The organism is Streptomyces sp. TP-A0874 (assembly GCF_001748085.1).
Lineage (GTDB): Bacteria > Actinomycetota > Actinomycetes > Streptomycetales > Streptomycetaceae > Streptomyces.
Genome location: NZ_BBZK01000009.1, coordinates 172,295 through 228,612 on the forward strand (window position 1 = coordinate 172,295; position 56,318 = coordinate 228,612).

Genomic DNA, 56,318 nt, shown 5'->3' on the forward strand with positions numbered 1-56,318 from the left:
CTTTCGGTACGGGGACGGCCCGCCGCCTCACGACCTACGGTCCGCTCGGGCGTGCGGTCCGAGGCCATGGGCCGGTCCGTGCGCCGGGCAGGCACCGAACGCTACGCCGAGGGCTTGGCCCGGGCCAGCGGACGGCGCCCCGGATCTGGCCGGCACTCCGAACGGGTGGCCGGTCCCCTGCGGATCGGCAGCATGGCGGAAGCTGTCAGTTGTGACCCCCTTCGTGTCCGTCACCGTCGGCGGAGCGAGCCTCTGCCGGGCCCCCGTCCCAGCGGGCCCGGGCCATGTCGATCCGCGGTGTGCTGCCGCGTGCGGCGGGGCCGGCCGCTCGCAGCGGCGTCCCCTCCGCACGGTAGCGGGCCAGTGCGCGTCTCTCGCTACCGACCAGCGGCACGCCGTCGGCGCGCACCACGCGCCACCAGGGGACCGCGCCGCCGTAGCGGGCCATCACCCGGCCGACCTGGCGCGGCCCGCCCTCGCCCAGCCACTCGGCGATGTCGCCGTAGGTCAGGACCTTGCCTGCCGGGATCAGCTCGGCCACTTCCAGCACCCGGTCCGCGTACTCCGGGTACCGGGGTGGCACCTCCTCGGGTGCGGCGGCGGTCCGCGCGTCGGCCGCCCGGTCCGGTCCACCGGTCCCGCCCGCTCCGCCGGCCCCGGTCCAACCAGTCATCCGAGACATCCTGCACCATCCCACCGACAGCGGCTCCGACCAGGCCGTTCTCCCCTTGCCCCGGGCGGCGGCACCGCCCCGCGAACTCTCGATATGCACCCTGATGTCCCACCTCCGGGTCCGGCCATGCCACCATCTTCCAGGCGGTGACTGGTGATACGAGACCACAAGAACGAGGCCGAGCAGCAGAGCGGGGAGCGTCCACGAGGGGCTCCCACCTCTGACAGTCCGGCCTGCCCGGAAACCGACCGGTCCCCGCACGCCGGCGCCAACGGCTCCACCGACCACCCGGACCACCCGGCCGCCCCGCCCGACGACCGCGGCCACCGGCCGGAGGACGGAAGCACCGGGAGCCACCGCGTCACCCAGGTTTCCAGCGACGAACCGCTGCTCTCCGCCCGGGTGCACCGCCCCTCCGACCTGGTCCGGCTGCTGGTCGGAAGCCTGGCCATCGCCGTGGTCCTCGGTATCGCCGCCTTCGCCCACGGCACCACCTCCGGGCTGGAGGAGGACATCGGCAAGGGCACCCAACAGGCCCCCTCACTGCTGGTCAGCTTCGCCGGATGGGCCTCCAGCGTGGCCGTGCTGCTCGTGCCGGTGGTCTTCGCCATCGAGCGCCTGTTCAAGCGGGACGGGATCCGGATCGCCGACGGCGTGCTGGCCGCGGTACTGGCCCACGGGGTCTCGCTCGGCACCGACCTGTGGGTCGCCGAGAGCGCCCCGGCCTCCATCCGGGACGCGCTCACGCAGCACGCGCCGAACGGCTCGGTCACCGACCCCGTGCACGGCTACCTCGCGCCGGTCATCGCCTACATGACCGCCGTGGGCATGGCCCGCCGCCCGCGCTGGCGGGTGGTGCTCTGGTGCGTGCTGCTGCTCGACGCCCTCGCCGTGCTGGTCGGAGGCTTCTCCACCCCCTTCTCCATCATCGTCACCGCCCTGATCGGTTGGACGATCGCCTACGGCACGCTGTACGCGGTCGGCTCCCCGAACGTCCAACCGACCGGCCAGAACCTGCTGGCCGGCCTCCGCCGGGTCGGTTTCCGCCCGGTCACCGCGCGCCGCGCCGAGGACCTGGACAGCGCCGACCGCGACCGGCAGGACCGCGGCCGCCGCTACCAGGTGACCCTGGAGGACGGACCACCACTGGATGTGACGGTCGTCGACCGCGAACAGCAGGCGCAGGGCTTCTTCTACCGGGTCTGGCGCCGACTGGCGCTGCGCGGCATCACCCAGCGCCGCAGCCTGCAATCGCTGCGCCAGGCACTGGAGCAGGAGGCGCTGCTCGCCTACGCGGCGATCGCCGCGGGCGCCAACGCGCCCAAGCTGATCGCCACCTCGGAGCTGGGCCCGGACGCCGTCATGCTGGTCTACGAGCACACCGGCGGCCGAACCCTGGACTCGCTCGCCGACGAGGAACTCACCGACGAGGTGCTCCGCAGCGCCTGGCGGCAGGTGCGCGCCCTCCAGTCCCGGCGGATCGCCCACCGCCGGCTGGTCGGCGACGCGATCCTGCTGGACTCCTCCGGCCGGGTCATCCTCACCGACCTGCGGGGCGGCGAGATCGCCGCCGGCGACCTGGTCCTGCGGATCGACATCGCCCAGCTGCTGGCCACCCTGGGGCTACGGGTCGGCGCCGAACGCTCGGTGGCCGCCGCGGTCGACGTGCTCGGCCCGGACGCCATCGCCGACAGCCTGCCGATGCTGCAGCCGATCGCGCTGAGCCGCAGCACCCGCGCCACGCTGCGGCAGCACGCCAAGGCACGCGCCCAGCGGGAGCGGGAAGCAGTGCTGGAGTCGGCGCGGAAGAAGGAACACACCGGCGGCGCGACCTCCGTCCCGGCCGACCGAAGATCGGTGCGGGCCGAGAAGAAGGCCATCGACGAGGCGATCGAGGAGGCCCGGGAGGAGGACCTGCTGGCCCAGATCCGCCACCAGGTGCTGCTGGTCCGTCCACAGGCACCCATCCAGCCGGTCCGGCTGGAGCGGATCCGGCCGCGCACCCTGGTCACCTGGATCGCGGGCGCCTTCGCCGCCTACTTCCTGCTCTCGCAGCTCACCCATGTCAGCTTCACCCATGTGGTCGCGGAGGCGAAGTGGGGCTGGGTGGCGACCGCGGTGCTCTTCTCCGGCCTGTCGTACTTCGGGGCGGCGTTCAACCTGCTGGGCTTCGTACCGGAGAAGGTGTCGTTCGTCCGCACCGTGATGGCGCAGGTCGCCGGCTCCTTCGTGAAGCTGGTGGCCCCGGCCGCGGTCGGCGGGGTGGCGCTCAACACCCGCTTCCTGCAGCGCTCCGGGGTGCGACCGGGGCTCGCGGTCTCCAGCGTCGGGGCGTCCCAGCTGGTCGGCCTGGGCGTGCACACCACCCTGCTGCTGGTCTTCGGCTATCTGACCGGCACCGACCGGACGCCGACGCCGTCCCGAACGGTCATCGCCGGACTGCTGACGGCGGCGGTGCTGATGCTGATCGTCACCGCCGTACCGGCGCTGCGGAAGTTCATCGCCACCCGGTTGCGATCGCTCTTCGCCGGCGTGGTGCCCCGGATGCTCGACGTCATGCAGCGGCCGCAGAAGCTGCTCACCGGGGTCGGCGGGACGCTGCTGCTGACCTTCGCCTTCGTGATGTGCCTGGACTCCTCGATCCGGGCCTTCGGCGGCGACCTGGGCTACGCCAGCATCGCGGTGGTGTTCCTGGCCGGGAACGCGCTGGGCTCGGCCGCCCCGACCCCCGGAGGAGTGGGCGCCGTCGAGGCGACGCTGACCCTGGGCCTCATCGCGGCCGGTCTCCCCAAGGAGATCGCCACACCCGCCGTGCTGCTCTTCCGGCTGATGACCTTCTGGCTCCCGGTGCTGCCCGGCTGGCTCTCCTTCACCCATCTCACCCGTAAGGGCGCCATCTGAGGACCGCTCCCCGGCCGCCTCTCCGGCGGTGGGAGAACCCCGCGTTCCCGCGCTTCACCGCCCCGCGCCCGCCCTGGCTGGCAGCCGGGACGGCTCCAGCCGCCCAGGGCGGAGAGCCGCACCGCGTGATAGAGATCGATTCATCCGGCATCACCCCAGATGTGTTCCACGGTCCAGGATTATTCGAGCGACGACGCGGGGAGCAGCGGTGTCGAAAGCCAGATGGGCCTCGCGCGATCAGCGCGTCAGAACGGGAGCAGCGGTCGCGCTGGCCACGCTCCTCACCACCACCGCCGGCGCCTGTGCCGGCCGCTCGGAGGATGCGCCGTCCTCCGACCCCACCCACGCCTCGGCCGCCGCCCGCGCCGCGGGCTCGGACTCCGACTCGGACCTGCCGAAGTCACTGACCCGGCAGCACCTGGACTGGAAGGACTGTCCCAAGCCCTCCTCGCTCCAGGGCGGCGAGGGCGGCCGCCCCCGGCCGTTGAGCGACGGCACCAAGTGGAGCTGCGCCACCCTCAAGGCCCCGCTGGACTACCGGAAGCCGAAGGGGAAGACGATCGGTATCCAGATGATCCGCGCGAAGTCCAAGGCCAAGGGGGGGCACGGCGGCAAGCGGATCGGTTCGCTGCTGTTCAACTTCGGCGGGCCCGGCGGCTCCGGCGTCACCCTGCTGCCCTCGCTGGCCAAGGAGTACAAGAAGCTGCACGCCCGCTACGACCTGGTCAGCTTCGACCCCCGGGGCGTCGGCAACAGCGACGGGGTCCGCTGCCTCAGCGACAAGGGCCTGGACGCGTCCTACGCGCTGGACGACACCCCGGACGACTCGGCCGAGGAGAAGGCGCTGCTGGGCGACGTCCGCAAGACACGGGACGCCTGCGAGAAGAAGTCCGGGAAGCTGCTGCCCCACGTCGGCACCGAGAACGCGGCCCGGGACATGGACCTGATGCGCCAGGTGCTCGGCGACGACAAGCTCTACTACTTCGGCGTCTCCTACGGCACCGAACTCGGCGGTGTCTACGCCCACCTCTTCCCCAAGCATCTCGGGCGGGCCGTGCTCGACGCGGTCGTGGACCCCACCGAGGACCCGAAGCAGAGCGCGCTCGGCCAGGCCAAGGGCTTCCAGCTCGCGCTGGACAACTTCCTCCAGAAGTGCGCCCAGCAGGGCTCGGACTGCCCGACCGGCGCCGATCCGGCCCGGGGCGTCCAGCGGATCACCGCGCTGCTGAAACGGCTCGACAAGAAGCCGCTGCCCACGGCCACCAGCCGGAAGCTCACCCAGAGCCGGGCCCTGAACGGCATCGCGCAGGCGCTCTACTCGAAGGACTACTGGCCGTATCTGCAGGAGGGGCTGGACGAGGCCGCGCACGGCAGCGGCAACATGCTCCTCGCCCTCTCGGACAGCATGACCGGTCGGGACCGCAACGGTCACTACAGCAACGCCCAGGCCGCGAACACCGCCATCACCTGCGCCGACTCCAAGCAGCGGTACGACGTCAAGGACGTGAAGGCGGCGCTGCCGGAGTTCCGCGCCGCCTCGCCGGTCTTCGGCGAGTTCCTGGCCTGGGGAATGCTCGAGTGCGAGCACTGGCCCGTCAAGGGCACCTCGAAGACCCCGGACGTCCGCGCACCCGACGCGGCGCCCATCCTGCTCATCGGCAACACCGGTGACCCGGCCACCCCGTACGAGGGGGCGCAGCGGATGGCTCAGGAGCTCGGCCCGGGGGTCGGGGTCGCGATCACCTACCAGGGCCAGGGGCACGGCGCCTACGGGAACAGCCGCTGTGTGACCGACACCGTCAACCGGTACCTGCTCGACGGGGTGGTGCCGTCCGACGGCAAGGTCTGCTCCTGACAGCCGCTGCCCGCGGTCCGCGCACCGGGCCGACCGGGTGGGGGGTCCCGCCCGAACACGGCGAGGGGGCCGGGGGCACCGGTCTCCCGGTGCCCCCGGCCCCCTCACACCGTCCTACTCGGAACCGCCTCGGCGGTCAGTAGACCGGCTTCTCCGGCTCGATCTGGTTCACCCAGCCGACCACGCCGCCGCCCAGGTGCACGGCGTCGGCGAAACCGGCGTCCTTCAGGACCGCCAGGACCTCCGCGGAGCGGACACCCGTCTTGCAGTGCAGGACGATCCTCTTGTCCTGCGGCATGTCCTGGAGGGCGTTCCCCATCAGGAACTCGTTCTTCGGGATCAGCTTCGCACCCGGGATCGACACGATCTCGTACTCGTTCGGCTCCCGGACGTCGATGATCTCGATGCCCTCGTCGCCGTCGATCCACTCCTTGAGCTGCTTCGGGGTGATGGTCGACTCGGCCGCCGCCGCCTGCGCCTCGTCGGATACCACGCCGCAGAAGGCCTCGTAGTCGATCAGCTCGGTGACGGTGGGGTTCTCACCGCAGACCGCGCAGTCGGGGTCCTTGCGCACCTTCACCTGGCGGTAGGACATCTCCAGCGCGTCGTAGATCATCAGGCGTCCCACCAGCGGGTCACCGATGCCGGCCAGCAGCTTGATGGCCTCGGTGACCTGCACCGACCCGACCGAGGCGCAGAGCACGCCGAGCACACCGCCCTCGGCGCACGAGGGCACCATGCCGGGCGGCGGCGGCTCTGGGTACAGGCAGCGGTAGCACGGCCCGTGCTCGCTCCAGAAGACCGACACCTGACCGTCGAAGCGGTAGATGGAGCCCCAGACGTACGGCTTGTTGAGCAGCACGCAGGCGTCGTTCACCAGGTAGCGGGTGGCGAAGTTGTCCGTGCCGTCGACGATCAGGTCGTACTGGGAGAAGATCTCCTTGACGTTGTCCGCTTCCAGCCGCTCCGGGTGGAGCACGACCTCGACGTTCGGGTTGATGCCCAGCACCGTGTCCCGAGCGGACTCACCCTTCGGACGGCCGATGTCCGCCTGGCTGTGGATCACCTGGCGCTGCAGGTTGGATTCGTCGACCTCGTCGAACTCCACGATGCCGAGGGTGCCGACGCCCGCCGCGGCCATGTACATCAGCGCGGGTGAGCCCAGCCCGCCGGCGCCGACACACAGCACCTTGGCGTTCTTGAGCCGCTTCTGCCCGTCCATCCCTACATCGGGAATGATCAGATGGCGGGAGTACCTGCGAACCTCGTCTACGGTGAGCTCGGCTGCGGGCTCGACCAGGGGTGGCAACGACACGGGAACTCCGTCTGGTGGGAAAAATACGCTTACCTTCTGGGCAACACTGCCACGCCCCATCTCATTCCGAGACTCCTGTTTCGAGGCGCGAGACAATTTCGTCCCAGTAGCCGGGCAGCGCCTCCCACGGCTCCGTTCCGTCCCCCCGGTCCGTCCGGTCGGTGAACCACACCGTCGCCGCGCCCTGCCAGCGGGCGATCCGCAGCGCCTCCTCCAGATGGCCGAGGGGCAGGCTGTGCACCAGGTGGCAGAAGCGTTCCGGCGCGAGTTCGGCCGTCCACTCCGCCGCCTGCGACCACCGGTAGTCCGCCCAGGAGCCGGCGAACGTCACCAGTTGGTCGGCCAGCTCCACATAGCCGGGGTACGGGTGGGTGTCGTGCCGGAACACCAGATGGGCGGTCTCGCACAGCGCGCGCAGACTGGCGGTGGTCCGTCGCACCGCGCCCAGCCCCGCACGGTCGGCCGGGCAGCGCTGCAGCGAGAAGCCGTCCACCCGGTACCACTCCAGGAAGCGGCCGGCCTCGGCGAGCACCTCGCCGAGGGGACGGGTGCCGTACCGCAGGTCGAGGTGGCCGAGCAGCCGCCCTCCGGCTGCGCGCAGCCGGGCGGCCGCCTCCAGGCAGTGCGGATCGGGCCAGGTGCCCGGGCCGCGCGCCACGTTGAGCACCGCCCAGTGCAGTGGGGCTAGCGGGCGGGCCAGCGCGGTCCACTCCGCGGGGGCGACCAGGGGATGGGCACAGCCGGGCACTCCGAGGCCCAGCTCGCCGGGGTTGGTCGGGGCCGGTCTGGTGCACCAGGAGGTCAGATGCGGCACGCCGCCTCCATCCAGATGTCGGCGAGCGACTCTTCCAAAGCGGTGCCCGCCCGCCAGCCGAGCCGTTCCCGCGCGGTCCGAACATCGGCCTGCTGCCAGTTGCCGCAACCGTCCGGGTGCGGGTGGGCGAGGGCGGGCGGGGCCGGCGACTGTTCCGCCCCGGCTGCGCCGGGGGCCGCGCCCTGGGCCGGGATGGGCACGGCGGCGGAGCCGGGCTGCCGTGCGGCGAGTATTCCAGCCTGGGCCTGAGCGGCGGCGACCGCCAGCGGGGCGCCTCCGCGCTGGGAGGCGGTCTCCACGTCGTGCACGGCTCCCCCGAAGCCGGCAACCCTGGCCAGCACCGCGGCGGCTTCCCGGATCCGCACGGCGCGACCGGTGCCGATGTTGATGACGCCCTTGGCGGCCGACAGGGAGGCCGCGTGCACCGCCCTGGCCACGTCCCGCACATCGACGAAGTCCCGCTGCACCCCGAGGCCGGCCACCCGCAACTCGCTCTCCCCCGCCTGCATGGCGCGCCGCATGGCCTCCGCGAGGCGGCCGAGCGGTGATCCGGCGGGCGTGCCCGGCCCGACCGGTGAGAAGACCCGCAGCACCACCGCGTCCAGACCGGAGGCGAGCACCAGCTCGGTGGCCGCGAGTTTGCTCACCCCGTAGGGCCCTCCCGGGCGCGGCAGCGTCTCCTCCAGGGTGGAGGAGCCGAGCGGTGAGGGGCCGTACTCGGCCGAACAGCCGAGGTGCACCAGCCGCGCTCCGCAGTCGCTCCGGCGCATCGCCTCGCAGACGGTGGCGACGGCCACGATGTTCTGCCGGGTCAGCTCACGGGTGCCGCCCCGGGTGGTACCGGCGCAGTTGACCACCACCGAGGGGTGCACGGCGTCGAGGAAGCGGCTCAGCGCCCCCGGGCTGCCGGAAGCCAGGTCGAAGCGGACGTCCGCGGCGTCCTCCCGGCCCAGCACGACGAGCTGGACCGCGGGGTCGGCGAGGAGGCGATCGGCGACATGCCGGCCGAGGTATCCGTTCGAGCCGAGCAGCAGGACCCTCATCGCCCCTCCTCCCCGCCGCGGCCGGACGGCTGGGGCGTCCGGGACGCCGACCCGCTCCGCGCACCGGGCGGTGAGGCGGTGGCGAAGAGGGACGGGCTCTCTCGGAGGATCGCTACCGGGTGGGCGGCTCTCGTCATCTCTGGGTCTCCTCGGGGAGGTTTCGGGTGTCTCCTGGGCGGCCGGAGGGCCAGCCTCGGTGGAGCGAGCGCCGGGGGTGCGCCTTGGCCGGGGCACCGGTGACGGACTCAAAGGGGCTCATGCAGCTGCGGTTCCGCGCTGTGGGGCATGGCCCGCGGTGGTACGGCGGTGTTGCGGACCAGCAGGACGGCCGCGGCGGTCGCACACGCGAGCAGCGGGAGCGCCGTCGCGCCGTAAGCCGCCACCAGCCTCTCGAGCGGCTTCCCGACGCGCTCCAGATCCGGCAGCCGGGCCGCCAGGATGCTGCAGAGCGCCGCGGCCTCCAGCGCAGCGGCGGCCATCAGGGCACGGACCGCGGCTCCAGAGCGGCCGTGCAGCGCCAGCAGCCGGGCCAGGAAGAGCAGTGATCCCAGGGCCAGGGCGGCCGGCAGCGAGCCGCTGGCGCGCAGTGGGCCGCCGAACAGCGCGTCGCTCACCATCAGCGCTCCCCAGCCAGCGACGAGGAAGACGCCCAGCGCGACGGTGAGGAGCGGTCGGATCCGCGCGGTGTACTCCTCGAGCCGTCTGCTGGTCGACAGCCGTCTCCGCACTCTGCGGTCGTACCACCGGGCGCAGCAGGATGCCGGCGCGAGGGCGAGGCAGAGCCCCACCGCGGTGGCTGAGGCGGCCGGCAGGGACCGCGTGACCAGCGGCAGCGGCGCGTCCGGGCCGCCGGCGAGCAGTTCGCGGAGGAGCGCGTCCCCGAACAGCGCGTACAAGATCAGCCAGACGGTCCACAGCGGCCCGGCGAACGGCCGGTGTGCGCCTTCGCCACCCAGCGGGCCGGTGCGCAGGCAGAGCCGGATGCCCACGGCCGCGATCACCGCTCCGAGCAGGGCCGCAGCCAGGGCGGCGGCGAAGCGGTGCGGGGTGGCGGCGAGTGCGGCGGCGGCCCGGACGGGCACCGGGTCATCGAACAGCGCGGCGACGGCGGTGGCGAGTGCGGCGCATCCGGCAGCGGGCAGCAGATAACGGCCGAGAGCGAGCAGGCGGATCGCCCGGCGCCCCGCGGCCCGTACGCCGCCCACGTCCCCGCCGGCAGCCCCCCGGCCGCGATCTGGAACGCCGTTGGGCCGGCGGCCCTCGCGCGGCGCCCGGGCGTACAGCTCCTCGGCGAGCGAGAAGACGTCGCGGTGGCGGAAGCCGACCGCCGCCCGATCGGTGACGCCGTGTGCCTCCAGCCCCGCCGCGATCTCCAGCGGGTCGGCGGCCCGGGCGCAGAGCTCCCGGTGGCGTTCGAGCAGCGCCTTGACCGGGTCGGCCGGCCCCCACCAACCCGGGGCGGCGCCGGTCTTCGGTTTTCCGGTGGCAGTGCTCATCGGTCGCCCTCTCCCGAGCGCAGCGGCGTCTCCGGCCGCCGGGCCTGCGGAGACCGGCTGCCGGCCGCCGCGACCGCCAACGGCTCCTGCGGGGCGGGACGGTCCGACACGAGCCCGGTGGCGGCCGTCGGGTTGCCCGGCGGCCGCACCCGGCCGGCCCAGCTGGGGGCTCGGCGGCCCGGCCGCTGTCGGCCCCCGGACCGCTGAACGGCCGTCCGCCCCGGCACATGGGCCTCGGGTGGCCGGGCGAACGGCTCCGCTGTCCCTGGAACGTAGGAGCCCTGCCGGTGCACCGGCCACTGCGACATCAGCTCGAGGTAGATGCCGCGGAAGGAGGCGATCTGCTGCTCGGCGGTGAAGAGTTCGAGGGACCGGGCGCGCCCCTCGGCGCCCATCCGGGACCGGCGCACCGGGTCACGCAGCAGCTTGACGGCCGCCTGGGCCATCGCCCCGGGGTCGTGTGGCGGCACCACGATCCCGGTGCCGCCGACCACCTCGCGGACCGCGCCGACATCCGCGGCGACAACGGCCCTGGCGCGGAACATCGCTTCGACCAGACGGACCGGGAAGTCCTCGACAGCGCTGGAGAACAGCACCGTCTCGCCCCCGGCATAGGCGTCGGCGAGGGTGGGCACCGTCGGCCCGCCCACCTCGGCGAAGGTGACGGGGGCTCCGGGATCGTCCCCGAAGAGCCTGGCGGCCAGCGCCCGGCAGTGGGCCGGGTAGCCGCCCGCGGCCTCCGGAGCAGGGCGCCGGGGGGCCGGGGCCCGACCGGGGCCGTCCGGCGGGACCGCGACGAGCCGCAGCCGGGCGTCGGGCTCGGTCCGGTGGACGTCGGCGAAGGCGCGGAGCAGACCGACGAGGTCCTGTGCGGGTTCCAGCGGACCGACCCAGAGCAGCGTCCGCCCCGGGTCCGCCGCCGTCCGGGCTGCCGCGGGCGCCGCGGGCGGGTGGGGCACGGCCGCCTCGCCCTTCCTCGGGGCGGTGAACGCGCCCGCGTCCAGCCCCGGGTGGACGGTGCGTAGTCGGGCGGTGGGGGCACCGCACCGGGCCTGCCAGCGGCGGGCGCCGCCGTCCCCGGGGGTGACCAGCGCGGCCTGGCCGTAGATCTCCTGGGCCAACTGCCGGTGGAAGGAGGCGAGGAGGGTGCGCACCGGCCTGCTGAGACCGGCCGCCGTGGCGGCCAGATGGTGCTCCCGGAGCCCTACCCGGTACTCGGTGACGAGCAACGGGACTCCGAAGAAACGCTTGGCCAGCAGACCCGGCAGCGCCGCCGCGCCGCCGGAGGTCGCATGGCAGAGGTCGGCGGCGGCCAGTCCTGTCGTGCCGGCCCGGTCCGGGGCCGCCGGGCCGTACCAGTCCAGCGAGAGCGGACGGAGCATGCTCTCCAGGGCCCGCACGACGGTGAGCAGGTCGGGCAGTCGGGCGCTGTGGACGGCGGGGAAGACGCCCGGGGCGCGGCAGCCGGCCTGGAGTATGCGCACGGCGGTGTCCGAGCCGAGTTCCGCGGCGATGCCGCCGGTCCGCCGGGCCAGTTCGGCCAGCCCGTAGAGCCCGCGGGCGAAGAGTTCCGGGGAACCGCTGGCCGATTCCGCCGGTGAGCGGTCCGCCGTGCACACCGCCGCCACCAGTTCCTGGTAGTGCTCGGCGAAGCGGCGCCGCTCACTCCGGCTGGGCCCGGTGCGCCGGTACCGCTCCGGGGGAGGCCCCCAGAGCCCCGCGCTGCGGACTCGGCGCACCCGCCGCGGGAGGTCGAGCAGTCCCCCCGCGTCCTGGCGCCGGTTCCGGCTCAGCGCGTAGAGATCGAACTCGTGGTCGCCGAGCCCGCGGACCAGCCGGTCGCACCAGGACGCGGAATCACCCAGCACATACGGATAGCCACCCTCGGTAAGGAGTGCGACGCGCAACGAGTGCCACCACCGATCTCTTCTGGAGCAGCTGCGACGACTGACGGTGAAAAACCGTAGGCGCGGCGACCAGGGGGCATGGACGGTTGTCCATTGCGCTACCAGAAGGGGTGAAGGCCCGTTACCTTCCGGGAGCTGTCGCGTTATGGGTCTTTCGCTCCGGACGGCCGGGGAGGCCCGTCAGCCCGGGACTGCCGCGGCGAAGCGTCCGTACACCCCGCGTACCGGGGCGGGGACAGCCTCGCCGGTGGCCGCGGAGCGCCGTCGGGCCCCCGGACGGGGCGAGCCTCGCCGGGGGCTCGGGGCGCGGCGGCGCCGGGACCGGACGGGCCCTCAGGGAGCGGGGAACGGCCAGGCGTTGGGCTTGCAGGTGATGCCGTTGGTCTTCAGGTATTTCGTCTGCTGCATCATGACCGGCGCGAGCGCGCCCTCCTTGGTGCAGTACTCGTGGTTGAAGCCCAGCCGGTGCCCGACCTCGTGGTTGATCAGCATCTGCCGGTAGGCGTGCATGCGGTCACCGAAGGTCTTCGCCCCCCGGGCCCAGCGATAGGCGTTGATCACGACCCGCTCGGTGGCGGCCGAGTCGCAGGAGACGTTGTCGACGGTGGTGTCCAGACCGGACTTCGCACACCAGGCGGCGGTGGTACCGGGGCTCGCCAGAGTGATCACGAAATCGGCGTGACCGGACGAGACGCGCTGGAAGGAGCGGGCCCCGTCGTGCGTCCAACTGCGGTCGTCACCGAGCGTCTTGCGCACAGCCTCCACGAACAGGTCGGTGTCCAGGGGAAGCCGCTTCTCGACATCGATCCGGTAGCGCAGCACCTGGCCCCGGGTCGGCGTCCGGTCCTGCCCCGGCACGGTGTGGAAGGTTCCCGGGCCGGCGTAATCGGCGGCGAGCGGGAACTTCGCGGCCATGAGCTGGCCGTAGGTCTTCGGGGCCGGCGGAGCCTGGAGCGGCTTCTCCGGCGGCGTGGGACGGCTGTCGGAACGGGAGGCCCCTCCGTCCCCCGCCTCCTCGTGCAGCTTCAGCGCCCCCGCCGACTCCCGGCCACCGTCGGCGACCTGTCCGGCGACGACCACGGTCAGGACCGTGGTCACCGCGGCCGCGGCGGCGCCGGTGAACGCCCGCGCCTTGCCGGGCCGGCGCCGCCGTCCCGGGTCGCCCTCCTCGGCCTCCGGCCCCTCCCCGGGGTCGTCGGGGCCCCCGGGTGCGTCCTCGGCGGGTCGGCCCGGGCCGTCGTCCGAGCGCCGGGGACCGGCGGGGTTCCCGGCCGCGAACACGTCGTCGTCGAAGGCGTCGATGTACTCCTGACGGGGCTGCGGCAGCGGCCCGTCCATCGGGCGCAGCAGTCCACCCGCGGGCGCACCGCCCACCCGCCGCACCGGTCCGTCCGGCGGCGCTCCGCCCGGCCCGTCCGCGGCGTCCGACGGAGCGACCGGCTCCGCGGTGACGGCTCCTCCCGCCGCCGGAGCTCCGGAAGCCCCGGGCCCGAACCACTGCTCCGCCCCCTGCCCCGGCACACTCCTGTGGACGCCCCGCTGCCTGGCGGCGCTGAACCCCGGAGTCTGCGACTGCGGTCCCTGGCTCGGCGCCGGGCCGCGGGGTGTCGGGCTCGCCGCCCAGGGGGCGCGGCCCTCGTGGTGCTGGGGGTGGCCGCCGCGCACGTCGTCGGCCCATCCGTACGGTCCGCCGCCGGGCGCTTCGCGGTACGGCACCCGGTGGGCGTCCGTACCGTCCGGGCGTGCCTGCGGGCGGTACGGCTCCGGCCCTCCGTGGGCCCGGTACCCGCCCGGTGCCCCGGAGTTCGCCGGGAAGCCGGACGGCCCCGGAGCCGGGCCGGCCGGTCGGGCGGGCCCGGTCACCGGTCGCCCTTCCCCTGCCTCGGCTGCGGTGGCGGTACGGTCGTCTGCCGGCTCGCTCGGTGCGGCCTCCCGGGCCACTCCGGTACGGCCTCGGCGGCTATGGCGTCCCACGCCTCGTTTCAGCTCCTGCCCGCGTCAGCGGTCGTCTCGTCCAATAGGTCGCGGAAGGCCCGGGCCACCGCGTCCGGGTACTCCATCATCGCGACGTGCCCGGCCTCGGGCAGGGTCAGCAACCGCGCGTCGCGGAAGGCCCGGGATGCCCGCCTGGCCATCCGGAAGGAGACCAGTCGGTCGCGTCCACCGTAGATCAGCAGCGTGGGCGCGAGCACTCTCTCCGCCTGGCGCCACAGCGAATGCTGGCCACCCAGGGTGTAGGAGTCCACCACCGCGCGGGCGGAACGGGTCATGGCGTCCCAGAAGTACGGCAGCTCCAGCCGCCGTTCGTACTCCGCCACCGCGGCCCTGAACCCTTCCGGATCGACCCTGGCCGGGTCGCCGTAGCAGAGCGCCAGTACCTCCCGGGTGCGCCGCTCCGGGCTCCAGTCCCTGGTCATCCGGGCGAAGAGGCCCGCCACCCCGGGCACCGCGAGCAGCGCGGTCGGCACGGCGGAGAGCTGCGGGGGAAGCTCCGGCAGGGCCGGTGACACCAGGGTGAGGGTGCGCACCAGGTCCGGTCGGACGGCGGCCACCCGGGTCGCGATCGCTCCCCCGAGGGAGTTGCCGAGCAGGTGCACCGGCCCCCGTCCGGTCCCGTCGAGATGGCGGATGACCGCCCGGGCCTGAGCCGAGACGGAGTAGTCGCCGTCGTCCGGTGGTGGAGAGTGGCCGAAACCGGGCAGGTCGACCGCCTCTCCGTCCACCCGGTCGGCCAGTTCCGCCAGCAGCGGCGACCAGTTCACCGACGAACCGCCGAGCCCGTGGACGTACAGCGCCGGCGGCAGGCCGTCCCGGACCGGAGGTCTGTGGCGCACCCGCATCGTCAGCCCGGGCAGACGGGAGGTCCACAGCCGCTCCCCCGGGGAGACCGGCGCGCCGTCCTGGGCTCTGGGCGGAGAAGACGTGGGGGCGCCCGGCAGCTCGGTGGAAGACATGCGGGCAATGTTACGAGAAGATCACACCACCCTTGGTGTGTTCGCCGTCACACTGCGCGCTCCCACCCGGCCGCCTCGCCCGAAGGGCCCCTCGGCCGGTCCGCGGACCCCCTCCCACCACCGGCGGCGGGCGCTGCGCGCGGGGTGCTTCCCTCCCGGGCGGCCCCTAAGCTCGTAGGGAAGGGCACCCGCCCGGGAAAGAAGGTGGATCGGAATGTCTGTGGACCCCGGCGACCCCGACGCCTTCGACCAGGAGGAGCAGCTCGAAGAACTGGCGGAGTTCGAGGAGCTCGAGGACGAGGCCCCCGAAGCGGACACCGCGGAGCAGCAGACCGAACTGCTCCCGGACCGCGACTCGCCGATGCCGGCCGACCCGGAGAGCGCCAACCCCGCGGACGCGGCCGAGCAGGCCCGACTCGTCGCCCTGGACGACGAGGAGGAGCAGTACCGGTGACCGACCGGTTCCACGCAGCTCGATCAGGTCCCGAAATGTGAAATTCTCGGCTGGTCAGAGCGCAGTCGAGTTACTCGAAAGTACGATGGCCGGCGCGGTGCACGGCACCGCGCAGACGAAACGGATCCCATGGGAGGCGGCGTGACAGCCATCGAGCAGACCGAGGCGCGCCCGCGAGGCACACGCCTGCCGCGCCGAGCCCGACGCAACCAGTTGTTGGGCGCGGCACAGGAGGTGTTCGTCGCACAGGGCTACCACGCGGCCGCGATGGACGACATCGCCGAACGCGCCGGGGTGAGCAAGCCCGTGCTCTACCAGCACTTCCCCGGGAAGCTCGACCTCTACCTCGCGCTGCTGGACCAGCACTGCGAGTCGCTGCTCCAGGCCGTGCGCGCCGCGCTGGCCTCGACCACGGACAACAAGCAGCGGGTCGCGGCGACCATGGACGCCTACTTCGCCTACGTCGAGGACGAGGGCGGCGCCTTCCGGCTGGTCTTCGAGTCTGACCTCACCAACGAGCCGGCCGTCCGGGAGCGGGTCGACAAGGTCAGCCTGGACTGCGCCAAGGAGGTCAGCCAGGTCATCGCCGAGGACACGAACCTCCCCGGGGACCAGGCGATGCTGCTGGCCATGGGGCTGACCGGGATGGCCCACATCACCGCCCGCTACTGGCTCGGCTCCGGGCAGAAGCTGCCGCGGGACGCCGCGGCCAAGCTGGTGGCCTCGCTGTCCTGGCGCGGGATCGCCGGCTTCCCGCTGCACGGGGCGGCCGGTCAGTAGGAGGCGCGGTCGCGCGGCGACCCGAATGACCGCCGTGCCGCACCGCGGTACGGGTGTTCGCTGCCGGCGTGGCCGGGCAGCGGCTCGGCAGCGACGGCACACGACTAATGTTGGCGGGTGCGGCGCGGCAGATCGCGCGCCCTTCCCCGGGGCTTCGCCCATGGGGACCCGAAGCGTCGGAGGGACATATCCGTGGAGGTCAAGATCGGCGTGCAGCACGCGCCTCGCGAGATCGTTCTCGAGAGCGGGCAGTCTGCCGAGGAGGTCGAGCGCGCGGTGACGGAGGCGTTCGCCAAGAAGTCGGAGCTGCTGACCCTGGTGGACGAGCGCGGTCGGAAGGTCCTCGTACCGGTCGAGCGGCTGGCCTACGTGGAGGTCGGCGAGCCTTCGGGCCGGCGGGTCGGATTCGGCGCCCTGTAAGCAGTCACTCCCCCGGTTGAGGGAGGCGGCCCACACCCACCAGAGGGTGGGAAGCGGCCCTCGGCGGCCTCGCCGGCCCCGGGGGCCGTTCTGCTGCCCGGACCGCTCCGGGGGCCCGCGGCCGTAGCACACGGTCCGGCCGCGCGCACGGAGGATTACCCCGGACGCACGCCGGGTACCACCGGTGCGAACCGGCAAGCGCCTGGCCTGCCGTTCACCGTGTGGGAGGGCAGCCATATGTTGTGGGAAACCCTGGGATCCGTCCTCGTCGGGCTCGCAGCGGCCTGCGCCTGCCTCCGCTGGCTCCACCGGCGGCTCCCGTCCAGCCGACTGGTGCTGGTCACGGGACCGACGGCCGCACTCTTCGGTGGTCTGCTCACCCGCACGGTCATCGGTCCCGGTCAACTGCTGACCGTCCTGTTCGGCGCGCTCGCCGTCGCGGCGGCGCTGCTCTCCCTGCTGGTCGGACCACCGGCCGCCCAGGTGCGCCGGTCGGCGGTCTGAGAGCCCACACCGGCCACCGGGGTGGCGGTGCCGCCGGTTCCGATTTCTCCCCGGTCAGGCGGCCAGACCCAGCGCCGCCATCCGCTTGGTGTGCGCCTCGGTGATCCTGGAGAACATCCGGCCCACCTCGGCGAGGTCGAAGCCGTCCGCCAGCCCTCCGACCAGCATCGTGGAGAGCGCGTCCCGCTCGGCGACCACGCGCTGGGCCTGGCTGAGCGCCTCGCCCATCAGCCGCCGGGCCCACAGGGCGAGACGGCCGCCGACCCGCGGCTCGGCCTCGATGGCGGCCCGCACCTTCTCGACGGCGAACGAGGCGTGCCCGGTGTCGTCGAGCACCTGGAGCACCAGCGCCCGGGTGTCGGAGTCCAGTCGGCTGGCCACCTCGCGGTAGAAGTCACTGGCGATCGAGTCGCCCACGTACGCCTTGACCAGCCCCTCGAGCCAGTCCGAGGGAGCGGTCTGCCGGTGGAACTCCTCCAGCGCCGCCGCGAAGGGCTCCATCGCCGCGGTCGGCTCGGCGTCGATGGCCGCGAGTCGGTCGCGCAGCCGCTCGAAGTGCCCGAACTCGGCAGAGGCCATCTTGGCCAGTTCCGCCTTGTCCTCCAGCGAGGGCGCGAGTTTCGCGTCCTCGGCGAGCCGCTCGAAGGCGGCCAGTTCCCCGTAGGCCAGCGCGCCCAACAGGTCCACGACCGCGGCGCGGTACTGCGGGTCGGTCGATGCCCGCTCCCAGTCCTCGGCGGCGATCCCGGTGTGTCGCGCGGGTTCAGCAGTCTCCTCTGGCGTCTCCATGCAGCGCACAATAACCCGATGTCCGCGGGGCGGAGGGGGCTGATCGGCCAGCCCGTGACGTCCGCCGGGCCGCTGCCCGGTGTGGCATACCCCACGGCGCGCCGAGGAGGGTGTCCGGATACCGGGCGTATCCAGACATCCCGGCGGAGCGGCGGCCCCTCGGCCGCCCGCGCATCCCCGTCGAGGGTCCCGCGACAGCTCTCCGCAACCGCTTCCGCGGCTGGGACCCGCGTCACTTCGCCGACACATATGCGCGATTCCGGGGTACAGTGGTAAAGGTTCCGCAGGCTATCGGCGGAACGATGCAAAACCCCGAATGCTGAGTGTCCTGAGGACCGCTCCTCAGAGTCCCAGCGGATGCCCGGTCGGTGGCCCGATCGGCTTCCACACAACCGACCGCCCTCGGGTGGTGTGTACGAATCGTACAGATCTCCTACGAGGGGCCCCGCTCGCGGCTTGAGCGCTCGAGCGAAGGCAGTGGTCCCGCACCGTCCGGCCGCTCATGGCCTTCTGGTTTCCGGCGCGGTACTTGACCCCCTTCGCCGCCTCGTGTCGCGTCTCACAGAAGAGGCGAAACCCTGTCTACGTTTCGAGAACTCGGAATCCTCTCCGAGACCGCCGAAGCCCTTGAGGCCGTCGGCATCACCACACCGTTCCCCATCCAGGAGATGACGCTTCCGGTCGCGCTCGCGGGCTCGGACGTCATCGGCCAGGCCAAGACCGGCACCGGCAAGACGCTCGGCTTCGGCCTCCCGCTGCTGGAGCGCGTCACCGTCCCCGCGGACGTGGAGGCCGGCCGCGCGAAGCCCGAGCAGCTGACCGAGGCCCCGCAGGCGCTCGTGGTCGTGCCCACCCGTGAACTCTGCGTGCAGGTCACCAACGACCTGCTGACCGCGGGCAAGGTGCGCGACGTGCGGGTGCTGGCCATCTATGGCGGCCGGGCCTACGAGCCGCAGGTCGAGGCGTTGAAGAAGGGCGTCGACGTCGTGGTCGGCACCCCGGGCCGACTGCTCGACCTGGCGGGCCAGAAGAAGCTCGATCTCTCCGCCGTCCGGGCGCTCGTCCTCGACGAGGCCGACGAGATGCTCGACCTGGGATTCCTCCCCGACGTCGAGCGGATCGTGCAGCTGCTGCCCGCCGGGCGGCAGACCATGCTCTTCTCGGCCACCATGCCGGGCGCGGTGATCTCGCTCGCCCGCAGGTACATGTCCCAGCCCACGCACATCCGCGCCACGGCGCCGGACGACGAGGGCCAGACCGTCGCCAACACCAAGCAGCACGTCTTCCGGGCCCACTCCCTGGACAAGCCCGAGCTGGTCTCCCGGATCCTCCAGGCCGAGGGACGCGGCCTCTCCATGATCTTCTGCCGCACCAAGCGGACCGCGGCCGACATCGCGGACCAGTTGGTACGGCGCGGTTTCGCCGCCGGCGCGGTCCACGGCGACCTCGGCCAGGGGGCGCGCGAGCAGGCGCTGCGGGCCTTCCGCAACGGCAAGGTCGACGTCCTGGTCTGCACCGACGTCGCCGCCCGGGGCATCGACGTCGACGATGTGACGCACGTCGTCAACTACCAGTCGCCGGAGGACGAGAAGACGTACCTCCACCGCATCGGCCGGACCGGGCGGGCAGGGAAGTCGGGTATCGCCGTCACCCTGGTCGACTGGGACGACATCCCGCGTTGGAAGCTCATCAACCGGGCGCTCGACCTGCCCTTCGACGATCCGGAGGAGACCTACTCCACCTCCGAGCACCTCTACGAACTGCTGAACATCCCAAAGGGCACCACCGGCATACTGCCCAGGGCCGAGCGGACCCGCGCCGGGCTCGCCGCCGAGGAGATCGAGGACCTCGGAGAGACCGGTGCCCGCAGCAAGGGCCGGGGGCGCGCCACCGAGCCGCAGCCCGCCGAGCGCCCTCGGCGGAACCGCACCCGCCGCCGCACCCGTGCCGGCCAGCCGGTCGACGGGGCCACGGCCGCCCAGTCCCCGACAGCCTCCGAGGAGCAGGGCGCGTCCGCCGACGGAACCGGCGCCACGGCCACCGAGCGGCGGACTCCGCGCCGCCGTCGCCGCACCCGTTCCTCGGCCACCGCCCCGGAGTCGACGGCGGCCGCCAGCGTGAACGCCGACCGCTCGGCGAAGGTCGCCTGCCAGTCGGAGAGGTCGGCCGAGAGCGCGACCGCACCGGCGGCCAAGACGACTCGCCGCCGCACCCTCGGCGCCTCGGCCAAGGCCACCGCGGAGGCCCCGGTGAGCCCCGAGGCCTCCCCGGAGGCCCGGCAGGACGCCCCGGCGCCCCGCCGCCGTCGTCGGATCCGCTCCTCCGCCCGCTCCGAGGCCGTCTCCGAGGGCTGATCCCGCCCCGTCACGGAAGAGCCACCGGGCCCGGCCACCGCTCGTCGGCGGCCGGGCCGGCCTGTGGGCGCTTCGGTCGAGTGGCCCGGTGCCCCGCGGCCCGACCCTGCGGGGCACCGCCGATGCCCCAGAACGCCTGGAGCCCACTCGTCCTTCCGCACCAAGTCGTTAACCTCGACCCATGAGCAGGCCGCCCTCCCTCACCCTGCCCGGCTGCGCCCGGGCCCGCCGGCTGGAGACCGCGCGCGGTGCCTTCGCCGCCCACGAGGCGGTTCCGCCGGACGGTGTGGCACGGTACGGCAGCGCCCTCCTGCTGCCCGGATTCACGGGGAGCAAGGAGGACTTCATCGCCCTGCTGGAGCCGCTGGCGCGGGCGGGTTTCCGGGTGCTCGCGGTGGACGGGCGGGGGCAGCACCAGAGCCCCGGCCCCGCCCAGGAGGCGGCGTACGCCCAAGACGAACTGGCTCAGGACGTGCTCGCCCAGGCCGAGGCGGTCCAGGCCCGCGACGGCTCTCCGCTCCATCTGCTCGGGCACTCGCTGGGCGGGCTGATCGCGCGTGCGGCCGTGCTGCGGGACGCCTCCCCGTTCACCTCGCTCACCCTGATGAGTTCGGGGCCGGGCGCCATCTCGGCCTCCCAGCGGGCACGGATGGAACTTCTGGTCAAAGCGCTCCAGGGGATGGAAATGGAGGCCGTCTGGCAGGCGATGCGGCAGATGGACTCCGAGGAGCCCGAAGCCACGCCCGGCACCCCCACCGCCGCTCCGACGGCCTCCCAGGACGGTCTTGAGGAGTTCCTGCACCGGCGTTGGCTCGCCACCGTGCCGCAGCAACTGCTCGCGACCGGCCGGCAGTTGATGTCCGAGCCGGACCGGAGCGCGGAACTCGCCGCCGTGGCGCTGCCGAAGCTCGTCCTCTCCGGGGTGGTGGACTACGCCTGGCCGATGCCCCAGATGGACGAGATGGCTGCCCGGCTCAATGCCCGCCGCGCCGTCATCGCGGGTGCGGGGCACTCCCCCAACGCCGAGCGTCCCGCAGAGACCGCGGAAGCGCTCGCGCGGTTCTGGCGGGCGGCCTGACCGGCCTTCGCGGGGCCGTACTCGGCCATCCTCCCGTGCTCGGCGGGCTCCGCCCCGAAGGTCATAGTTAAGCCATCTGAACATTTTCCTAAGTGCAGGGAATGTCTGGCCGGCACTGGCCGTTGAACATGGAGAACCAAAACGTGTGACGGGCGAGAGCCGGCCTTTTTCCATCGGATCGGCGGCTACTCTCCGTGGTCGACCGCCCACCTCTCAGTCGGTCGGCCGCCGCCTCGCCCCGCCGTGACCCCGTAGTTCTCCAGCAGGAGGATCAGCAGAACGGAAGGAGCAAGCTTTTGCACTTCGAGATCGTGCGACTTGACGACATCGACGGCAGCGCCCTGGACAGCACCGTGGTGGACGCCGACTCCGTGAACCAGATCGTGCAGCAGGCCGCCGCGATCGGCCAGCGCATCTACATCCGCCCAGCTAACCCGGCCACCGCCGGGTAGCACCGCCGGGAGTTCGGCGAGCCCGCGCGGAGAGCGTGGCCCACGCCCACCGGAGTCCGGCCCGCTCCCCTGGCGGCGCCTCAGCCGCGCGCGGCCCGCACCGGCCGGGCCCCGGTCGCCCGGCGGACGATCTCCTCGTAGACCTCCGGGTCGGTGGTGTTCTCGCCGAGGGAGCAGCTCTTGCGGCTGCCGTGGTAGTCGCTGGAGCCCGTGGTCAGCAGTCCGAGTTCGCCGGCGAGGGTTCGCAGCCGGTCCCGGGTCCGGCCGTCGTGGTCCATGTGGTCCACCTCGAGGCCGTCGAGGCCGGCCGCGGCCAGTCGGGCGATGGTCTCCTCCTCGATCCTGACCCCCCGTTTCACCGCTCCGGGATGGGCGAGGACGGCCACCCCGCCGGCCTGCCGGACCAGTTCGACCGCCTCGAAGGGGTCGAGTTCGTACTTGGCGACGTAGGCCCGACCGCCGTCTCCGAGCCAGTCGGCGGTGAAGGCGTCGGAGACGCTCCCGACCACGCCGAGTTCGACCAGTGCGGTCGCCAGGTGCGGTCGTCCCACGGACGCGCCCTCGGCGGGGCGGCTGTCCCGGGCGACTCCGGCGGAGGTCCCGGGCGTCGGCACGGACTCCAGGCCGGCGATCCGGGCCACCTGCTCCCAAGTGATGGGCACGCCGAGTCCCCGCAGCCTGTCGACCATTCCCCGCGCCCTCGGCACCCGGTCGTCGCGGAGCCGCTCGCGGCAGCGGGCCAGCTCCGGTTCCTCCGCGTCGAAGAGGTACGCCAGCAGATGGATGCCCACACCGTCGAGCCGGCAGGACAGCTCGGCCCCGGTCACCAGGGTCAGGTCGGGAGGCAGCGCCTCCCGCGCCTCCGCATGGCCGCCCACGGTGTCGTGGTCGGTCAGGGCGACGACGTCGAGCCCCGCCGCGGCGGCGTTCCGCACCAGCTCACCGGGGGTGTCCGTACCGTCCGAGACGGTGGAGTGGGTGTGCAGGTCGATGCGCACGGACTCGTCTCCTGACAAACGGTTGATCGGGTTCCGCAGGGGAGAACCGCACTCTATCCGGGGCCCGGGACACCCGGTCGGGCAGCAGCGGGTTCAGGCGAGGATGTGCGGCGAGAGCGCCCCGCAGGGCACGAGCTCCACCTCGGCGCCTGCTTCCCGCAGATCGGCGAGGACCAGATCGTCGTACATCAGCAACCCGGACTGTTCCGGCCAGACGATCGCCCACAGCCACATGCCGCGCGCCTCCCCGGCGAAGACGGCCCGGTCCTCCGGGGCGTCCTCGACGTGCCAGAGCGGGGTCGGACGGCCGGCGGCGTGGACCTTCGCCTGCGGAGGCCGGTCCACACACATGCGGGGCCCCGGGTCCGGCCCGGTGATCCCGGCGTACCGGGCTCCCAGCCCCACACCGAGTTCCTCGGCGATCAGGAGCAACTCCCCCAGCCCGCCCAGGGGTCCGGGGCCGGAGCAGGCGACAGCGGTGGCCCGTCCGCCGCTGCGGTCGTCACCGGCGTAGGAGACGCCCGTGAACAGCCATCCGACCGGCAGCGGCCAGGGCATCCACACCGGGACCCTGGCCCGGTTGACCACCACCCCGAGCGCCTCGACGCTCGGTGGCAGGACCGGCTGCAGGGGGTACACGGTGCCGTGTTCACCACACTGCCAGGAGTCGGTGAAGAGGCCGGGCGCACTGACCCGGCCACCGCACTTCGGGCAACTGGCTTCGCCCCTCATAAGGCCCCACAGTCCTCTCCGGCCGTCCCCGAGTCAAGGACGGTCACCCGTTCGAGGGTCCCGCCCGCCGGAGTATGGCTCCCGGCGGTGACGGCGGCCCCACAGGCCCGCGGTCACGCCCGAACACCCGGGCAGGTCCCGCATGGCCGGCCCCGACGCCTACGACGGACCGCGTGGAACGCCGCGCGCCGGTCCGCCCGCAGCCGTCCGGCCGCCCTCAGTCGCCCAGCGGCACCGGACCGCGGAGCGGATCGCGCAGATCGACACCGTGCCGCAGCCAGCGCTCCTCCAGCGCGGCGGCCCCGTGCACCCGCTTCCAGGCGGCTTCGTTCGGTCTCATCGGCAGGAGCGGCAGGAAGCGCACCGGATCCATCGGCTCGGGCAGTGGCAGGTCCTCGACCAGCCCTCCCGGCTGCCCCACCAGTACCGACTGGAAAGGGGCGCCCGGCCAGAGCGGCTCACCGAGTTCCAGCGAAGCCCCCGGGGCCATCACGACCCCCTCGACCTGGGGTGCGGCGGCGAGCACGGCCAGCGGGCGGAGCAGTTTGTCGGTGTCCACCGCCGGCGAGCCGTCCGGACGCCGGCGGGCCCGGACGGACAGCAGCAGTTCGGCCCTCGGCCCGCGCACCGGATCCGCGATCGGCTGGGTCGGATCGGCCATCGGCTCCGCGGACATCCCCAGCGTCGCGTAGCGCAGCGTGCGCCCGTCCGGCCGCGCCCCGCCGGTGCCGGCCTCGTCGGCGAGGAAACGGAGCACCTCGATGCGGCCGGTGCCGAGGAAGGTCACCGCGGCGCGGGCGTCCGGCCGTCCGAGCGCCTCGCGGAGTCGGGTCTCGACCAGCGGGAGAGGATCTGACATGGGGTGAGCATAGAAGGTCCGTCCGGGCGCGGAGGAAGCGGCAGCAAGCGCCTGGAACGCCCCCGCGGCTGCTAGTCTTGGCGCGGATCCGGCCGCCGACCGGCAGCTGGCAGCGGTCTTCGGATCCGATCCTGACTGTCAGTCTCGCGGCGGATGTCGCGAACGGTGCTTCCCCGCAAGGGGACCGGCCGGAGGAGGTGGGGCCGCGGTGGATCCCAGTCGACCGTGCAGTACCGACAGCTCTCCCCTGCCCCACCCGTCTCACTGAGCTGAGGCGCTTTCACCTCCGCTTCGCTCGGTGATCTCGGGGGTCTTCTCGCGGGTAGCCGGAAGAGCACTTCCGTTTCGCCCGACACTGAAACGCCGCCCGCCGTGACACCCCGCACCGCCGGCTTTGTGGACGTACACCGCTGTACGCCCTCATTCCCGGCAGTGCTGTGTGCGCCCGGGTGGCCGGCCCGCGAAGGAGCCCGCCATGTCGATGATCCGCGACCTGCGCTCAGCCGTCCGTCCCTCACTGCGGAAGGACCGGCCCGGATATCAGGCCGACGCCCCGCCGGACACCACCAGCGCCGTGGTCGACTGCGCGGTCTACCGCGACGGCCTCCGGGAGCGGGATCGTTTCACCCCCGGCCAGGCCCTCCAGCGGGCCCGGTCCACCGGCGGCTTCGCCTGGATCGGCCTGCACGAGCCGACGGAGCAGGAGTTCGCCGGCATCGCCGAGGAGTTCGGCCTGCACCCGCTGGCGGTGGAGGACGCCGTCCACGCCCACCAGCGGCCCAAGCTGGAGCGCTACGGCGACAGCCTGTTCACCGTCTTCAAGACGATGCACTACGTCGAGCACGCCGAGTCGAGCGCCACCTGCGACGTGGTGGAGGGCGGCGAGGTCATGTGCTTCACCGGCCATGACTTCGTCATCACCGTCCGGCACGGCCGGCAGGGATCGCTGCGGGCGCTCCGGCACCGGCTGGAGAAGGACACCGAACTGCTCGCCAAGGGCCCCTCGACGGTCCTGCACGCCATCGCCGACCAGGTCGTCGACGGCTACATCGCCGTGGCCGACGCCCTCCAGGACGACATCGACGAGGTGGAGATCGATGTCTTCTCGGTACCGGGCGGGCGGGGCGGCGACGCCGGGCGCATCTACCAGCTCAAGCGGGAGATGCTGGAGTTCAAGCGGGCCGTCTCGCCGCTCATCCGCCCGATGCAGTTGCTCTCCGAGCGGCCGATGCGGCTGATCGATCCGGACATCCAGAAGTACTTCCGGGACGTCGCCGACCACCTGGCCCGGGTCAGCGAGCAGGTGCTCTCCTTCGACGATCTGCTGAACTCGATCCTCCAGGCCAATCTGGCGCAGGCGACGGTCGCCCAGAGCGAGGACATGCGGAAGATCACCTCATGGGCGGCGATCTTCGCCGTCCCCACCATGATCGCCGGGGTGTACGGCATGAACTTCGAGTACATGCCGGAGACCGACTGGCATTACGGCTACCCGCTGACGCTGCTGGTGACGGTCGCGATCTGCACGGTGATGCACCGCGGCTTCAAGCGCAACGGCTGGCTCTGAGGCGAACGGCGCGGCCCGCCCTCACGACCCGGCGTGCGATGACGGACGGGCTTCCGGCGCCCAGTCGTTAGGCTTCCCGCATGACGCAGCACAGCCCCCGGAACGGACCGCGGACCGCCCCCAGGCCCCTGACGCTCCAGGAGCGGGCGCTCGTCGAGGAGGGCAGCAGGAAGTCAGCGCTCGTCTGGATCCAGGGCGGCAGCGGTCCGGCCCGCGCGCTGTGGCACGTCTGGCACGAGGGGGCGCTGTACCTCGTCGGTGACGGACCGGGAGAGCAGCCCTTGGCGGACCTCGGCCTGTCCGATGGGGCCCCGGCCACGGTCACACTGCGCAGCAAGGACAAGGGCGGCCGGATCCTGGTGTGGGCGGCTCGGGTCTCGGAGCTGGCGCCCGGCGGCGAAGCCTGGCAGTCCGCCGTCGCGGAGCTGAGGGGAAAGCGGTTGAACGCACCGGACGCCGACCGGCTGACCGAGCGCTGGGCCCGTGAGTGCCGGGTGCTGCGGTTGGAGCCGACGGGTGTGCCGGAGCGCTCCGGGGCGGCGGGTACGGAGCCGGAGACCGGCTCGCTGGCGGCGGCGCCGCTGCCGACCCCCGCCACCACGCGCCGCCCGCTTCCCGCGGCGCTGCCGAGGCTGCTGCTCCGCCGGGGGAAGCGCGGGGGCTGAGGACGGCGGTTCAGCCGCCCTGGATCTGCTGCCCGTAGTCGACGATGTCGCCCTTCTCCGGTTCGCTCAGCTCGAAGTCCTCGTTCCAGTCGGTGAGCCGCAGCACCCCCGCGCCACCGGCACGGTGCACCCGCAGCGGGTACGGGGTGCCCTCCAGGGAGACGTCCAGCATGCCGCCGGAGCCGCCGGAGCCGGCGATGCGTATGGTCCGCAGGCCGCCGAGGTTGCCGCGCTTCCCCTTGGAGAGTTCCCCGTGCAGCTTGAAGAGGCCGTCGAGCAGCACGTCCTTGTCGGTGAAACCGCTGAACTGCCGGTACGCGGGGTCGTCGGTGGGCACCTTGACGTACTTCTGGTCGAGCTTCTGCGCGGCCTCGGCGTCCTCCTGGGCCGCCTCGCCCTTGCGGCGCTTCCAGAAGTCCGCGTCCGCCTTGAGGAAGAGCTGCTTCCCGACGCGCAGGAGTTCGAAGGTGCTGTCCTCGGTGGTGACCCGGCCCGACCCGCCGTCCTTCTTCAGGCGCATGTCGAGCTTGTAGGTGCGGCCCTTGGCGACGACGTCTCCGGTGAGCCGCACGGCGTCCGCGTTCTTCACCGCCTTGCCGGTCCGGTTCTCGATCTTCTCGGCGGAGAGCTTGCCGACGCCGTTGGTCCCCGCGTCCGGGTCCTCGTCCATCGAACACCCGGCGAGCGCCGCCGAGACCGCGGCGCACAGCGCTGTGGCGACCACGGCCTGCCGAGGGGTGCGAGAGCGGGCCAACGCCCCGGAGAATGGGAACACTTCTCTTCTGCCTCCAGCCGCGGGGGGACTCGGACGGGCAGCGTACCGGGGGGTGCGCGAGCGGCCCTCGGCCGGCTCTTCCGACGCCTCATCCACGGCGACATCGAGCGGGGCGCGTTAGCCTTAACCCAGTTTCAGGCCCTTTTGTCCGGCTATAAGGGAGGGTGTGGCATGGTGTCGGCCGCCTCCCGGGTGTACGTCTCCCACCTCGCCGGGGTCGCGGTGTTCGACCCGAACGGCGACCGGGTCGGCCGGGTCCGCGATCTGGTCGCCATGCTGCGGGTGGGCCGCCGCCCCCCGCGACTGCTGGGCCTGGTCGTCGAGGTCCTCAGCAGGCGCCGGATCTTCGTGCCGATGACCCGGGTGACCGGGGTGGAGTCCGGCCAGGTCATCACCACCGGGGTGGTCAACATGCGCCGCTTCGAGCGGCGGCCGACCGAGACCCTGGTGCTGGGGGAGCTGCTCGACCGGCGGGTCCGGCTGGTCGACTCCGGCGAGGAGGTGACCGTCCTGGACGTCGCCATCAGCCAGCTGCCGGCCCGCCGCGACTGGGAGATCGACAAGGTGTTCGTGCGGCGCGGAAAGGGCGGGCCGCTGCGCCGCCGGGGCGAGACGCTGACCTGTGACTGGTCGTCGGTCACCGGCTTCTCCCTGGAGGAGGCCGGCCAGGGGGCGGAGAGCCTGCTGGCCACCTTCGACCAGCTGCGGCCCGCCGACTTCGCCAACATGCTGCACCATCTGTCCCCGAAACGCCGGGCCGAGGTCGCCGCCGCCCTGGACGACGAGCGGCTCGCCGACGTGTTGGAGGAACTGCCGGAGGACGACCGGGTGGAGGTCATCGGGCAGCTGAAGGAGCAGCGGGCCGCGGACGTGCTGGAGGCGATGGACCCGGATGACGCCGCCGATCTCGTCGCCGAACTGCCGGAGCGGGAGCAGGAGCGCCTGCTGGCCCTGATGCGGCCCCGGGACGCCGCGGACGTGCGCCGGCTGATGTCCTACGAGGAGCGGACCGCGGGTGGGCTGATGACCACCGAGCCGATCGTGCTGCGGCCGGACGCCACTGTCGCCGACGCCCTGGCCCGGGTGCGGATGAGCGAGCTCTCCCCTGCGCTCGCCGCCCAGGTGTACGTCGTCCGTCCCCCGGACCAGACCCCGACCGGCAAGTACCTGGGCACCGTCCACTTCCAGCGGCTGCTCCGCGACCCGCCGTTCACGCTGGTCAGCTCGATCGTGGACACCGATCTACAAGCGCTGCCGCCGGAGACCGAGCTGTCGACCGTGACCAGCCACCTGGCGACCTACAACCTGGTGGCGGTGCCGGTCGTGGACGAGAGCGACTCGCTGCTGGGCGCGGTGACCGTCGACGACGTCCTCGACCACCTGCTGCCCACCGACTGGCGGGAACGCGAACCGCAGCTGGGGATGGACGTCGGCCGGGAGCCGGCACGGGAGGACCGGGGCGGCGGCCCGGAGCCGGGCGCGGAAACGGCTCCGGGGAACGGACCGGAGGACCGCGATGGCGGCTGAGCGGGGAGAGCAGGCCGATCGCAGCCGGCTCGACCAACCGAGGGAGCCGCGCCGCAGCCCGCTGCCGAGCTACGATCCGGAGGCCTTCGGCCGGCTCTCGGAGAAGATCGCGCGGTTCCTCGGCACCGGTCGGTTCATCTTCTGGATGACCGTCGTCATCATCGTCTGGCTGCTGTGGAACACCCTGGCCCCGGCCCGGGCCCGGTTCGACGAGTACCCCTTCATCTTCCTGACCCTGACGCTGTCCCTGCAGGCCTCCTACGCGGCACCGCTGATCCTCCTGGCCCAGAACCGGCAGGACGACCGCGACCGGGTCAATCTGGAACAGGACCGGCGGCAGAACGAGCGCAGCATCGCCGACACCGAGTACCTCACCCGGGAGATCGCCGCGCTGCGGATGGGCCTGGGCGAGGTGGCCACCAGGGACTGGATCCGTTCGGAGTTCCGGGACCTGCTCAAGGAGGCGGAGGAGCGCCGGTCGGCGGCCGAGCAGCCGCCCGACCGCTGACCGCCGTACCGGGGAGTAGCGACGGCCCCCGCCGGGCGGGACTCCCCGGAGTACCGGCGCCCGGACCACCCCGGCGGAGCCGTACCATCGACGGTATGGCTACCGACACTCCCCCAGACCCCGGCCGGGTGGCTCCCCGGGGCAGCGCACCGAGCGAGGACGCGGTGCGGGCAGCACTCGCCACCGTGAACGACCCGGAGATCCACCGCCCGATCACCGACCTCGGCATGGTCAAGTCCGTGGAGATCGCCGCGGACGGCAGGGTCTCGGTCGGGATCTACCTGACGGTGTCCGGCTGTCCCCTGCGCGACACGATCACCCGCGAGGTCTCCTCCGCGGTCTCCGCCGTGGCGGGCGTGACCGGGGTCGAGGTCGAGCTGGACGTCATGAGCGACGAGCAGCGCAAGGAGCTCGCCGCCACGCTGCGCGGCGGCAAGGCCGAGCGCGAGGTGCCGTTCGCCCAGCCGGGCTCGCTCACCCGGGTCTACGCCGTGGCCTCCGGCAAGGGCGGGGTCGGTAAGTCCTCGGTGACGGTGAACCTCGCAGCCGCGCTGGCCGAGGACGGCCTGAAGGTCGGCGTGGTGGACGCCGACATCTACGGGCACTCGGTGCCCCGGATGCTCGGAGTGGACGGCCGGCCCACCCAGGTCGAGGACATGATCATGCCGCCCTCGGCCAACGGGGTGAAGGTCATCTCGATCGGCATGTTCACCCCCGGCAACGCCCCCGTGGTCTGGCGCGGCCCGATGCTCCACCGGGCACTCCAGCAGTTCCTCGCCGACGTCTTCTGGGGCGACCTCGACGTACTCCTGCTCGACCTCCCCCCGGGCACCGGCGACATCGCCATCTCGGTGGCGCAGCTGGTGCCCGGCGCGGAGATCCTCGTGGTGACCACCCCGCAGCAGGCCGCGGCGGAGGTGGCGGAGCGGGCCGGCTCCATCGCCGTGCAGACCCACCAGAAGATCGTCGGTGTGGTGGAGAACATGTCCGGACTCCCCTGCCCGCACTGCGACGAGATGGTCGACGTGTTCGGCACCGGCGGTGGCGCCAAGGTCGCCGAGGGGCTGACCAGGAGCACCGGGGCCGAGGTGCCGGTGCTCGGCGCCATCCCCATCGACGTACGGCTGCGGGAGGGCGGCGACGAGGGCAAGCCGGTGGTACTGAGCGACCCGGACTCGCCCGCCGGTAGCGCCCTGCGGAAGATCGCCCAGCAGCTCGGCGCCCGGCAGCGCGGTCTGGCCGGCATGTCGCTGGGCATCACCCCGCGCGACAAGTTCTGAGTCCGCGCACTCCTCGTGCCGCATCGGGCGAACCTGCCCGGTGCGGCACCTAACCGCCCCGCCCCGGAGGTGTCCGAGGCGGGGCGGCGGCGTTCATCCGGCGTAGCGGGCGATGTCCGGGACCCGGCAGAAGCCCAGGCCGTAGGCGCTCAGTCCGCGCCCGTAGGCGCCGAGGTGGACCCCGCCCTGCGCGGCTCCGGCGAGTACCCAGCCGTACTCCGACTCCCGGTAGTGGAACGGGGTGGAGACCCCGTCGACCGGCAGCGACAGGGTCGACCAGCCGCTGCCGTCCAGCGCGTCGGCCAGTTCCCAGGCGAGACCGGTCTGCTGATCCAGCCATTCCTCGCGGAGCGAGCGCTCCATCCGGCTGGGCCAGGTGCAGGACAGCAGCCCGGAGCCGGCCAGCCAGGCGGCCGAGGAGACCGAGGTGGCCTCCAGCACCCCGGTGCCGTCGGCGCTGCGGCGAACCGGGCGGCTGGCGACGGTCACGACCACCGCGAAACGCTGCTTCTCGGGGGTGGTCTCGAACTTGTACGAGGGCTCGTCGCCGTGGCCCGTGGAACCGTGCTCGACGGTGCCGTCCGCCGCGGTGCCGACCCCGGTGAGCCAGCGTCGGCCGGTGAAGGCCTCGTCCAGCCCGTACCAGGGGAAGGTGGCCGACAGATAGCCGTCCATCGTCCGCTGTTCGACGGAGCCCAGCCGCGCTGTGGCCCCCTCCCCGACGTCGGATGCGCTGGACGGCCCGGACGCCCCCCGCGCCGCTACCCGACTCGTCGTCTCCATCTCTGTGGCGCCTCCTCATTGCCCCGTCGTCCCGAGGCGCTCCACGCCCCGTCGTCCGAAGGCGCTCAGCGCCCCGTCATCCAGGGCGCTCCGCCCCTCGGGCGAGCTCACCGGCGGACACTGGGAGGATAGCCACACCGGTCCGCCCAGTCGGTCATAAGTTGCCGTCAGGTGGCGTCGGCGTCGAACGGCGGAAGTTCCCGCGACTCCCGCTCATCGCCCTTGCGCAGCAGGTCGGAGCCGTTCGAGTCGGCGGGTCCGGCCCCGGCGGACTTGCTCAGGGAGAGCTTGGACCCCCCGGATGATCCGCCGCCGGTGGAGTCATCCTCGCTGGCGGCTCCGGTGACCGAGCCGGCGATCTCGTTCATCTCCTTGCGGAGGTCGAAACTGCTGCGGAGCTCCTTCAGGTCGTCGTTCTCCATCAGCTGTTTGCGGACGAACGTCTTCGGGTTGAGGTCCTCGAACTCGAAGTCCTTGAACTCCGGCCCCAGCTCGGAGCGGATGTCGGCCTTGGCGTTCTCCGAGAAGGCCCGCACCTTGCGGATGAACTGGGTGGTCTCGTGGATCACCTTGGGCAGCTTGTCCGGACCGAAGATGAAGACCGCGAGGATTACGAGCGCGACGAGCTCGAGTGCGCCTATGTCATTGAACACCTTGCAGCTCCTCAAGATCTCCGCGGCCGGCAGCCGGGGCGGATCGGGCCCTGATCCACGGTACCGGTACGGCCCCGCCGACCGGTACGGGACCGGTGCGACCGATACGACCGGCCGCGGTCCTGGACGTCAGTCGGCGGTGCCGAGGGTCAGTCCGACGGTGCGCTCCTTCCCTGACCGGCGCAGGGTGAGCTCGAGGTCGTCCCCGGGGCGGTGGCTCCGGATCTTCACGATCAGCTCCTCGCCGCTGTGCACCCGCTCGCCGTCGACCTCGGTGATGACGTCGCCGGACCGGACGCCCGCCTGGTCGGCCGGGCCGTCCCGGACCACGGCCGGGGTGTCCCCGTCGTCCTCGGCGACCCGGGCGCCGTCGCCCGTGTACCGCATGTCCAGGGTGACGCCTATCACCGGGTGGCTGGCCTTACCGGTGTTGATCAGTTCTTCGGCGACCCGCCGGCCCTGGTTGATCGGGATGGCGAAGCCCAGGCCGATGCTGCCGCTCTGGCCGCCGAACCGGGAGTCCCCGTCGGCGGCCCGGATGGCGCTGTTGATCCCGATGACCCGGGCCTTGGAGTCCATCAGGGGGCCGCCGGAGTTCCCGGGGTTGATCGGCGCGTCCGTCTGCAGGGCGTCCACGTAGCTGATGTCGCTGCCGTCGCCCTCCTCGCCCCCCGCGGTGATCGGGCGCTCCTTGGCACTGATGATTCCGGAGGTGACGGTGCCCTCCAGCTCGAAGGGGGCGCCGATGGCCACCACCGAGTCCCCGACCTGGACCGAGTCGGAGTTGCCGAGCACCAGCGGGCGCAGTCCGGAGACCCCGGAGACCTTGACCACCGCGAGGTCGTAGCCGCTGTCCCGGCCCACCACCTCGGCCCGGGCGGTCTCTCCGCCGCTGAAGGTGACCGACACCCGTCCGCTGGAACCGGCCGGTTCGACGACGTGGTTGTTGGTGAGGATGTGGCCCTTCTCGTCGAGCACGAAACCGGTGCCGGTGCCCTGCTTGCCGCCCCCGTTCACATGCAGGGTGACCACTCCGGGCAGCGCCGCGTTGGCGATGCCGGCGATGCTCTCCGGGTCCCGGTCGGTGGGTTCCGGGGCGGCCTGCGACAGCCGCACCCCGCCCACGCCCGCATGCCGCTCCAGATAGATGCCGACCACCCCGCCGACCATGCCGGAGAGCAGGGCGAGAGCCACCGCGCCGGCGAGGAGGCCGGAGCGCCGCCGTTTCCGTTTTGGTGCGCCGCCAGGCCCGCCGGTGTCCCCGGGGGGCGTGGGCGGCGTGGGGGCGGCCCACGGGTCGTAGACCCCCCACTGCACGGCGGGCGTGGGCGGACCGGGGGGCGGCGTCTCGACCGTCCCGCCGACCGGTGCCGGCGGCGGGGGCGGGAGCGGGATGCCGTGCGCCGGGGTGGCCGGGTGCTGGACGGGCGGGGCGGGCGCCCAAGGGCCCGGCCCGCCGTACGGCGGGGTGCCGTACGGGTCCGGCGCGTGCAGCGGCTGTGCCGCCGACGGCTCGGTGGCCGCTTCGGGCGGGGCCGCCGTCGTCCCGGAGGGGGCCGCGGTCTCCGGCGCCCCGGCCGCACGGCGGTCGGCGCTCAATGTCTCCCCGGCCGCCTCAGGCGTGTCGGAGTCGGCCGAGGAGCGGGCGGGAGCGTCGGTCACGGGCGGCTGCCCGGCCCCGGTTCGCGGGTCGAGGGGCTCCGCGGGTGCCGCGGGTGCCGCGGGTGCCGCGGAGTCGCGCCTCGGACGGCTCCACCACTTCGGCTTCGGCCCGACGGCCTTCCCTTCGTCCATGCTCTCCCCACAGTCCACCCGTGCCCGCTACGGGCCGTATCGCCGGGACCCGTCCGAGCGGGCCCGGCAGCGATTCAACCAGGTTCGCCAGCGGCGGCGCAGGACCGTGCGGTGCTCTCCGCCGGGTGCGGCCCGCTCCGGCGGCCCGGGCAGCGCGGCGACCGGTCCGCGTTCCGTCAGCGGACCGGGTCCGGGCCCCCGCCGGAGCCGGCCTCCACCCTCGGCGATGTCGCTTCGCCGGGATCGGCCGGGGGGAGCGGCGCGGATGGGGGCGCCATCTCCGTCGGGTTCGGGTAGCTCTCCCAGTTCCCGGGCGAGCCGAGCTGCGGAAGGTACTGACCGACAGCGGCGGCCCGGTGGAGGAACGGGCTGAGGGAGGCGTCCGCGGCGGGCGGTGCGGCGGTCCGGCGGGAGGCGGCGAAACGGTGGTCGGCGGTGGTCATGAGGGCCGGCGGTACCGTCGCCCCCAGCGCGGGCCACAGTTCCCCCGCTGAGCCGACCGCGCCCTGGTCGTCTCCGGCCCCCGCGGACAGCAGTCCGGTGCCCGGGACCGACTCCGCACCGGTCGCGCCGTGCGCGCGCAGCGCGGTGGCCGCCGGCCCGGTGCCGTCGGTCCGGGGCTTCACTCCCTCGACCGCGGCCTCCAGCGGCAGTGCGCCACCCAGTGCGAAGGCGGCCAGGGACACCGCGCCCGTCACCGCGAACGCCAGTCTGCGGCTGCGCTGCGCCCCCGTGCTTCCGTCGGCGGCGGGACGGCCGACGTCGTGCCGGCCCACGTCGTGGATGCGGAAGCCCGAGCGGCTCCCGCCGAGTCCTGAGCGCCCCGGCTCTCGGACCGGGTGGTAGGCGAAGGTCGCCCGGCCCGGCCGCATGTCGAGGGCGCCCGACGCCGGACCGCCTTCCCGGGACGGGCCCTCCGGCCCCTCCGGACGGTCTCCGGGCAGCCCGCCCGGCAGTCCCTGGAGCCGGGCCAGGAAGCCCTCGGAGGGCGGGGGCGGAGCGGTCTCGGCGAAGACGCTCTTCAGCCGCCGCTGGGCCTCTGCCTCCGCCTTGCACCGGCCGCAGGTGGCGAGGTGCGCGAGCACCCGCTCCCGGGTGTCATGGCCGAGCTCACCGTCGACCAGCGCCGCGAGCCGGTCGCCCAGATGGTGCTCGGCGGGGTCTACGCCACCGGATCCGGTCACGCCGCCCCGACCTCGCCTCCGGCCCCCGGGACCGCGGCGCTCAGCGCGCGCTGCTGGTCGGCCCGAGCCTGCGGGGAGCGGTGCTGGAGCGCCTTGCGCAGGTGCGAGCGCCCGCGGTGGATACGGCTGCGGACGGTGCCGAGCTTGACGCCGAGCGTGGCGGCGATCTCCTCGTAGGAGAGCCCCTCGATGTCGCAGAGCACGACGGCCGCCCGGAACTCGGGCGCGAGGGTGTCCAGCGCCTGCTGCACGTCGGCGTCGAAGTGGCTGTCGTGGAACCGCTGCTGGGGGGACGGCTCACGGCTGGGCAGCCGCTCGGCCGCATCGTCACCGAGCGCGTCGAACCGGATGCGCTGCCGTCGGCGGACCATGTCCAGGAAGAGGTTGGTGGTGATCCGGTGCAGCCATCCCTCGAAGGTGCCCGGCGTGTAGGTGGAGAGCGATCGGAAGACCCGGACGAAGACCTCCTGGGTGAGGTCCTCGGCATCGTGCTGATTGCCCGTCAGGCGGTAGGCGAGACGGTAGACCCGCGCACTGTGGGTGCTGACGATCTCCTCCCAGGAGGGAGGGGTCCACGTCTGCGCATCCCGGTCCTCAGCGAACGACGCGCTCTTGGCGAAGGTCGCGGTGGCGGAGTTGGCGGAGCGGATTCGGTCAGCTGTCTCAGTCACGGATTTCGGCTCGCCGGCCCCTCGAAGGCGTTTCAGCACGCCTCGGTCGCCGGCCGCAGCCGCACCTCCCCTGGGGACTCTGGTGGCGTCCAGTAGAGCCCCTACCATATCCACCTCGCCCGTTAGCTCCGGATAAGGATTCTTGCCCCTTAATTTGTCTAGCGCTCCCGCGGCCATGCTTCCCACCCCACTTCGGATAACGTCCGGTCCGGTCCGCCGGTTCCCGGGGCAGCGGCTACAGTCTCGGTTGCGTCGATCCACGGGGACAGGAGAGGGCCATTACCGGCAACCGGCAGACGAGCTGGGCGTTCGCCGACGCGTTCGTCGCCGAGGACGAGACGCTGCGCTGGGCCCGGGCGCGGGCCCAGGAAGCGGGGCTCCGCCCGGTGTCGACCGGCACCGGAGCCACGCTCCGGCTCCTCGCCGCGAGCGTCAACGCCAAGGCCGTGGCCGAGATCGGCACCGGTACCGGGGTCTCGGGCACCTACCTTCTGCAGGGCATGCGCAGGGACGGCGTGCTGACGACCGTGGACATCGAACCGGAGCGCCAGCAGTTCGCCAGGGACGCCTTCCGGGCCGCCGGCTTCGCCGGGAACCGGGCTCGGACCATCCCCGGCCGCGCCCTGGACGTCCTGCCGCGGCTCGCGGACGGCGGCTACGACCTCGTCTTCTGTGACGGGGACCGCACCGAGTGCCTGGAGTACCTGGAGGAGTCCCTGCGGCTGCTGCGCCCCGGCGGACTGGTCGTCTTCGAGGGCGTCTTCGCCGACGGCCGGACGGTCGACGCCGCCGCCCCAACGCCCGAGGTGCACCGGCTCCGGGAACTGCTGCGGGCGGTGCGGGAGAGCCGGGTGCTGCTGCCGGTGCTGCTGCCGGTCGGCGACGGACTGCTCTGCGCGATCAAGCGCGGCTGAGAACCTCCGGGCAGGGCCGGGGTGTTGGGCGGCCGGCACCGGAAACGCCGCTGCCCCGGCGTGGGTCGCATACGCGGTATGCGACCCACGCCGGGGCAGAAGCGTCAGGATAGCGGTCGAGCCCCTCCGAACCCATGCCCAACGGGCATCCGGTCGGCGGCGCCGGCGTACCGGGCACCGCCCGCCGAGCGGCCGCCGTCAGCGGCTCTCAGCCAACGACCTTCTTCAGGGCGTCGCCGAGCGCGTCGGCTTCGTCGGGTGTCAGCTCGACGACGAGCCGCCCGCCGCCTTCGAGCGGAACGCGCATGACGATGCCCCGCCCCTCCTTCGTCACCTCGAGCGGGCCGTCGCCCGTCCGCGGCTTCATGGCCGCCATGCTCGTTCCCCTTCCTGAAACCAAGCTCATCGCAGCCGGTGACCGCACGTGTCCAGCACAGGTGCCACCCGCATCGAACATATTGCTTCCCAGCCATTATCCCGCATCGAAGGAGCCGATGACCAACATCGGTCTGCATCGCTTGGGCAACGGGCCATCGCAAAACACCCAATTCGACGGCGGTACCGGGCTACCGCGCCCTTTTTCGTCACGGCGCGCTTTGACGCAGGTCACATATCCGCCGGAGAGGATCTCCGCCATGCTGTCCGTGACCGACCGAGCACGACGGAGGGAGCTACCGGCCATGGCCGACACGGTGCTGTACGAGGTGACCGAAGGACTCGCGACGATCAGGCTGAACCGTCCCGACGCCATGAACGCGTTGAACACCGAGACCAAGGAAGCCCTGCGGGACACCCTGCGCCGGGCCGCCTCCGACACCGGGGTCCGGGCCGTCCTGCTCACCGGGGAGGGCAGGGCGTTCTGCGTCGGCCAGGACCTCAAGGAGCATGTGGGCGCGCTCACCGCCGTTCGCGAGCAGGGCGGCGGGGGCGCCATGACCACCGTCCGGGACCACTACAACCCCATCGTCACGGCGATCGCCGGCATGCCGAAGCCCGTGGTGGCGGCGGTCAACGGGGCGGCGGCGGGGGCCGGCGCGGGCTTCGCCTTCGCCGCCGACCACCGCATCGTCGCGGACACGGCCTCCTTCACCACCTCCTTCGCCGGTGTCGCCCTCTCCACCGACTCAGGCGTCTCCTGGACCCTGCCCCGGCTCATCGGCCACGGCAGGGCGACCAATCTGCTGCTCTTCCCGCGCAGCGTGCCCGCCGCCGAGGCCCTGGAGCTCGGTATCGCCGACGAGGTCGTGCCGGCGGCCGAGTTGACCGCCCGGGCCGAGGCCGTCGCCCGGACGCTCGCCGAGGGGCCGACCCTCGCCTACGCGGCGATCAAGGAGTCACTGGCCTACGGTGCGGGCCGTCCGCTCACCGAGGCGCTGGCCAAGGAGGAGGAACTCCAGGTGCGGGCCGGTGCCTCGGAGGACCACCGGATCGCGGTCGACGCCTTCGTGCGGAAGCAGAAGCCGGAGTTCCGCGGCCGGTGAGGCCGTCGCGCCCGGCGCCGCCGTCGGAAGCCCGGAACCGGCGGGGCCTGCCGTCATCCCCGCCGGGAGCAGCACTCCAGCAGGTGGTCGTCGACCAGCCCGCAGGCCTGCATCAGCGCGTAGGCGGTGGTCGGGCCGACGAACCGGAAACCGCGGCTCTTCAGCTCCTTGGCGAGTGCCGTCGACTCGGGTGTGACGGACGGCACATCGGCCTGGGTGCGCGGGGCCGGACGGGCGGCGGGCGGCGCGTACGACCAGATCAGCGCGTCCAGCTCGCCCTCGCCGAACTCCGCGGCGACCCGGGCGTTGGCCACGCTCGCCTCGATCTTGGCGCGGTTGCGGATGATGCCGGTGTCGGCGAGCAGCCGCTCGACGTCCCGCTCGGTGAAGGCGGCGACGGCGGGGATCGAGAACCCCCGGAACGCGGCGCGGAAGCCATCCCTGCGCCGCAGGATGGTGAGCCAGGACAGTCCGGACTGGAACGCCTCCAGGCAGAGCCGTTCGAAGAGCGCGTCGTCGCCGTGGACCGGACGTCCCCACTCGGTGTCGTGGTACTGGAGGTAGTCCTCCGCGGAGACGCCCCAGGGGCAGCGCGGGAGTCCGTCCGGACCGGCGAGCACGGTGCCCTGCCGGACCGGCCGGGCGGTCGCGGCGGTGGGTGCGGCCTGAGCGGTGGGTGCGGCGGGATCGGTCATGACTGGGTCTCCTCCGACCGGACGGCAGCGCTGTCCCGGGCTCCCCGCCGCGCCTCCCGTTCACCGTCCGCCGGTCCGCCCAGCAGTTCCGGGGCGGCGAGCGCCGAGGCCTGCTCCCCCGCGCGGGCCGCCTCCAGCTCGGCGATCCGGGCGTCCCGCTCGGCGAGTTCGGCGCCGAGCCGGGCGAGCGCGTCGTCCACCTCCGACATCCGGTAGCCCCGGGCGGCCAGCGGGAAGCGGAGCGCCTCCACATCGGCCCGGTTGAGCGGACGGCTCGGGGGCAGCGGATCCCGCAGGCCGTCCCGCGGCGCCTCCGGCAGGGCGACGCCGTCGTCCCCGCCGACCACGGCCAGCGTGACCCCGGCGACCACCACGACCAGCGCGATGAGCAAGAACCAGAACACGTCCATCTCCCCGGGGTGCGTCCACAAGGTGTCCGGGAACGATCGTGCCACGCCCGGCCGGGGAGCGGACCGGTGACCGCCGGTGTGCTTGGCGGCGGCTGCCGGCGAGCGGCTAGGGTCGGTCACCGGCGGATCTTCACGGACCGGCACGCTCCACCTGTTGCCTGCGGTCGCGAGGCGTCGGAGAGCTCCTGGTGCCGGCGGCCGGCGATGTCGGACGCGCGCTGCGGGACGCCTCCCGACGGCGGCCGGCTCGGGCCCGGCCCGAGAAGACCCGCCACACGCCCTGGGGCCCGGGCAGCCGGGACGGGCGTGGTCGATCAACGGCTCCGGAGGTGTCCGGAGCATCCCGCCGCCCGAGGGGCGGCCCGAGGAGGTCACTGGTGCTTCGGCTGGGACGGCGCGAGTTCGATGAGCACGAGCCGGTCGTCATGGCGATCGTGAACCGGACGCCCGACTCCTTCTACGACCGGGGGGCCACCTTCGACGACGAGCCCGCGCTCGCCAGGGTCGAGCAGGCGGTCGCCGAGGGGGCCGCCATCATCGACATCGGCGGGGTCAAGGCGGGCCCGGGCGAGGAGGTCACCGCCGAGGAGGAGGCGCGCCGCACGGTCGGCTTCGTCGCCGAGGTCCGCCGCCGCTTCCCCGACGTGGTGATCAGCGTGGACACCTGGCGGCACGAGGTCGGCGAGGCGGCCTGCGCCGCGGGCGCCGATCTGCTCAACGACGCCTGGGGCGGGGTCGATCCGCAGCTGGCCGCGGTGGCGGCCCGGTACGGGGCGGGTCTCGTCTGCACCCACGCCGGCGGCGCCCGGCCCCGTACCAGGCCGCACCGCGCCGCCTACCAGGATGTGATGGCCGACATCCTGCGGGTGACGCTCGGCCTGGCCGAGCGCGCGGTCGAACTGGGGGTCCGCCGGGACGGCATCGTGATCGACCCGGGCCATGACTTCGGGAAGAACACCCGGCACTCGCTGGAGGCGACCCGGCGGCTGGGCGAGATGACCGAGACCGGATGGCCGGTCCTGGTCTCGCTCTCCAACAAGGACTTCGTCGGGGAGACGCTGGACCGGCCCGTGACGGAGCGGCTGACCGGCACGCTGGCGACCACGGCCGTCTCGGCCTGGCTCGGTGCCCGGGTCTACCGGGTCCACGAGGTGGCCGAGACCCGGCAGGTCCTCGACATGGTGGCCTCGATCGCCGGCCGGCGCCCCCCGGCGGTGGCCCGCCGGGGCCTCGCCTGAGTCGGGTCGGCCCTCAGCCCGTGGTGGCGCCGACCTCCTTGCTGACCAGGGCCACCGCCTCCGTCACGTCGTCGGTGAGGTGGAACAGTTCCAGGTCCTTGCGGGCCGCCTTGCCCTCGGCGATCAGGGTGTTCTCCAGCCAGCCGATCAGACCCTTCCAGTACTCCGTACCGAACAGGACGATCGGGAACCGGGTCACCTTGCCGGTCTGGACCAGCGTGAGCGCCTCGAAGAGCTCGTCCAGGGTGCCGAGGCCGCCGGGGAGGACCACGAAACCCCGGGCGTACTTCACGAACATCGTCTTCCGGACGAAGAAGTAGCGGAAGTTCACCCCGATGTCGACGTACTGGTTGAGCCCCTGCTCGAAGGGGAGCTCGATGCCCAGTCCGACCGACACCCCGCCCGCCTCGTAGGCGCCCCGGTTCGCCGCCTCCATGGCCCCCGGCCCACCGCCGGTGATCACGGTGAACCCGGCGGCGGCCAGGGCCCGGCCGAGCTGCACCCCGTGCTCGTACTCCGGGGTTCCCTCGGGTGTCCGGGCGGAGCCGAACACACTGACCGCCGGGCCGAGTTCCGCGAGCGCGCCGAAGCCCTCCACAAACTCCGACTGGATGCGCATCACCCGCCAGGGGTCCTGGTGCACCCAGTCCGAGGGACCTTGCGGCGAGTCCAGTAGCCGCTGGTCGGTCGTGGTCCGCTGCCGCTGCTCTCGGCGGCGCACCACGGCTCCCAGGCGCTGCTCCTCGCGCTCACGATCTCCTCGGACTCTGTCCACCAGGTACCTCCTCCGCTTGCTTCCCCCACCCCCTGGGGGCGAAGGACCGTTCCCGATCAGCCTACGGGCTGTCGCGGATTCTCCGGGGCGATCAGGGCCGAGCGGCAGATCGCCGGCGTCGGCGGGGTACGGCAGAGTGGGTCACCCGGTGAGCCAGTCCCGCAGCTTCTGCTCGGCCTCGAGCACCGAGGCGACCGCGACGTGCTCCTCCCGGGTGTGGGCCAGCTTCGGATCACCGGGGCCGTAGTTGACCGCCGGCACACCGAGCGCCGAGAAGCGGGCGACGTCGGTCCAGGCGTCCTTGGGTGCGGGCGCGCCGCCGATCGCCGCCACGAAGGCGACGGCGGCGGGGTGGGACAGGCCGGGCAGCGCGCCGGGGGCCGAGTCGGTGAGGACCACGTCGAAGCCTTCGAAGACCTCCCGGACGTGGGCGAGCGCCTGCTCCTCGCTACGGTCCGGAGCGAAGCGGAAGTTGACGGTCACCGCGCAGTGGTCCGGGATGACGTTGCCCGCGTGGCCCCCTTCGATCCGTACCGCGTTGAGCCCCTCGCGGTAGGTGAGCCCGTCGATGTCGACCCGGCGCGGCTGGTACTCGGCCAGCCGGGACAGGATCGGGGCCGCCCGGTGGATGGCGTTCTCGCCGAGCCAGCTGCGCGCGGAGTGCGCCCGCCGGCCGCTGGTCTCGACCCGGGCCCGGAGGGTGCCCTGACAGCCGCCCTCGACCCGGGCGTCGGTGGGCTCCAGCAGCACCGCGAAGTCGCCGGCCAGCCAGTCGGGGTGGTTCCGCACCAGCCGTCCCAGGCCGTTGAGCTCCGCGGCGACCTCCTCGTGGTCGTAGAAGACGTAGGTCAGGTCCCGGTTGGGCGAGGTCACTTCGGCGGCGATCCTGAGCTGGACGGCGACCCCGGACTTCATGTCGGAGGTCCCGCAGCCCCACAGCACCCCGTCCGAGTCCAGCCGGGAGGGCACGTTGTCGGCGATCGGCACGGTGTCGATGTGGCCGGCCAGCACCACCCGCTCCGGACGGCCCAGCCGGGTGCGGGCCACCACCGCGTCGCCGTCCCGGTCGACGGTCAGGTGGGGCAGGCCGCGCAGCGCCTGCTCCACCGCGTCGGCCAGCGCCTTCTCCCGGCCGCTCTCGGAGGCGATGTCGACGAGTCGGGCGGTGAGGGCGGCGGCGTCCTGGGTCAGGTCGAGCGTGTGGTCCATGCCCGCGACCCTAACCCCTCTCCCTGACCAGCCGGTTGGCGCACACGGGTACGGTGTGGCTGTGTCCCGAACCGCCGTTCCCACCCGAGGTCGTCGCCTGTTCCGGATGCTCGCCGCCTTCGGCGTGCTCCTGGGGCTGGCCGGTTACCTGCTGGTGCACCACCTCTCCGCTCGCGGCCCTGGGGCGCCCGGCTGCCGCGTGACCGCCGGCGGCGACGGAGCCGACCCCTACGAACTGGGGCTGTCCCAGGCCAGGAACGCGGCCACCATCGCGGCGGTGGGCTCCTCCCAGGGCCTGCCGGAGCGGGCGATCACCATCGCCCTGGCCACGGCGATGCAGGAGTCCTCGCTGCACAACCTCGACCACGGCGACCGGGACTCGCTCGGCCTCTTCCAGCAACGCCCCTCGCAGGGCTGGGGCGAGCCGGAGCAGATCATGGACCCGGTGTACTCCGCCGGGAAGTTCTACGAGCACCTGGTGGAGGTGCCCGGCTACTCGCGGCTGCCGCTGACCGTGGCCGCCCAGAAGGTGCAGCGCAGCGGCTACCCCCAGGCGTACGCCAAACACGAGCCCAACGCCGCGCTGCTGGCCCGGGCGCTGACCGGGCGCAGCGGGGCCTCGCTCAACTGCACCCCGGGGCAGGGCGAGGACGCGGTGGGCGATACCGGGAAGGTGCGCGCCGCGCTCCACCGGGAGTTCGGCGCGGCGCTGCCGGCGGGCTTCGAGAACGAGACGGGCGGCAAGCGCGCCTCCTCCCGAGTGACCGTCCCGGTGACGGGGCGGAGCGGGGCCGAGGCGGAGCGGCGCGGCTGGGCGGTGGCGCACTGGGCGGTGGCGCACTCGGTGGAACTCCGCATCGCGGAGGTCTCCTATGCCGGGCGGGTGTGGAGCGCCTCGGAGGCGGGCGCCGGCTGGCGGCGGGTGGACGAGGACGCCGCCCGGGAAGTGGTCCTCAGCACGGTGCGCTGAGCGCCTCCGTACAGACCGGGGCCCGAGCCCGGGGGGCTGTCCAGGCCGGGTGAGGCGGACGGCGGTACGGGTGTCGTACGCCTCACCGAACCGGACCGCCCGCCGGAGCGGCGGGAGCCGGGCGGCATGGCGCATGACCAACTCTTTACCCCGGCACGCCGCAACCTTCCGCGCCGTCACGCGGTAGTCACTGCGGCTGCCCGACGTCGGGCACCGAGAAGACTGTCTTTCCGCCAAAGGAGCACCATGTCCCTCCCCCTGACGCGTCGGATCGCCCGAGCCGCACTGCTGGTCGCGACTTGCGCGGCGCCCGTCGTCGGCGCGGCCGGCACCGCCGGGGCGGTGGCCCTGCCCAACACCCCGGAACTCAAGGGGCTGAGCACGACCGACGGCGCCGGGCTCGGCGGCGCGGTCAACGATGTCGCCGGGCAGGCCACCGACGCGGTGGCCGAGCACGGCGGCGCGGCGGTGAAGTCGGTGGAGCCGGAGGCCCGCGGCGCGGTCGGCAAGCTCGGTAAGAGCGCCGTCCCGGCGGCCCGCGGCGCGGTCGGCAAGCTCGGCAACACCGCCGTCCCGGCGGCCCGGCAGGCCACCGGGAAGACGACCGGGGCCGCCCGGTCGCTGGTCAAGAAGGCCACCGAGGCCACCGGCCGGCCGGCGCTGCCCACTCGGCGGGTGACCGGAAACCTCACCGACAAGCTGCCGCTCCGCGGCGCGGTCCCCACCCAGGGGCTGCCTGTCCAGGGCCTGCCCACGCAGGGCCTGCCGCTGCTCTGACCGCGGGGTGCCGGGTGGCCCGTGAGCCATCCCGGCACCGCCGTCGGACGTCGAGCGCTCCGGGGAGCCGCGCACCCCGGAGCGCTCTCTCATGCCCGCAGTCGCTCGACCACCGCCCGGATCCGCTCGTCGCTCGCCGTCAGGGCCACCCGGACGAACCGCTCCCCCGCCGGGCCGTAGAAGTCGCCCGGCGCCACCAGCACACCCCGCTTGGCGAGATCTCCGACGGTCTCCCAGCAGCCTTCGTCCTTGGTCGCCCAGAGGTAGAGACTCGCCTCACTGTGCTCGATCCGGAAGCCGTACCCCTCCAGTGCGTCGCGAAGCGCGGTACGACGGGTGGCGTAGCGGGCGCGCTGCTCGGCGACGTGCTCATCGTCCCCGAGCGCGGCGACCGTGGCCGCCTGTACCGGGGCGGGCACCATCATGCCGCCGTGCTTGCGGAGCGTCAGCAGTTCGCCGAGGACCGTCTCGTCGCCCACGACGAACGCCGCGCGGTAGCCGGCGAGGTTGGAGCGCTTGGACATGGAGTGCACCGCGACCACCCCGTCGAACCGGCCACCGCACACCTCCGGGTGCAGCACCGAGACCGGGTCGGCCTCCCAACCGAGCTCCAGGTAGCACTCGTCACTGAAGACCAGCACCCCGTGCTCGCGCGCCCAGGCCACCGCGGAGCGCAGCTCCTCCAGGCCCAGCACCCGGCCGGTCGGGTTGGAGGGCGAGTTCAGCCAGAGCAGCCGCAGGCCCTCCGGGTCCAGCTCGGTCACCTCGTCGTAGAAGACCGGCTCGGCGCCCACCAGCCTCGCCCCGACCTCATAGGTGGGGTAGGCCAACCTGGGCACGGCGACCCGGTCGCCCGGCCCCAGGCCCAGCTGCCCGGGGAGCGCGGCCACCAGTTCCTTGGAGCCGATCACCGGCAGCACCTGGGTGTGGCTCACCCGGCCGGCCCCGAGCCGCCGCTCCGCCCAGCCGGCGATGGCGTCACGGAGTTCCGACGTCCCCCAGACGGTCGGGTACCCGGGGCTGTCCGAGGCCGCCACCAGCGCCTTCTGGACGAGCTCCGGTACCGGGTCGACGGGCGTGCCCACCGAGAGGTCCGCGATGCCGTCCGGATGCGCCGCGGCGGTGGACTTGTACGGTTCCAGCCGATCCCAGGGAAAGACCGGTAGGCGGGAGGAGACTGCGGACACGGTGCTTCACTTCTCTCGGACGGCTGCCGGGCGACGTCTGCCGGGCCGGCTCAGGGCTGGTGGACTGCGGATACCGTGATGCCGGCCGCGGCCGGCATCACGAGCGGGCGGAACGCGCCCGGCCCCGTACGGCGTCGGCCGTACGGGACCGGCGGGGCTGCGTGGTCAGTGGCAGCGCTTCTCGTGACTTGGTGCGCGACGGCGCGTGGATCAGCCAGCGGCGTCATGCGGCTTCGAGCCCGAAGCGGAGGCGGGAAGCGACGCGGAGCGCCGCCGACCGGCAACCGGCGACGGGGTCGCACGACGCCGGGAGCCTGCCCGTCGTCGCGCACCCGGTCGTCACTGCTGCGTCGTCACTGCTGCGGGGGGAGCGCGGCGATCAGCGGGTGGTCCCGCTCGATCAGACCGAGCTTCGATGCCCCGCCGGGTGAACCGAGCTCGTCGAAGAACTCCACGTTCGCCTTGTAGTAGTCCTGCCACTCCTCAGGCGTGTCGTCCTCGTAGAAGATCGCTTCCACCGGGCAGACCGGCTCGCAGGCCCCGCAGTCGACGCACTCGTCCGGATGGATGTACAAGGACCTGGAGCCCTCGTAGATGCAGTCGACGGGGCACTCCTCGATGCATGCCTTGTCCTTCAGGTCGACACAAGGCTGCGCGATGACGTAGGTCACGCTGTCGTTCCTCCTCGATAGGGCCGGCGGACCGATCTGCGGCTCCGCCACGGGGCGCGCGGGAGCGCGGCGTCGTCGATGCCCGCCACTAGTATCTCCGTTCCCGGACACCAGACGTACAGGAGGGGCGAGCAGAGCAGTGGATTTCACCAGCGGCGGACGGCTCGAGGTGCGCATCACCGAGTCGGACGTGGGCAAAAGGGTATCCATCCGACGGCTGACGGGCTCCGCGAAACCCGGGGAGAAGTTCACCGACACGGTCGGTGTTCTCACCTCGTGGAGCGACGGCGTGCTGTCGGTCACCCGGCGCGACGGGGAGACCGTCCGGATCGACGAGTCGACCCTGGTGGCCGGAAAAGTGGTCCCCCCGGCCCCCGCGCGCCGCCGCAGGAGCGCTCCCGACACCGGGCGTCCGGCCGGACCCGGTACGCCGCCGGCCTGAGGACGGAACGGGTGGGAACGGGTATGCACGAGACCGCGGGTGGTCGGCGGAGGTTCGCCGAGGAGGTCCGCTCCGACCGGCCCGACCTGTCGACGGTCTGCCTGCTCATCGGCGCCGAGGCCGACCCCGGGCTGGACGACGCGGGGCTGGACGCCGCCCAGATCGAGCTGGACCGGCTCGCCGGGCAGCTGCCCTACGCCCCGGGCGACGGTGCGCGGGGCTGGGCCCTCGCCCTGGCCGAGCTGCTCGGTACGCGTCACGGCTTCCGTGGTTCGCCCGGCGACTACCGCCGGCTGGAGTCCAGCCTGCTGCACCGGGTGCTGTTCGACAGGCGCGGACTGCCGATCCTCCTGTCGGTGGTCTGGCTGGAGGTCGCCCGCCGGGCCGGGGCGCCCGTCTACGGGGTGGCGCTGCCCGGGCATTTCGTGGTCGGTTTCGACGATCCGGGCGCTCCGGGTGCACCGGTGGGCCTCGGGGCCGTCGGCAAGCCCGGCGGCCCGGTGCTGGCCGACCCCTTCTCCGGAGGCCGGCTGCTGACCGGTCCGGACACCGAGACCCTGGTGCGGGTGGCCACCGGGAGCACCCTGGGCCGCTCCATGGTGGCACCGGCCGAGCCGCTGGACATCACGCTGCGGATCCTCAACAACATCCGGGCCTGGGCCGCCGCCCGCCCGGAGCGGACGGACGTCCAGCTGTGGGCGGTGGAGCTGGCGCTGCTGCTGCCCAGCCATCCGGCCCGGCTGCGCTACGAGCGGGCCCAACTGCTCGTGCGGCGCGGCGACTTCCTCTCCGGAGCGGCGGCGTTGGACTCCTACGCCGAGGTCGTGGAGGCGGTGGACCCGGCGGCGGCCGAGTCGGTGCGCCGGGAGGCGGTCGCCGCCCGGGCGCTGCTCAACTGAGGGCGCGCGCATCCGGTGCTCCGGCCGCCGGCACCGTCAGGCCTTGAGGGTGTCCCGGCGGTAGAGCCAGGCCGCACCTCCGGCGAAGACCACCAGATAGGCCGTGAGCAGGCCGACATCGGCGAGGCGCGGAGCCTCACCGGCTTCCATGGCATGGCCGAGCGCGGCGTACGCGTGGGTGGGCAGCGCATCGGAGATGTGCTGCCCACCGCGGGTACACCGTGGTCGGCATCCAGAGGCCGCCGAGGATGGGGAGTCCGAAGTACACGATCATGGTGATCGGCCGTACGGCGTCGAGCCGATCAGCGCCGACCACTGCCAGGCCTCCAGCCGCGGTGGCGAGGGCGAAGCGGACCCGCTGCTCCTGCCCGCCCGAGAGCTTCTCGACGAGGCGGTCGGCGATGTCCGCGGTCCCGGCGGTGCGGGAAGGGGAACGGGCAGCGAAGAAGGATCGCCGCCCGCCCCGGATCGTTCCCCGCCCTTGACTCGGCTGCCGCTCCGGGTCAGCTCGGGTTGGTCGGGATCACGGCGACCCGGGCCGCCGGGTCGGTCTCCACGAGGGCGCCGCGCATCGCCTGGATGACGTCCTCGGGCGTCACAGGCGTCCGGCTCCCGTCGCCCCGCTCGATCAGCACGCCGTCGAAGACCCCGCCGTAAAGCTCCTTGAGCGCCTTCCGGTCGAAGTGCTCCACCAGACGGCCGTTGACCGGCTTCATCGACAGGAACTTCGGCAGCGAGTTCTCCGGGCTGAAGGAGACGGTGTGCAGGGGGTCGGTCTGGACGGTGACCAGCCCGGACATCGCCGGGTCGGCGAACTCCCGCATCGCCCGGTCGATCTCCTCCCGGTCCACCGCGGGCTGCGGCACCGTGGTGGGCAGCCGCAGAGCGGTGACCGGCCCACCGTCGGCACGCTCCCGGTAGGCCGCGGCCACCGCGGCGACCGAGCGGTCGATGTCCAGGCCCTCCCGGGCCTGCACCACCAGCGGCTTGCCCTCCCGGAACCTGATCGCGCCGGCTTCCGCACCGTCGTTGCCGCTGCCCGGCAGGGACTTCAGCGCGGCGGCGAGCTTCTCCTCGTCCACCGTGATCTCCGGCTCGGCCTCCCGGGTCGCGCCGAAGAGCGAGCCGATCACCGAGACGGGGTTGTAGTCCCGGCCGGAGGCGTTGCGGACGGTGGTCTCGACGTCGATGGCGAGACCGGCGGCCGAGGGCTTCAGCTGCTGCTCCTCGCCGCCGACGAGCACCTTCAGCGGGCCGTTGTTGCGGCTCTCCAGCGAGGTGTCGAGTTTCTGGACGGCCGACTCCCGAGCCATACCGCCTATGTCGACGCCGAGCACCCGGGTGCCGTTGGGTACGTCGGCGTGGTCGAGCAGCAGTCCGGCGCCGTAGGCGACGGAGGCCACCACGGCCACCGCGGCCCCGGCCAGGACCAGTTTGGAGCGGCCCTTCTTCTTGGGGCGGGCGGTCCGTTCGGACGCCGGCTCGCTGGACAGCGGGGCCGGGACGGGGAAGGAGTTCTCCTCACCGGGTTCGGCAGGATCGGTCTCCCGCTCCGCCGAGGGGACCGCGGGTACCCCGCCGACCAGTGTGTCCCCCGCTTCGTAGGCCGTGGCCGGCTCGTCCGCCCCCGGCGCGAGGTCGAGGTCGTCCCCGGCCGGGTGCAGCGGGTCGTGGACGGCGTCGGCACGGCTTCCGTGCGGAGGGTCGGTGAAGGCCGGTGGGGCCATCTGCTGGAAGACGGGGGGCAGTGGCATCTCGCCGCTCGCCGGGCCGGAGGTCGGAGCGCCCGGCGCGTCCGTTCCCTGACCGAAGGTCGGGGTGTGGCCACCACCCTCGAAACCGTTCCGGTCGCCGAGGGCGTACTCCCCAGTCTCCTCGAACGGGGCCTGCGAACCGGGCAGGTAGGGGGATTGGGGGCCCGTGGCGCCGCCCGGGCCGAAGTCAGTGCTGAGGTCGGTGCCGAAGGCCGGCGTGCCGCCGGGCGGGGTGGTCGGCTCGGGCTCCGCCGGGGGAGCGATCGGACCCTTTCGGGGGACGAACCAGTCGCTGGTGCGTTCGGCGCCGCCCTCCTTCGGGGAGGACGTTTCCGCGCCCTCGTCGGCCGCCCCGGGGGCGGCCGACGCGCCCTCGGCATCCGAGGCCGCGGGGTCCGAGGCGTCCGCTCCCTCCGAGGCGGAGGACTGCTCCTCGACCGGGGTGCGCACCACCACCGGGGGGATGGGACGGGACCCGGGGATATTGATCTTGATCCGGGTCGTCAACGTCGTCTCGGTCCTGGGCTCCTGAGGTGGCGGCACCGCACCGCGCTCGGTCCCGGGCCGCTCCAGGCCCTCGGGGGTGTCCGGTACGTCCTGCGCCGGCTCCCGCGACGGATACCGCTCGGTTCCGTACGGCGGGGTTCCCGAGGGGTACGCGGCGCCGCCACGTCCCCGGAATCCGGCGGATGAACTGTCAGATTCACGGCTCAAGGCAGGTTCTCCCGATTGGCTCGCCGCCCGCCACACCTCTCACTGGGACCCCCTGCCGTAGACCGGGGGAGGCTCGGCGGCGCGCACCACCATACTTTGACGGTGCCACCGCGCACCCCGTGCCCGCCGGTTCGGACCACCGCGGGCGGGGTGCCGGGGCAGCCGGAAGCCGATCGTCAGGGCATGTCAGTCACCGAGTCGGGCAGGCGGCTCGGCGGTGAGCGGCAGCCGGGGAATGGTGGCACAGATCACCGCGAGCGCCATCCCGCCGAGGAGGAAAGTGTACGAACCGAACCCGGAGGCGAACAGGAAGTCGCCCTCCGGACGGCTGGTGGTGAGCGCCAGCACCGCCAGCAACCAGCCGCCGGCCGGTGCCACCCCGCCGGTACGGGTCCCGGTCAGCCGGACCCCGCCGTAGCAGAGGGCGCCGATGCCGAGGAGCGCCAGCAGCAACCCCCCTGGGAACCAGGCGCCCTGGACCAGCGCCCCGGCACCTCCGACCAGCAGGCCGGCCACCACGAGCGCGGCCATGAGGAGTACCCTCCCGGCCCTCACGGCTCGATCCCTGCGAAGAGGTCGGTCTCCGGCAGCGGCCCGCCGGGTTCGCCCCGTACCAGGCGGTAGTGCTCCAGGGTCAGCAGCGGCTGTCCCAGGTCGTTGGAGAGCGCGAAGAACGGCCCGTCGACGGCGATCTGGGTGGCGTGGGCACGCATCGCGGCGGTTTTCGCACCGGCGTACGCCCTCCCGTCGATCACGGCGGTGACCTCGGAGTCGGGCACCACCGAGGGCAGGTCGTCGACGCCGGCTACGCCCTCGAAGAGCGCCCCGGCGGCCCGCAGCCGCTCCAGTCCCGCCTCGGCCGCGGAGCGGGGCAGGCAGTTCCAGTAGACCTTCGCGACCTGGTAGGGGTCGCCGAGGTCCCGCCGGAACGCCGGTTCGGCCGCGAGTTCGACGGCCCGCATGGCCACCCGGTGCGCCTGGATGTGGTCGGGGTGGCCGTAGCCGCCGTTCGGGTCGTAGGCCACCACCACCTGAGGGCGGACCCGTCGGATCTCCGCGACGGCATGGCCGGCGGCCTCGTCGACGTCGGCCCTCCAGAAGGCATCCGGACGGTCGTTCTGCTCCAGCCCCATCATCCCGGAGTCCCGGTAGCGCCCGGGCCCGCCCAGGAAGACGTGGTCGGTCACGCCGAGCTCCGCCATCGCCGCGCTGAGCTCGCCCATCCGGTGCACCCCGAGCCGGTCCTCGCGGTCGGCCGCGAGATGGGCGAGGTCGGCCGGGATGACCTCGCCCTCCTCGCCGAGAGTGCAGGTGACGAGGGTGACATGCGCCCCTTCGGCCACGTACTTGGCCATGGTGGCACCGTTGTTGATGGTCTCGTCGTCGGGATGGGCGTGTACCAGCAGCAGACGACGGGAAGGCAGATCACTCATCGTCACAGGGTACGAGCCCGGACCCTCAGAACTTGATACCGCCGATCATCCCCGCGACGTTGGTGGTCAGCTTGCTGATCGTCGGGGCGATCGAGGAACTCGCCAGATAGAACCCCAACAGCACGCAGACCAACGCGTGTCCGCCTTTCAGTCCTGCTTTCTTGACCAACAGGAAGACGATGATCGCCAGCAGCACCACCGCCGAAATCGAGAGGGCCACGGCGGTTCACCTCCTACTAGGTACACGCGGTCTCGGGCAGGACGGGCGGCTCTTCGACGCCACGCCGTTCATACCCACTATGCGCAACAGATCATAACTTTCCGTCGGCCATGGGAGGTGCACGGGAGCAAGGGGGCGCACGGCCTGCCGGCACCTCCCCCACCCCGACTCCGTCCACGTCAACCGAACTTCTCTGCCCGGCCGTTGAAGGCGTCAAACGACGGGTATCGGCCATATCGGCGGCCCTCTCCGCCCTCTCGCCCAGGCCGCCCCGGGCAGCCGCCCGGCGGTCCGCGGAGGCCGGCCGGAGGGGGCGGCGCACCGCCCCGCCCGGGCCGTTACGAGCGGGTGCGAGGTAGTGAGCGGATCGGTGAGCGGTGTCATGCGGCTCAGCTTCCGGCGTTCCCTGGTGACACCGAGAGCCCGCTCGCCCGCGTGCCCCGGTCACCGAGCGCTGCCCCGTGCACCCGTCAGCGATCACGGGAGAGCCCTTAGGGTCGGCCCATGACCGAAAAGCTCTCCTTCCCACGGCAGCACGCCCGCACCCAGCGCTTCACCCTGGGCTCACCCCGAGCCTTCTCGGTGGCCCCGGACGGGGGACGGGTCGTCTTCCTCCGCTCCCGCGGTGGCACCCGGCGGGAGAACCTGCTCTGGGTGCGGGACACCGGAAGCGGTGCGGAGCGGATCGCCGCCGACCCCACCGCGCTGCTGGCGGGCGCCGCCGAGCAGCTCTCCGCGGAGGAGCGGGCCCGCCGGGAGCGGAGCCGCGAGGGCTCGGGGGGCGTCGTGGCCTACGCGCTGGACGCTGCGGCCGAGCTCGCAGCCTTCTCGTTGTCGGGCCGGCTGTTCGTCGCCGAACTCGGTGACACCGCCGCGGCGGCCTCCGCGGCCTCGGCGAGGGAGTTGCCGGTCGGGGACGCCGGGACGCCGGCGGGGTCGTCGGTGGTCGATCCGAGGCCCTCTCCCGACGGCCGCCACATCGCCTACGCGCTCGGCGGGGCGCTCCGGGTCGTGGCCGCCGACGGCTCGGGGGACAGGGCGCTCGCCGAGCCGACCGAGGCCGAGCGGGCCGCCGGCTCGGTCGGCTACGGGCAGGCCGAGTTCATCGCCGCGGAGGAGATGGACCGTTCGCGCGGTTTCTGGTGGTCGCCCGAGGGCGATCGGCTGCTGGTCGCCCGGGTGGACGACGCGCCGGTCCGGCGCTGGTGGATCGCCGATCCGGCCAACCCGGACCGGTCGCCGGCCGAGGTGGCCTATCCGGCCGCCGGCACGGCCAACGCCGAGGTGTCACTGCTGGTGGCCGGGCTCGACGGCTCACTCGTCGAGGTCGGCTGGGACTACGAGGCCTACCCCTACCTGGCCCGGGTGCACTGGTCCAGCGGCGGGCCGCCGCTGCTCCTGGTGCAGGCCCGGGACCAGCGCGGCCAGCAGTACCTGACGGTCGACCCGGACAGCGGCCGCACCGAGGTGCTGCACACCGAGACCGACCCGGTCTGGCTGGACCTCCTCCCCGGGGTGCCGGCCTGGGCGCCCGGCGGGCGGCTGGTGCGGATCTCCGACGAGGGCGGTGCCCGACGGCTCGTGGTGGGCGACCGCCCGCTGACCGGCCCGCGGCTCCATGTGCGGGCGGTGCTCGACGTGGCCGAGGACTCCGTGCTGATCAGCGCGTCCGCCGGGCCGGAGGCCGAGGACGCGGAGATCGGTGAGATCCACGTCTACCGGGTGACCGAGGACGGGGTGGCCCGGGTCTCCTCGGGGGCCGGTGTCCACTCGGCCGCCCGTTCCGGCCCGTTGACCGTCCTGGTGTCGACCTCACTGGAGCGCGGTGGCGCGGAGGCCCGGCTCGTCGGGGAGGACGGCGGGATCCTCGGGACGGTCAGCTCGCACGCAGAAAAGCCAGTGCTCACCGCACGCGCACAGTTGCTGGAAGGAGGCGCACGACGAATCCCCTGCGCCCTCCTGCTCCCAAGCGACTACCGCGAGGGTGACGGCCCGCTGCCCGTCCTCATGGACCCCTACGGCGGTCCGCACGGCCAGCGGGTCCTCGCCGCCCACAACGCGCACCTGACCTCGCAGTGGTTCGCCGACCAGGGGTTCGCGGTCATCACGGCGGACGGCCGGGGCACCCCGGGCCGCTCCCCCGACTGGGAGAAGGCGATCGTCGGCGACTTCGCCGGCGCCACCCTCGACGACCAGGTCGAGGCGCTTCACGCGCTGGCCCGGAACCATCCGCTCGACCTCGGCCGGGTGGGCATCCGCGGCTGGTCCTACGGCGGTTACCTCGCCGCGCTCGCGGTACTGCGCCGCCCCGACGTCTTCCACGCGGGGGTGGCGGGTGCCCCGGTGACCGACTGGCGGCTGTACGACACCCACTACACGGAGCGCTACCTGGGGCTGCCGGCGGAGAACCCGGAGACGTACGCCGCCAACTCGCTCGTCACCGACGAGGGGCTGTCCCGGGCCGCCGAGCCGTCGCGTCCGCTGATGGTCGTCCACGGTCTGGCGGACGACAACGTCGTGGCGGCGCACACCTTGCGGCTGTCCTCCGCGCTGCTGGCCGAGGGACGGCCGCACGAGGTCCTTCCGCTGTCCGGCGTGACCCATATGACCCCTCAGGAACAGGTGGCGGAGAACCTCCTCCTGCTCCAGGTCGCCTTCCTCAAGCGCTCGCTCGGCGTGGACTGAGCCGCCGGCCGGTCGTGGCCCCGCAGAACGGCGGGGCCACGACCGCACTCGCGGCGCGGAGGCCGGGGACGCAGGCCGGCTCCCGCGTCGCCGGCTGTTTTCCGATTGTCGTCCGCATAGCGATGAACGGCTTCAAGTCCTTTGCACATAGCGGCACTTGGCGGTCGATATTCCGGAGAAGTCCGTCAGCGGACCGGCCTGTCAAGCACGTCCGGACCTCAATCTGCGCAATCTTCGCTCAAGAAGCCCCGAGGACGGCCTTCGAGGGCCTCCGACCTCTTGACTGAGCTCTTCATCTGTTGCGAAGGTCCGCTCATCTCATGGCGCCACCGGTGCCGTGTCGCGTTCCGGAAAGAACCGAGTGCGGGGGGCCTTACGCATGACGAGTCCGTCCCAGGCTGCCGCGGCCGATACCGGGGGCACCCCCGAGGCCGGCGGCGACGGCGCCGGCGACGCCTCCTCGGCCCCGACGGAGGGTACCCAGCTCACCGGCCGCTCCCCCGGGCAGCTGATGTGGCGCCGCTTCAGGCGCGACCGCTCCGGGGTCGTCTCGGCCTACATCGTGCTGGCCTTCTTCGCCATCGGCCTGCTCGCACCGGTCATCTCCTGGCTGTACGGCAAGGATCCGTACACCCGGTACGGCCAGATCCGCGACGGGCTGCTCAACGACTTCCAGTACCCGATCAAGCCCAACGGAGGCATCGACAGCGAGTTCTGGTTCGGGATCGAGCCGATCCTGGGCCGCGATGTGTTCACCCAGTTGCTCTACGGCATCCGCACCTCGCTGCTGGTCGCCGTCGCGGTGACGCTGCTCGCGGTCGTCACCGCCATCCTGCTGGGGGTGGCCGCCGGCTATCTGGGCGGCAGGGCGGACTTCTTCATCGGCCGGTTCATCGACCTGCTGATGGCCTTCCCCAACCAGCTGTTCTTCGTCGCCTTCATGCCCATCGTGGTGGCGCTCTTCGTCGCCGACACCGATGAGACACCCACCTGGGTGCGGGCGGTGGCGATGATCCTGGTGCTGTGGTTCCTCGGCTGGATGAGCCTGGCGCGGATCCTGCGGGGCACCGTGCTCTCGCTGCGCGAGCGCGAGTTCATCGAGGCGGCGAAGGTCAGCGGCGCGTCCCCCTGGCGGATCATCACCAAGGAACTGCTGCCGAACCTCGTCACCCCCATCCTGGTGCAGGCCACCATCATGCTGCCCAACTTCGTGACCGCGGCGGCCGGGCTGTCCTTCCTCGGTGTCGGCTTCATCGAGCCCACCCCGGACTGGGGCCGGATGTTCGCCACCGGCGCCGATGTCTTCGAGAACGACTTCACCTACATGTTCTTCCCCGGCGGAGCCATGGTGATCTTCATCGTGGCCTTCAACCTCCTGGGGGATTCGGTCCGGGACGCCTTCGATCCCAAGACCGGCCGATGAGATCCGTCGGCGCAGGCACCACCCATCGGACAACCGCGAAAGCGCTGAAGCAGCAGTCAGGAAACGGGCCACAACGGACGGCAGGTGCAGTGAAGCCATGAGAACAAATCCGGTGCGCAGATTGCGTGCCACCGTGGTCGCCCTCGCGACGGGGGCGCTCCTCCTCACCGCCTGTAGCAGTGGCGGTGGCGGCGGTCCCAGCGACGGCGGCAAGGACGACGAGGCCACCGAGCAGGGCCTGGTCGCCTTCGGGGACGCGGCGGCCTCCGAGGGTCCGGCCGAGGACGTGAAGGGCGCCCAGTCCGGCGGAACCATCCGGGTGCTGCAGCGGGACAGCTTCTCCACCCTCGACCCGGCCCAGATCTACGTCTCCGACGAGATGATGCTCTCCACGCTCATCCACCGCCGGCTGACCACCGTCAAGATGGACAACGACGGCGAGTACAGCGTGATCGGCGACCTGGCCACCGACAGCGGCCAGCGTTCGGACGACGGCAAGACCTGGACGTACAAGCTGAAGGACGGCATCCGGTTCAGCGACGGTTCGCCGATCACGTCAAAGGACTTCCGCCACACCTTCGAGCGGCAGTTCGCCAAGTTCGTCACCGAGGGGCCGATCTTCCTCCAGACCTGGCT

General features: G+C 72.9%; 52 protein-coding genes and 2 pseudogenes (1 of these 54 cut by a window edge). 24 read left to right on the forward strand and 30 right to left on the reverse strand.

Annotation, left to right across the window (positions count from 1 at the left end; translation table 11 throughout):
• Positions 1-205 precede the first annotated feature (205 nt).
• Entirely contained in the window at positions 206-673 is a 468-nt protein-coding gene (locus BGP73_RS16690) for an MGMT family protein (RefSeq protein WP_107474062.1), read from the reverse strand.
• 153 nt (positions 674-826) lie between these two features.
• On the opposite strand from BGP73_RS16690, the gene BGP73_RS16695 reads away from it, so the two are divergent.
• Both BGP73_RS16695 and BGP73_RS16700 read left to right on the forward strand, forming a co-directional pair.
• A complete protein-coding gene (locus BGP73_RS16695) occupies positions 827-3,574 on the forward strand; it encodes a lysylphosphatidylglycerol synthase transmembrane domain-containing protein (protein WP_069815653.1) in 2,748 nt (915 codons plus the stop codon).
• A 208-nt stretch (positions 3,575-3,782) separates the two neighbouring features.
• Positions 3,783-5,429, forward strand: a complete 1,647-nt coding sequence (locus BGP73_RS16700) for an alpha/beta hydrolase (protein ID WP_069815655.1) — start codon at positions 3,783-3,785, stop codon at positions 5,427-5,429.
• Positions 5,430-5,565: 136 nt separating this feature from the next.
• Here BGP73_RS16700 and moeZ read toward each other — a convergent pair whose 3' ends face one another.
• From moeZ to BGP73_RS16735, 7 genes are all read right to left on the reverse strand, one after another.
• Positions 5,566-6,744, reverse strand: a complete 1,179-nt coding sequence (gene moeZ, locus BGP73_RS16705; protein WP_069815656.1) for an adenylyltransferase/sulfurtransferase MoeZ — start codon at positions 6,742-6,744, stop codon at positions 5,566-5,568.
• A gap of 61 nt (positions 6,745-6,805) precedes the next feature.
• On the reverse strand, positions 6,806-7,558 hold the full coding sequence (locus BGP73_RS16710) for a spherulation-specific family 4 protein (RefSeq protein ID WP_069815658.1): 753 nt from the start codon (positions 7,556-7,558) through the stop codon (positions 6,806-6,808).
• A complete protein-coding gene (locus BGP73_RS16715; RefSeq protein WP_069815660.1) occupies positions 7,546-8,601 on the reverse strand; it encodes an NAD-dependent epimerase/dehydratase family protein in 1,056 nt (351 codons plus the stop codon). The genes BGP73_RS16710 and BGP73_RS16715 overlap by 13 nt, the downstream gene beginning before the upstream one ends.
• Positions 8,602-8,846: 245 nt before the next feature.
• Positions 8,847-10,097 (reverse strand): hypothetical protein, encoded by a 1,251-nt coding sequence (locus BGP73_RS16720; RefSeq protein WP_069815662.1) that lies wholly within the window; start codon positions 10,095-10,097, stop codon positions 8,847-8,849.
• Complete coding sequence (locus tag BGP73_RS16725) at positions 10,094-12,004, reverse strand: DUF3492 domain-containing protein (protein WP_079127593.1); 1,911 nt, start codon at positions 12,002-12,004, stop codon at positions 10,094-10,096. Before BGP73_RS16725 ends, BGP73_RS16720 begins: the two co-directional genes overlap by 4 nt.
• Before the next feature lie 333 nt (positions 12,005-12,337).
• Entirely contained in the window at positions 12,338-13,378 is a 1,041-nt protein-coding gene (locus BGP73_RS23850) for a DUF3152 domain-containing protein (protein ID WP_306303460.1), read from the reverse strand.
• Positions 13,379-13,986: 608 nt separating this feature from the next.
• Positions 13,987-14,958, reverse strand: a complete 972-nt coding sequence (locus BGP73_RS16735) for an alpha/beta hydrolase (RefSeq protein WP_069815666.1) — start codon at positions 14,956-14,958, stop codon at positions 13,987-13,989.
• Positions 14,959-15,172: 214 nt separating this feature from the next.
• Between BGP73_RS16735 and BGP73_RS16740 the strand changes: the two genes are divergently transcribed.
• The 4 genes from BGP73_RS16740 to BGP73_RS16755 all read left to right on the forward strand — a co-directional run bounded on the left by BGP73_RS16740 (position 15,173) and on the right by BGP73_RS16755 (position 17,116).
• Positions 15,173-15,412: a hypothetical protein gene (locus tag BGP73_RS16740; protein WP_069815668.1), complete on the forward strand. Its 240-nt coding sequence runs from the start codon at positions 15,173-15,175 to the stop codon at positions 15,410-15,412.
• A 141-nt stretch (positions 15,413-15,553) separates the two neighbouring features.
• Positions 15,554-16,192: a TetR/AcrR family transcriptional regulator gene (locus tag BGP73_RS16745; protein ID WP_306303461.1), complete on the forward strand. Its 639-nt coding sequence runs from the start codon at positions 15,554-15,556 to the stop codon at positions 16,190-16,192.
• A gap of 192 nt (positions 16,193-16,384) precedes the next feature.
• Positions 16,385-16,612, forward strand: a complete 228-nt coding sequence (locus tag BGP73_RS16750) for a DUF3107 domain-containing protein (protein ID WP_069815669.1) — start codon at positions 16,385-16,387, stop codon at positions 16,610-16,612.
• Between the two features lie 237 nt (positions 16,613-16,849).
• On the forward strand, positions 16,850-17,116 hold the full coding sequence (locus BGP73_RS16755; protein ID WP_069815672.1) for a hypothetical protein: 267 nt from the start codon (positions 16,850-16,852) through the stop codon (positions 17,114-17,116).
• 54 nt (positions 17,117-17,170) lie between these two features.
• On the opposite strand, the gene BGP73_RS16760 is transcribed toward BGP73_RS16755, so the two are convergent.
• Complete coding sequence (locus BGP73_RS16760; RefSeq protein WP_069815674.1) at positions 17,171-17,905, reverse strand: ferritin-like fold-containing protein; 735 nt, start codon at positions 17,903-17,905, stop codon at positions 17,171-17,173.
• 668 nt (positions 17,906-18,573) lie between these two features.
• On the opposite strand from BGP73_RS16760, the gene BGP73_RS16765 reads away from it, so the two are divergent.
• The 3 genes from BGP73_RS16765 (at position 18,574) to BGP73_RS23165 (ending at position 21,789) form a co-directional block, all read left to right on the forward strand.
• The gene (locus BGP73_RS16765; RefSeq protein ID WP_069815676.1) at positions 18,574-20,259 is read left to right on the forward strand and encodes a DEAD/DEAH box helicase; all 1,686 of its coding nucleotides are present in this window, start codon (positions 18,574-18,576) and stop codon (positions 20,257-20,259) included.
• A 181-nt stretch (positions 20,260-20,440) separates the two neighbouring features.
• A complete protein-coding gene (locus tag BGP73_RS16770) occupies positions 20,441-21,337 on the forward strand; it encodes an alpha/beta fold hydrolase (protein WP_069815678.1) in 897 nt (298 codons plus the stop codon).
• A gap of 296 nt (positions 21,338-21,633) precedes the next feature.
• Entirely contained in the window at positions 21,634-21,789 is a 156-nt protein-coding gene (locus tag BGP73_RS23165) for a hypothetical protein (protein WP_170837858.1), read from the forward strand.
• A gap of 80 nt (positions 21,790-21,869) precedes the next feature.
• Here the strand turns inward: BGP73_RS23165 and BGP73_RS16775 are convergent, their stop codons facing one another.
• The 3 genes from BGP73_RS16775 to BGP73_RS16785 all read right to left on the reverse strand — a co-directional run bounded on the left by BGP73_RS16775 (position 21,870) and on the right by BGP73_RS16785 (position 24,378).
• Entirely contained in the window at positions 21,870-22,787 is a 918-nt protein-coding gene (locus BGP73_RS16775; RefSeq protein ID WP_069815680.1) for a PHP domain-containing protein, read from the reverse strand.
• 93 nt (positions 22,788-22,880) lie between these two features.
• Complete coding sequence (locus BGP73_RS16780; RefSeq protein WP_069815682.1) at positions 22,881-23,519, reverse strand: DUF6758 family protein; 639 nt, start codon at positions 23,517-23,519, stop codon at positions 22,881-22,883.
• Between the two features lie 217 nt (positions 23,520-23,736).
• Positions 23,737-24,378: a suppressor of fused domain protein gene (locus BGP73_RS16785; RefSeq protein WP_069815684.1), complete on the reverse strand. Its 642-nt coding sequence runs from the start codon at positions 24,376-24,378 to the stop codon at positions 23,737-23,739.
• A gap of 475 nt (positions 24,379-24,853) precedes the next feature.
• Between BGP73_RS16785 and BGP73_RS16790 the strand changes: the two genes are divergently transcribed.
• Positions 24,854-25,945: a magnesium and cobalt transport protein CorA gene (locus tag BGP73_RS16790; RefSeq protein ID WP_069815686.1), complete on the forward strand. Its 1,092-nt coding sequence runs from the start codon at positions 24,854-24,856 to the stop codon at positions 25,943-25,945.
• A gap of 80 nt (positions 25,946-26,025) precedes the next feature.
• Complete coding sequence (locus tag BGP73_RS16795; RefSeq protein WP_069815688.1) at positions 26,026-26,610, forward strand: hypothetical protein; 585 nt, start codon at positions 26,026-26,028, stop codon at positions 26,608-26,610.
• A 10-nt stretch (positions 26,611-26,620) separates the two neighbouring features.
• Here the strand turns inward: BGP73_RS16795 and BGP73_RS16800 are convergent, their stop codons facing one another.
• Complete coding sequence (locus BGP73_RS16800) at positions 26,621-27,385, reverse strand: hypothetical protein (protein ID WP_374701155.1); 765 nt, start codon at positions 27,383-27,385, stop codon at positions 26,621-26,623.
• A gap of 171 nt (positions 27,386-27,556) precedes the next feature.
• Between BGP73_RS16800 and BGP73_RS16805 the strand changes: the two genes are divergently transcribed.
• The 3 genes from BGP73_RS16805 (at position 27,557) to BGP73_RS16815 (ending at position 30,700) form a co-directional block, all read left to right on the forward strand.
• Positions 27,557-28,912: a magnesium transporter MgtE N-terminal domain-containing protein gene (locus tag BGP73_RS16805; protein WP_069815691.1), complete on the forward strand. Its 1,356-nt coding sequence runs from the start codon at positions 27,557-27,559 to the stop codon at positions 28,910-28,912.
• Complete coding sequence (locus tag BGP73_RS16810; protein WP_069815693.1) at positions 28,902-29,420, forward strand: DUF1003 domain-containing protein; 519 nt, start codon at positions 28,902-28,904, stop codon at positions 29,418-29,420. Before BGP73_RS16805 ends, BGP73_RS16810 begins: the two co-directional genes overlap by 11 nt.
• A 95-nt stretch (positions 29,421-29,515) precedes the next feature.
• Positions 29,516-30,700: an Mrp/NBP35 family ATP-binding protein gene (locus tag BGP73_RS16815; protein ID WP_079127596.1), complete on the forward strand. Its 1,185-nt coding sequence runs from the start codon at positions 29,516-29,518 to the stop codon at positions 30,698-30,700.
• Between the two features lie 93 nt (positions 30,701-30,793).
• Here BGP73_RS16815 and BGP73_RS16820 read toward each other — a convergent pair whose 3' ends face one another.
• The 5 genes from BGP73_RS16820 to sigE form a co-directional block, all read right to left on the reverse strand.
• A complete protein-coding gene (locus BGP73_RS16820) occupies positions 30,794-31,483 on the reverse strand; it encodes a hypothetical protein (protein ID WP_069815697.1) in 690 nt (229 codons plus the stop codon).
• A 167-nt stretch (positions 31,484-31,650) separates the two neighbouring features.
• Positions 31,651-32,136 carry a sec-independent translocase gene (locus tag BGP73_RS16825; RefSeq protein WP_069815699.1) on the reverse strand — a complete coding sequence of 162 codons (486 nt, stop codon included), beginning with the start codon at positions 32,134-32,136 and terminating at the stop codon, positions 31,651-31,653.
• A gap of 129 nt (positions 32,137-32,265) precedes the next feature.
• Entirely contained in the window at positions 32,266-33,930 is a 1,665-nt protein-coding gene (locus BGP73_RS16830; RefSeq protein ID WP_069815701.1) for a S1C family serine protease, read from the reverse strand.
• Positions 33,931-34,106: 176 nt separating this feature from the next.
• On the reverse strand, positions 34,107-35,114 hold the full coding sequence (locus tag BGP73_RS16835; RefSeq protein ID WP_069815703.1) for an anti-sigma factor family protein: 1,008 nt from the start codon (positions 35,112-35,114) through the stop codon (positions 34,107-34,109).
• The gene (sigE, locus tag BGP73_RS16840; protein WP_079127597.1) at positions 35,111-35,893 is read right to left on the reverse strand and encodes an RNA polymerase sigma factor SigE; all 783 of its coding nucleotides are present in this window, start codon (positions 35,891-35,893) and stop codon (positions 35,111-35,113) included. The genes BGP73_RS16835 and sigE overlap by 4 nt, the downstream gene beginning before the upstream one ends.
• Before the next feature lie 170 nt (positions 35,894-36,063).
• Between sigE and BGP73_RS16845 the strand changes: the two genes are divergently transcribed.
• Complete coding sequence (locus BGP73_RS16845) at positions 36,064-36,699, forward strand: O-methyltransferase (RefSeq protein ID WP_079127598.1); 636 nt, start codon at positions 36,064-36,066, stop codon at positions 36,697-36,699.
• Between the two features lie 208 nt (positions 36,700-36,907).
• Here the strand turns inward: BGP73_RS16845 and BGP73_RS16850 are convergent, their stop codons facing one another.
• Positions 36,908-37,075, reverse strand: a complete 168-nt coding sequence (locus tag BGP73_RS16850; RefSeq protein WP_003966491.1) for a DUF3117 domain-containing protein — start codon at positions 37,073-37,075, stop codon at positions 36,908-36,910.
• Positions 37,076-37,379: 304 nt separating this feature from the next.
• On the opposite strand from BGP73_RS16850, the gene BGP73_RS16855 reads away from it, so the two are divergent.
• Positions 37,380-38,180: an enoyl-CoA hydratase-related protein gene (locus BGP73_RS16855; protein ID WP_069815709.1), complete on the forward strand. Its 801-nt coding sequence runs from the start codon at positions 37,380-37,382 to the stop codon at positions 38,178-38,180.
• 53 nt (positions 38,181-38,233) lie between these two features.
• Here the strand turns inward: BGP73_RS16855 and BGP73_RS16860 are convergent, their stop codons facing one another.
• Positions 38,234-38,875 (reverse strand): DNA-3-methyladenine glycosylase I, encoded by a 642-nt coding sequence (locus tag BGP73_RS16860; RefSeq protein ID WP_079127600.1) that lies wholly within the window; start codon positions 38,873-38,875, stop codon positions 38,234-38,236.
• Positions 38,872-39,285 carry a DivIVA domain-containing protein gene (locus BGP73_RS16865; protein WP_079127601.1) on the reverse strand — a complete coding sequence of 138 codons (414 nt, stop codon included), beginning with the start codon at positions 39,283-39,285 and terminating at the stop codon, positions 38,872-38,874. Before BGP73_RS16865 ends, BGP73_RS16860 begins: the two co-directional genes overlap by 4 nt.
• Positions 39,286-39,662: 377 nt before the next feature.
• Here BGP73_RS16865 and folP point away from each other — a divergent pair, with 377 nt between their 5' ends.
• A complete protein-coding gene (folP, locus tag BGP73_RS16870; RefSeq protein WP_069815711.1) occupies positions 39,663-40,523 on the forward strand; it encodes a dihydropteroate synthase in 861 nt (286 codons plus the stop codon).
• Between the two features lie 13 nt (positions 40,524-40,536).
• On the opposite strand, the gene BGP73_RS16875 is transcribed toward folP, so the two are convergent.
• Both BGP73_RS16875 and dapE read right to left on the reverse strand, forming a co-directional pair.
• Complete coding sequence (locus BGP73_RS16875) at positions 40,537-41,298, reverse strand: TIGR00730 family Rossman fold protein (RefSeq protein WP_069815713.1); 762 nt, start codon at positions 41,296-41,298, stop codon at positions 40,537-40,539.
• Between the two features lie 141 nt (positions 41,299-41,439).
• Positions 41,440-42,507: a succinyl-diaminopimelate desuccinylase gene (gene dapE, locus BGP73_RS16880; protein ID WP_069815715.1), complete on the reverse strand. Its 1,068-nt coding sequence runs from the start codon at positions 42,505-42,507 to the stop codon at positions 41,440-41,442.
• A 61-nt stretch (positions 42,508-42,568) separates the two neighbouring features.
• On the opposite strand from dapE, the gene BGP73_RS16885 reads away from it, so the two are divergent.
• Together BGP73_RS16885 and BGP73_RS16890 are read left to right on the forward strand one after the other, a co-directional pair.
• Positions 42,569-43,477, forward strand: a complete 909-nt coding sequence (locus BGP73_RS16885; protein ID WP_244501237.1) for a hypothetical protein — start codon at positions 42,569-42,571, stop codon at positions 43,475-43,477.
• 246 nt (positions 43,478-43,723) lie between these two features.
• Positions 43,724-44,254 (forward strand): hypothetical protein, encoded by a 531-nt coding sequence (locus tag BGP73_RS16890; protein WP_069815719.1) that lies wholly within the window; start codon positions 43,724-43,726, stop codon positions 44,252-44,254.
• 89 nt (positions 44,255-44,343) lie between these two features.
• On the opposite strand, the gene dapC is transcribed toward BGP73_RS16890, so the two are convergent.
• Positions 44,344-45,441, reverse strand: coding sequence for a succinyldiaminopimelate transaminase (gene dapC / locus BGP73_RS16895; RefSeq protein WP_069815721.1), 1,098 nt, complete (start codon positions 45,439-45,441; stop codon positions 44,344-44,346).
• Between the two features lie 353 nt (positions 45,442-45,794).
• On the reverse strand, positions 45,795-46,112 hold the full coding sequence (fdxA, locus tag BGP73_RS16900) for a ferredoxin (RefSeq protein ID WP_069815723.1): 318 nt from the start codon (positions 46,110-46,112) through the stop codon (positions 45,795-45,797).
• A 139-nt stretch (positions 46,113-46,251) separates the two neighbouring features.
• Here fdxA and BGP73_RS16905 point away from each other — a divergent pair.
• Together BGP73_RS16905 and BGP73_RS16910 are read left to right on the forward strand one after the other, a co-directional pair.
• Positions 46,252-46,509, forward strand: a pseudogene (locus BGP73_RS16905) (putative acetyltransferase); the annotation flags it as partial.
• A 68-nt stretch (positions 46,510-46,577) separates the two neighbouring features.
• Positions 46,578-47,453, forward strand: a complete 876-nt coding sequence (locus tag BGP73_RS16910) for a transglutaminase-like domain-containing protein (RefSeq protein ID WP_069815727.1) — start codon at positions 46,578-46,580, stop codon at positions 47,451-47,453.
• 36 nt (positions 47,454-47,489) lie between these two features.
• On the opposite strand, the pseudogene BGP73_RS16915 reads toward BGP73_RS16910, so the two are convergent.
• From BGP73_RS16915 to BGP73_RS16935, 5 genes and pseudogenes are all read right to left on the reverse strand, one after another.
• Positions 47,490-47,799: pseudogene (locus BGP73_RS16915) on the reverse strand (ABC transporter permease); the annotation flags it as partial.
• 157 nt (positions 47,800-47,956) lie between these two features.
• On the reverse strand, positions 47,957-49,921 hold the full coding sequence (locus BGP73_RS16920; protein WP_069815728.1) for a hypothetical protein: 1,965 nt from the start codon (positions 49,919-49,921) through the stop codon (positions 47,957-47,959).
• Positions 49,922-50,107: 186 nt separating this feature from the next.
• Positions 50,108-50,452: a DUF6113 family protein gene (locus BGP73_RS16925; RefSeq protein WP_107474064.1), complete on the reverse strand. Its 345-nt coding sequence runs from the start codon at positions 50,450-50,452 to the stop codon at positions 50,108-50,110.
• Between the two features lie 20 nt (positions 50,453-50,472).
• Complete coding sequence (mshB, locus tag BGP73_RS16930) at positions 50,473-51,354, reverse strand: N-acetyl-1-D-myo-inositol-2-amino-2-deoxy-alpha-D-glucopyranoside deacetylase (RefSeq protein ID WP_069815731.1); 882 nt, start codon at positions 51,352-51,354, stop codon at positions 50,473-50,475.
• A gap of 25 nt (positions 51,355-51,379) precedes the next feature.
• Positions 51,380-51,574, reverse strand: coding sequence for a hypothetical protein (locus BGP73_RS16935; RefSeq protein ID WP_069815732.1), 195 nt, complete (start codon positions 51,572-51,574; stop codon positions 51,380-51,382).
• Positions 51,575-52,078: 504 nt separating this feature from the next.
• On the opposite strand from BGP73_RS16935, the gene BGP73_RS16940 reads away from it, so the two are divergent.
• From BGP73_RS16940 to BGP73_RS16950, 3 genes are all read left to right on the forward strand, one after another.
• Positions 52,079-54,259, forward strand: a complete 2,181-nt coding sequence (locus BGP73_RS16940; RefSeq protein WP_069815733.1) for a S9 family peptidase — start codon at positions 52,079-52,081, stop codon at positions 54,257-54,259.
• Between the two features lie 379 nt (positions 54,260-54,638).
• A complete protein-coding gene (locus BGP73_RS16945; RefSeq protein ID WP_069815734.1) occupies positions 54,639-55,682 on the forward strand; it encodes an ABC transporter permease in 1,044 nt (347 codons plus the stop codon).
• Between the two features lie 97 nt (positions 55,683-55,779).
• Positions 55,780-56,318: the beginning of an ABC transporter substrate-binding protein gene (locus tag BGP73_RS16950; protein ID WP_170837859.1), read on the forward strand. 1,252 nt of this gene lie beyond the right edge of the window; the window shows 539 of its 1,791 coding nt (coding positions 1-539); it begins with the start codon at positions 55,780-55,782; its stop codon lies beyond the right edge, outside the window.

What these genes read in the sequence shown, in the direction of transcription:
- BGP73_RS16755 (WP_069815672.1), top strand. Translation starts at nt 16,850, where the DNA reads ATGTTGTGGGAAACCCTGGGATCCGTCCTCGTCGGGCTCGCAGCGGCC.
- sigE (WP_079127597.1), bottom strand. Translation starts at nt 35,893, where the DNA reads ATGGTAGGGGCTCTACTGGACGCCACCAGAGTCCCCAGGGGAGGTGCG.
- mshB (WP_069815731.1), bottom strand. Translation starts at nt 51,354, where the DNA reads ATGAGTGATCTGCCTTCCCGTCGTCTGCTGCTGGTACACGCCCATCCC.
- BGP73_RS16940 (WP_069815733.1), top strand. Translation starts at nt 52,079, where the DNA reads ATGACCGAAAAGCTCTCCTTCCCACGGCAGCACGCCCGCACCCAGCGC.
- BGP73_RS16850 (WP_003966491.1), bottom strand. Translation starts at nt 37,075, where the DNA reads ATGGCGGCCATGAAGCCGCGGACGGGCGACGGCCCGCTCGAGGTGACG.
- BGP73_RS16945 (WP_069815734.1), top strand. Translation starts at nt 54,639, where the DNA reads ATGACGAGTCCGTCCCAGGCTGCCGCGGCCGATACCGGGGGCACCCCC.
- BGP73_RS16760 (WP_069815674.1), bottom strand. Translation starts at nt 17,905, where the DNA reads ATGGAGACGCCAGAGGAGACTGCTGAACCCGCGCGACACACCGGGATC.
- BGP73_RS16785 (WP_069815684.1), bottom strand. Translation starts at nt 24,378, where the DNA reads ATGTCAGATCCTCTCCCGCTGGTCGAGACCCGACTCCGCGAGGCGCTC.
- BGP73_RS16715 (WP_069815660.1), bottom strand. Translation starts at nt 8,601, where the DNA reads ATGAGGGTCCTGCTGCTCGGCTCGAACGGATACCTCGGCCGGCATGTC.
- BGP73_RS16860 (WP_079127600.1), bottom strand. Translation starts at nt 38,875, where the DNA reads ATGACCGATCCCGCCGCACCCACCGCTCAGGCCGCACCCACCGCCGCG.
- BGP73_RS16690 (WP_107474062.1), bottom strand. Translation starts at nt 673, where the DNA reads ATGACTGGTTGGACCGGGGCCGGCGGAGCGGGCGGGACCGGTGGACCG.
- BGP73_RS16735 (WP_069815666.1), bottom strand. Translation starts at nt 14,958, where the DNA reads ATGTCTTCCACCGAGCTGCCGGGCGCCCCCACGTCTTCTCCGCCCAGA.
- BGP73_RS16720 (WP_069815662.1), bottom strand. Translation starts at nt 10,097, where the DNA reads ATGAGCACTGCCACCGGAAAACCGAAGACCGGCGCCGCCCCGGGTTGG.
- BGP73_RS16805 (WP_069815691.1), top strand. Translation starts at nt 27,557, where the DNA reads ATGGTGTCGGCCGCCTCCCGGGTGTACGTCTCCCACCTCGCCGGGGTC.
- BGP73_RS16890 (WP_069815719.1), top strand. Translation starts at nt 43,724, where the DNA reads ATGTCCCTCCCCCTGACGCGTCGGATCGCCCGAGCCGCACTGCTGGTC.
- BGP73_RS16855 (WP_069815709.1), top strand. Translation starts at nt 37,380, where the DNA reads ATGGCCGACACGGTGCTGTACGAGGTGACCGAAGGACTCGCGACGATC.
- BGP73_RS16810 (WP_069815693.1), top strand. Translation starts at nt 28,902, where the DNA reads ATGGCGGCTGAGCGGGGAGAGCAGGCCGATCGCAGCCGGCTCGACCAA.
- BGP73_RS16815 (WP_079127596.1), top strand. Translation starts at nt 29,516, where the DNA reads ATGGCTACCGACACTCCCCCAGACCCCGGCCGGGTGGCTCCCCGGGGC.
- BGP73_RS16790 (WP_069815686.1), top strand. Translation starts at nt 24,854, where the DNA reads ATGTCGATGATCCGCGACCTGCGCTCAGCCGTCCGTCCCTCACTGCGG.
- BGP73_RS16780 (WP_069815682.1), bottom strand. Translation starts at nt 23,519, where the DNA reads ATGAGGGGCGAAGCCAGTTGCCCGAAGTGCGGTGGCCGGGTCAGTGCG.
- dapE (WP_069815715.1), bottom strand. Translation starts at nt 42,507, where the DNA reads ATGGACCACACGCTCGACCTGACCCAGGACGCCGCCGCCCTCACCGCC.
- BGP73_RS16770 (WP_069815678.1), top strand. Translation starts at nt 20,441, where the DNA reads ATGAGCAGGCCGCCCTCCCTCACCCTGCCCGGCTGCGCCCGGGCCCGC.
- BGP73_RS16820 (WP_069815697.1), bottom strand. Translation starts at nt 31,483, where the DNA reads ATGGAGACGACGAGTCGGGTAGCGGCGCGGGGGGCGTCCGGGCCGTCC.
- BGP73_RS16765 (WP_069815676.1), top strand. Translation starts at nt 18,574, where the DNA reads ATGACGCTTCCGGTCGCGCTCGCGGGCTCGGACGTCATCGGCCAGGCC.
- BGP73_RS16795 (WP_069815688.1), top strand. Translation starts at nt 26,026, where the DNA reads ATGACGCAGCACAGCCCCCGGAACGGACCGCGGACCGCCCCCAGGCCC.
- BGP73_RS16910 (WP_069815727.1), top strand. Translation starts at nt 46,578, where the DNA reads ATGCACGAGACCGCGGGTGGTCGGCGGAGGTTCGCCGAGGAGGTCCGC.
- BGP73_RS16830 (WP_069815701.1), bottom strand. Translation starts at nt 33,930, where the DNA reads ATGGACGAAGGGAAGGCCGTCGGGCCGAAGCCGAAGTGGTGGAGCCGT.
- BGP73_RS16925 (WP_107474064.1), bottom strand. Translation starts at nt 50,452, where the DNA reads ATGGCCGCGCTCGTGGTGGCCGGCCTGCTGGTCGGAGGTGCCGGGGCG.
- BGP73_RS16865 (WP_079127601.1), bottom strand. Translation starts at nt 39,285, where the DNA reads ATGGACGTGTTCTGGTTCTTGCTCATCGCGCTGGTCGTGGTGGTCGCC.
- BGP73_RS16740 (WP_069815668.1), top strand. Translation starts at nt 15,173, where the DNA reads ATGTCTGTGGACCCCGGCGACCCCGACGCCTTCGACCAGGAGGAGCAG.